At 71.6% G+C, this 56483-nt stretch carries 53 protein-coding genes (2 of these 53 cut by a window edge); 25 read left to right on the top strand and 28 right to left on the bottom strand.

Annotated elements, in window-relative coordinates; all coding sequences use genetic code 11:
* The 3 genes in view from J5V16_RS04725 to J5V16_RS04715 are tightly spaced (at most 32 nt apart) and all read right to left on the bottom strand, a layout consistent with a single transcriptional unit that may run on beyond the window.
* Nucleotides 1-638, bottom strand: the 5' portion of a protein-coding gene (locus tag J5V16_RS04725) for an NADH:flavin oxidoreductase/NADH oxidase (protein WP_208494905.1). Its footprint begins 451 nt before the window's first position; 638 of the gene's 1089 nt are visible here — the first part of the coding sequence; the start codon lies at nt 636-638; its stop codon lies beyond the left edge, outside the window.
* 30 nt (nt 639-668) lie between these two features.
* On the bottom strand, nt 669-1361 hold the full coding sequence (locus tag J5V16_RS04720; RefSeq protein WP_208494904.1) for a type 1 glutamine amidotransferase domain-containing protein: 693 nt from the start codon (nt 1359-1361) through the stop codon (nt 669-671).
* Between the two features lie 32 nt (nt 1362-1393).
* Nucleotides 1394-2269, bottom strand: a complete 876-nt coding sequence (locus J5V16_RS04715) for an NAD(P)-dependent oxidoreductase (protein WP_208494903.1) — start codon at nt 2267-2269, stop codon at nt 1394-1396.
* 163 nt (nt 2270-2432) lie between these two features.
* On the opposite strand from J5V16_RS04715, the gene J5V16_RS04710 reads away from it, so the two are divergent.
* Nucleotides 2433-2882, top strand: coding sequence for a MarR family winged helix-turn-helix transcriptional regulator (locus tag J5V16_RS04710; RefSeq protein WP_208494902.1), 450 nt, complete (start codon nt 2433-2435; stop codon nt 2880-2882).
* Between the two features lie 5 nt (nt 2883-2887).
* Here the strand turns inward: J5V16_RS04710 and J5V16_RS04705 are convergent, their stop codons facing one another.
* Nucleotides 2888-3190 (bottom strand): hypothetical protein, encoded by a 303-nt coding sequence (locus J5V16_RS04705; RefSeq protein ID WP_208494901.1) that lies wholly within the window; start codon nt 3188-3190, stop codon nt 2888-2890.
* A 230-nt stretch (nt 3191-3420) separates the two neighbouring features.
* On the opposite strand from J5V16_RS04705, the gene J5V16_RS04700 reads away from it, so the two are divergent.
* Nucleotides 3421-3669: an SCO4848 family membrane protein gene (locus J5V16_RS04700; RefSeq protein ID WP_208494900.1), complete on the top strand. Its 249-nt coding sequence runs from the start codon at nt 3421-3423 to the stop codon at nt 3667-3669.
* 116 nt (nt 3670-3785) lie between these two features.
* Here J5V16_RS04700 and J5V16_RS04695 read toward each other — a convergent pair whose 3' ends face one another.
* Together J5V16_RS04695 and J5V16_RS04690 are read right to left on the bottom strand one after the other, a co-directional pair.
* Nucleotides 3786-4712, bottom strand: coding sequence for an aminoglycoside phosphotransferase family protein (locus J5V16_RS04695; RefSeq protein WP_208494899.1), 927 nt, complete (start codon nt 4710-4712; stop codon nt 3786-3788).
* 72 nt (nt 4713-4784) lie between these two features.
* On the bottom strand, nt 4785-5465 hold the full coding sequence (locus J5V16_RS04690; RefSeq protein ID WP_208494898.1) for an NAD(P)H-binding protein: 681 nt from the start codon (nt 5463-5465) through the stop codon (nt 4785-4787).
* 155 nt (nt 5466-5620) lie between these two features.
* Between J5V16_RS04690 and J5V16_RS25385 the strand changes: the two genes are divergently transcribed.
* Complete coding sequence (locus J5V16_RS25385) at nt 5621-8074, top strand: autotransporter-associated beta strand repeat-containing protein (RefSeq protein WP_208494897.1); 2454 nt, start codon at nt 5621-5623, stop codon at nt 8072-8074.
* Nucleotides 8075-8365: 291 nt separating this feature from the next.
* Nucleotides 8366-9145 carry a class I SAM-dependent methyltransferase gene (locus J5V16_RS04680; protein WP_208494896.1) on the top strand — a complete coding sequence of 260 codons (780 nt, stop codon included), beginning with the start codon at nt 8366-8368 and terminating at the stop codon, nt 9143-9145.
* A 170-nt stretch (nt 9146-9315) separates the two neighbouring features.
* On the opposite strand, the gene J5V16_RS04675 is transcribed toward J5V16_RS04680, so the two are convergent.
* The 4 genes from J5V16_RS04675 to J5V16_RS04660 form a co-directional block, all read right to left on the bottom strand.
* Nucleotides 9316-10131: an HAD family hydrolase gene (locus tag J5V16_RS04675; protein ID WP_208494895.1), complete on the bottom strand. Its 816-nt coding sequence runs from the start codon at nt 10129-10131 to the stop codon at nt 9316-9318.
* A 124-nt stretch (nt 10132-10255) separates the two neighbouring features.
* Nucleotides 10256-11584 (bottom strand): M14 family zinc carboxypeptidase, encoded by a 1329-nt coding sequence (locus tag J5V16_RS04670; RefSeq protein ID WP_208494894.1) that lies wholly within the window; start codon nt 11582-11584, stop codon nt 10256-10258.
* 157 nt (nt 11585-11741) lie between these two features.
* Entirely contained in the window at nt 11742-13781 is a 2040-nt protein-coding gene (locus J5V16_RS04665; RefSeq protein WP_208494893.1) for an elongation factor G, read from the bottom strand.
* Between the two features lie 192 nt (nt 13782-13973).
* On the bottom strand, nt 13974-14792 hold the full coding sequence (locus J5V16_RS04660; RefSeq protein ID WP_208494892.1) for an HAD family hydrolase: 819 nt from the start codon (nt 14790-14792) through the stop codon (nt 13974-13976).
* Nucleotides 14793-14953: 161 nt separating this feature from the next.
* On the opposite strand from J5V16_RS04660, the gene J5V16_RS04655 reads away from it, so the two are divergent.
* The 3 genes from J5V16_RS04655 to J5V16_RS04645 all read left to right on the top strand — a co-directional run bounded on the left by J5V16_RS04655 (nt 14954) and on the right by J5V16_RS04645 (nt 17198).
* Nucleotides 14954-15529 (top strand): TetR/AcrR family transcriptional regulator, encoded by a 576-nt coding sequence (locus J5V16_RS04655; RefSeq protein ID WP_208494891.1) that lies wholly within the window; start codon nt 14954-14956, stop codon nt 15527-15529.
* Nucleotides 15530-15638: 109 nt separating this feature from the next.
* Nucleotides 15639-16427 (top strand): oxidoreductase, encoded by a 789-nt coding sequence (locus J5V16_RS04650; protein ID WP_208494890.1) that lies wholly within the window; start codon nt 15639-15641, stop codon nt 16425-16427.
* A 210-nt stretch (nt 16428-16637) separates the two neighbouring features.
* Complete coding sequence (locus J5V16_RS04645; RefSeq protein WP_208494889.1) at nt 16638-17198, top strand: hypothetical protein; 561 nt, start codon at nt 16638-16640, stop codon at nt 17196-17198.
* Between the two features lie 54 nt (nt 17199-17252).
* Here the strand turns inward: J5V16_RS04645 and J5V16_RS04640 are convergent, their stop codons facing one another.
* From J5V16_RS04640 to def, 4 genes are all read right to left on the bottom strand, one after another.
* Nucleotides 17253-18413 carry an NUDIX domain-containing protein gene (locus J5V16_RS04640; RefSeq protein WP_208494888.1) on the bottom strand — a complete coding sequence of 387 codons (1161 nt, stop codon included), beginning with the start codon at nt 18411-18413 and terminating at the stop codon, nt 17253-17255.
* Between the two features lie 57 nt (nt 18414-18470).
* Nucleotides 18471-19007: a tetratricopeptide repeat protein gene (locus tag J5V16_RS04635; RefSeq protein WP_208494887.1), complete on the bottom strand. Its 537-nt coding sequence runs from the start codon at nt 19005-19007 to the stop codon at nt 18471-18473.
* 116 nt (nt 19008-19123) lie between these two features.
* On the bottom strand, nt 19124-19741 hold the full coding sequence (locus J5V16_RS04630; RefSeq protein WP_208494886.1) for a class I SAM-dependent methyltransferase: 618 nt from the start codon (nt 19739-19741) through the stop codon (nt 19124-19126).
* Nucleotides 19742-19821: 80 nt separating this feature from the next.
* Nucleotides 19822-20385, bottom strand: a complete 564-nt coding sequence (gene def / locus J5V16_RS04625; protein ID WP_307792858.1) for a peptide deformylase — start codon at nt 20383-20385, stop codon at nt 19822-19824.
* Between the two features lie 312 nt (nt 20386-20697).
* Here def and J5V16_RS04620 point away from each other — a divergent pair, with 312 nt between their 5' ends.
* Nucleotides 20698-21633 (top strand): DUF4349 domain-containing protein, encoded by a 936-nt coding sequence (locus J5V16_RS04620; protein ID WP_208494885.1) that lies wholly within the window; start codon nt 20698-20700, stop codon nt 21631-21633.
* Between the two features lie 46 nt (nt 21634-21679).
* Here the strand turns inward: J5V16_RS04620 and J5V16_RS04615 are convergent, their stop codons facing one another.
* Entirely contained in the window at nt 21680-24196 is a 2517-nt protein-coding gene (locus J5V16_RS04615; protein ID WP_208494884.1) for an Hsp70 family protein, read from the bottom strand.
* A gap of 98 nt (nt 24197-24294) precedes the next feature.
* Between J5V16_RS04615 and macS the strand changes: the two genes are divergently transcribed.
* The 10 genes from macS to gap all read left to right on the top strand — a co-directional run bounded on the left by macS (nt 24295) and on the right by gap (nt 34868).
* Entirely contained in the window at nt 24295-25437 is a 1143-nt protein-coding gene (gene macS / locus J5V16_RS25380) for a MacS family sensor histidine kinase (protein WP_208494883.1), read from the top strand.
* Nucleotides 25412-26050, top strand: a complete 639-nt coding sequence (locus J5V16_RS04605; protein WP_307792857.1) for a response regulator transcription factor — start codon at nt 25412-25414, stop codon at nt 26048-26050. Before macS ends, J5V16_RS04605 begins: the two co-directional genes overlap by 26 nt.
* A 108-nt stretch (nt 26051-26158) precedes the next feature.
* A complete protein-coding gene (locus J5V16_RS04600) occupies nt 26159-28012 on the top strand; it encodes a 3-oxoacyl-[acyl-carrier-protein] synthase III C-terminal domain-containing protein (RefSeq protein ID WP_208494881.1) in 1854 nt (617 codons plus the stop codon).
* Complete coding sequence (locus tag J5V16_RS04595) at nt 28005-28829, top strand: DUF6999 family protein (protein WP_208494880.1); 825 nt, start codon at nt 28005-28007, stop codon at nt 28827-28829. Before J5V16_RS04600 ends, J5V16_RS04595 begins: the two co-directional genes overlap by 8 nt.
* 131 nt (nt 28830-28960) lie before the next feature.
* Nucleotides 28961-29428 carry a hypothetical protein gene (locus tag J5V16_RS04590; RefSeq protein WP_208494879.1) on the top strand — a complete coding sequence of 156 codons (468 nt, stop codon included), beginning with the start codon at nt 28961-28963 and terminating at the stop codon, nt 29426-29428.
* Between the two features lie 155 nt (nt 29429-29583).
* Nucleotides 29584-31116, top strand: coding sequence for a 4-hydroxyphenylacetate 3-hydroxylase family protein (locus J5V16_RS04585; protein ID WP_208494878.1), 1533 nt, complete (start codon nt 29584-29586; stop codon nt 31114-31116).
* A gap of 28 nt (nt 31117-31144) precedes the next feature.
* A complete protein-coding gene (locus J5V16_RS04580; RefSeq protein WP_208494877.1) occupies nt 31145-31783 on the top strand; it encodes an NAD(P)-dependent oxidoreductase in 639 nt (212 codons plus the stop codon).
* A 19-nt stretch (nt 31784-31802) separates the two neighbouring features.
* Complete coding sequence (locus J5V16_RS04575) at nt 31803-33041, top strand: multidrug effflux MFS transporter (RefSeq protein ID WP_208494876.1); 1239 nt, start codon at nt 31803-31805, stop codon at nt 33039-33041.
* Nucleotides 33042-33050: 9 nt separating this feature from the next.
* The gene (locus J5V16_RS04570; protein ID WP_208494875.1) at nt 33051-33821 is read left to right on the top strand and encodes a class I SAM-dependent methyltransferase; all 771 of its coding nucleotides are present in this window, start codon (nt 33051-33053) and stop codon (nt 33819-33821) included.
* A gap of 48 nt (nt 33822-33869) precedes the next feature.
* Nucleotides 33870-34868, top strand: a complete 999-nt coding sequence (gene gap, locus J5V16_RS04565; RefSeq protein WP_208494874.1) for a type I glyceraldehyde-3-phosphate dehydrogenase — start codon at nt 33870-33872, stop codon at nt 34866-34868.
* Between the two features lie 70 nt (nt 34869-34938).
* On the opposite strand, the gene J5V16_RS04560 is transcribed toward gap, so the two are convergent.
* On the bottom strand, nt 34939-35508 hold the full coding sequence (locus J5V16_RS04560; protein ID WP_208494873.1) for a CGNR zinc finger domain-containing protein: 570 nt from the start codon (nt 35506-35508) through the stop codon (nt 34939-34941).
* A 210-nt stretch (nt 35509-35718) separates the two neighbouring features.
* Between J5V16_RS04560 and J5V16_RS04555 the strand changes: the two genes are divergently transcribed.
* Nucleotides 35719-36645, top strand: a complete 927-nt coding sequence (locus J5V16_RS04555) for an AraC family transcriptional regulator (protein WP_208494872.1) — start codon at nt 35719-35721, stop codon at nt 36643-36645.
* Entirely contained in the window at nt 36645-37553 is a 909-nt protein-coding gene (locus J5V16_RS04550) for a PNPOx family protein (RefSeq protein WP_208494871.1), read from the top strand. Before J5V16_RS04555 ends, J5V16_RS04550 begins: the two co-directional genes overlap by 1 nt.
* Nucleotides 37554-37601: 48 nt before the next feature.
* Here the strand turns inward: J5V16_RS04550 and J5V16_RS04545 are convergent, their stop codons facing one another.
* The 9 genes from J5V16_RS04545 to J5V16_RS04505 all read right to left on the bottom strand — a co-directional run bounded on the left by J5V16_RS04545 (nt 37602) and on the right by J5V16_RS04505 (nt 48371).
* The gene (locus J5V16_RS04545; protein ID WP_208494870.1) at nt 37602-38420 is read right to left on the bottom strand and encodes a class II aldolase/adducin family protein; all 819 of its coding nucleotides are present in this window, start codon (nt 38418-38420) and stop codon (nt 37602-37604) included.
* A 9-nt stretch (nt 38421-38429) separates the two neighbouring features.
* Nucleotides 38430-39908: an FAD/NAD(P)-binding protein gene (locus tag J5V16_RS04540; protein WP_208494869.1), complete on the bottom strand. Its 1479-nt coding sequence runs from the start codon at nt 39906-39908 to the stop codon at nt 38430-38432.
* Nucleotides 39905-41557 (bottom strand): AMP-binding protein, encoded by a 1653-nt coding sequence (locus tag J5V16_RS04535; protein ID WP_208494868.1) that lies wholly within the window; start codon nt 41555-41557, stop codon nt 39905-39907. Before J5V16_RS04535 ends, J5V16_RS04540 begins: the two co-directional genes overlap by 4 nt.
* Nucleotides 41554-42048, bottom strand: a complete 495-nt coding sequence (locus J5V16_RS04530) for a flavin reductase family protein (RefSeq protein ID WP_208494867.1) — start codon at nt 42046-42048, stop codon at nt 41554-41556. The genes J5V16_RS04535 and J5V16_RS04530 overlap by 4 nt, the downstream gene beginning before the upstream one ends.
* 352 nt (nt 42049-42400) lie before the next feature.
* Entirely contained in the window at nt 42401-43453 is a 1053-nt protein-coding gene (locus J5V16_RS04525) for a LacI family DNA-binding transcriptional regulator (RefSeq protein WP_208494866.1), read from the bottom strand.
* A 148-nt stretch (nt 43454-43601) separates the two neighbouring features.
* Nucleotides 43602-44723, bottom strand: coding sequence for a glycoside hydrolase family 53 protein (locus J5V16_RS04520; RefSeq protein WP_208494865.1), 1122 nt, complete (start codon nt 44721-44723; stop codon nt 43602-43604).
* Nucleotides 44724-44727: 4 nt separating this feature from the next.
* Nucleotides 44728-45624: a sugar ABC transporter permease gene (locus J5V16_RS04515; RefSeq protein WP_208494864.1), complete on the bottom strand. Its 897-nt coding sequence runs from the start codon at nt 45622-45624 to the stop codon at nt 44728-44730.
* 2 nt (nt 45625-45626) lie between these two features.
* Nucleotides 45627-47000 carry a carbohydrate ABC transporter permease gene (locus tag J5V16_RS04510; RefSeq protein ID WP_208494863.1) on the bottom strand — a complete coding sequence of 458 codons (1374 nt, stop codon included), beginning with the start codon at nt 46998-47000 and terminating at the stop codon, nt 45627-45629.
* Between the two features lie 21 nt (nt 47001-47021).
* Complete coding sequence (locus J5V16_RS04505) at nt 47022-48371, bottom strand: extracellular solute-binding protein (protein ID WP_208494862.1); 1350 nt, start codon at nt 48369-48371, stop codon at nt 47022-47024.
* Between the two features lie 277 nt (nt 48372-48648).
* Between J5V16_RS04505 and J5V16_RS04500 the strand changes: the two genes are divergently transcribed.
* From J5V16_RS04500 to J5V16_RS04490, 3 genes are all read left to right on the top strand, one after another.
* Nucleotides 48649-50628 (top strand): beta-galactosidase, encoded by a 1980-nt coding sequence (locus tag J5V16_RS04500; protein ID WP_208494861.1) that lies wholly within the window; start codon nt 48649-48651, stop codon nt 50626-50628.
* 69 nt (nt 50629-50697) lie between these two features.
* A complete protein-coding gene (locus J5V16_RS04495) occupies nt 50698-51813 on the top strand; it encodes a glycoside hydrolase family 53 protein (protein WP_208494860.1) in 1116 nt (371 codons plus the stop codon).
* 90 nt (nt 51814-51903) lie between these two features.
* Nucleotides 51904-53037 carry a glycoside hydrolase family 53 protein gene (locus J5V16_RS04490; protein WP_208494859.1) on the top strand — a complete coding sequence of 378 codons (1134 nt, stop codon included), beginning with the start codon at nt 51904-51906 and terminating at the stop codon, nt 53035-53037.
* A 107-nt stretch (nt 53038-53144) separates the two neighbouring features.
* On the opposite strand, the gene J5V16_RS04485 is transcribed toward J5V16_RS04490, so the two are convergent.
* Nucleotides 53145-53516, bottom strand: a complete 372-nt coding sequence (locus J5V16_RS04485; RefSeq protein WP_208494858.1) for a DoxX family protein — start codon at nt 53514-53516, stop codon at nt 53145-53147.
* Between the two features lie 120 nt (nt 53517-53636).
* Between J5V16_RS04485 and J5V16_RS04480 the strand changes: the two genes are divergently transcribed.
* Together J5V16_RS04480 and leuE are read left to right on the top strand one after the other, a co-directional pair.
* Nucleotides 53637-54311 (top strand): TetR/AcrR family transcriptional regulator, encoded by a 675-nt coding sequence (locus J5V16_RS04480; RefSeq protein WP_208494857.1) that lies wholly within the window; start codon nt 53637-53639, stop codon nt 54309-54311.
* A 315-nt stretch (nt 54312-54626) separates the two neighbouring features.
* Nucleotides 54627-55277, top strand: coding sequence for a leucine efflux protein LeuE (gene leuE, locus J5V16_RS04475; protein ID WP_208495112.1), 651 nt, complete (start codon nt 54627-54629; stop codon nt 55275-55277).
* Nucleotides 55278-55342: 65 nt separating this feature from the next.
* Here the strand turns inward: leuE and J5V16_RS04470 are convergent, their stop codons facing one another.
* Together J5V16_RS04470 and J5V16_RS04465 are read right to left on the bottom strand one after the other, a co-directional pair.
* Complete coding sequence (locus tag J5V16_RS04470; protein WP_208494856.1) at nt 55343-55774, bottom strand: group II truncated hemoglobin; 432 nt, start codon at nt 55772-55774, stop codon at nt 55343-55345.
* A gap of 266 nt (nt 55775-56040) precedes the next feature.
* Nucleotides 56041-56483: the 3' portion of an AI-2E family transporter gene (locus J5V16_RS04465; protein ID WP_208494855.1), read on the bottom strand. 616 nt of this gene lie beyond the right edge of the window; the window shows 443 of its 1059 coding nt (coding positions 617-1059); its start codon lies off the right edge, out of view; it ends in the stop codon at nt 56041-56043.

The following is a 56483-nucleotide window of genomic DNA, read 5'->3' as shown; positions in this document are numbered from 1 at the left end:
GGGAGGCGGGTGCGGCCTTCGAAGTCCCCGCCGTATTCGTCCTCGCGCCGGTTGGAGACCGGGGAGAGGAATTCGTGGAGCAGGTAGCCGTGCGCCGCATGCACTTCGACGACTTCGTAGCCCGCGTCGAGCGCGCGCTGCGCGGCGTCGGCGAAGGCGGTGACGACGCCGTTGATCTCCTCGACCGTCAGCTCGTGCGGCACGGCGTGGTCGTCGTTGAACTGGATCGCGCTGGGCGCCACCGGCTTCCAGCCGCCGTCTTCCGGTGCGAGGGTGCCGCCGCCCGTGGGGCTGGTGCCGCCCTTGCGTCCCGCGTGGGCGATCTGGATGCCCGGGACCACGCCCTGGCCGCGCATGAACGCGGTGAGCCGCCGGTGCCCTTCGACCTGGGCGTCGTTCCAGATGCCGAGGTCCAGCGGGCTGATGCGGCCTTCCGGTACGACGGCGGTGGCCTCCACGAGGATCAGTCCGGGACCGCCCGTGGCACGTGCGCCGTAGTGCTGCAGATGCCAGTCGTTGGGCGCGCCGGTCGCGGGGCCGGTCGCGTCGGCGCTGTACTGGCACATGGGGGCCATCCATATCCGGTTCGGAATGGTGGCCCCGCGCAGCGTGATCGGGGTGAACAGGTTGCTGGTCACGATGGGTCCTTTCGGGGTTCGGGTGGGGCGCTAGGCGAGGAGGGCGCCGAGGGCTTCGGCGGCCGCGGCGGAGGACTGGGGGTTCTGGGCGGTGACGAGGTTGCGGTCGACCTGGACGTGCGAGGTGAACGGGTCGGCGGCGACGAAGTCCACGCCGGCGGCCTCGAGCCGGTCCTGCAGCAGCCAGGGGGCTTTGTCGGCCAGGTGCGCCAGGCGCTCTTCGGCGTTGGTGAACCCGGTGGCGCGGTAGCCGGCGAAGGCGTTCATGCCGTCGTCTTCGGCGGCGAGGACGGCGGCGAGGCCGTGGCAGACCAGACCGACGGGTTTGCCCGATCGCAGCGCCCCGGCGAGGAGGCGCCCTGCGTCGGCGTCGACAGCGAGGTCCTCCATGGGGCCGTGGCCGCCGGGCGTGTACACCGCGTCATAGTCGTCGAGCGACACGTCCGCGAGATCGACGGGCTTGGCGAACTCCTCGGCCGTCGCGACGACGGTGCGGAAGTGCGCGGCGGTCTCCGCGCCGCCGTTGGCCTCGTCGGCGAGGCTCGACGGGTCGACCGGCGGGACGACGCCGCCGGGGGTGGCGACGGTGACATCGTGTCCGGCGTGTTTGAAGGCCTCGAGCGGGACGACGGCCTCCTCGGCCCAGTACCCGGTGGTGTGCTTGGTGCCGTCGTTGAGCGTCCACTCGTCGGCCCCGGTCATGATGAACAGAATCCTCGCCACAGTCGTGCCTCTCGTAGTCGTTGCAGCGCTTGCTATGCGTCGAAGCTCGCGAAGTAGGACGCAGCCATGTCCTCGCCGCCGTGCCCCTGCGCGGAGGCACGGCGGAAGCGCTCGGCCCCGGCCTCGCCCAGGTCGAGGCGGACGCCGCCCGCGCGAGCGGCCTCGAGGATGAGCCGGGCGTCCTTCTCGGCCGTGTCCAAGCCGAAGCTGGTGTCGGCGGTGTCGCGGTCGAGGATCAGACCGCCCTTGACGCGGGCGTACCCGGCGTCGAGCGGGCCGCCGTCGATGATCTCGTAGAACCGCTGCGGGTCGACGCCGAGGCCGCCGGCGAGCGCGAGCACTTCGCCAATGCCGTGGGTGAGCACGAAGACCCAGCTGTTGGCGACGAGTTTGAGGCGGGTGGCGGAGCCGTCGGCGCCGTCTTCGCCGGTCCAGACGGTCCTGGCGCCGACGGCGTCGAAGACGGCGTTGGCGGCCGCGTCGTCGGCGGGGCCGGAGGCGAGGACGGTGAGCTTGCCGGCTTCGGCGGGTTCGCGGGTGCCGAGGACGGGAGCGTCGAAGAAGACGAGGCCGTGTTCGGCGGCGAACGCGGCGAGGTCGGTGAGGGCGTCGATGCCGGCCGTGGTGGACTGGATCCACCTGGTGCCGGGGCGGAGTGAGGAGGCGGCTTGGCGCATGACGTCGAGGGCGGCGGGGCCGTCGTGGAGCATGGTGACGATCGCGTCCGCTTCGGCGACGGCCGCGGCGGGGGTGTCGGCGATGCCGACGCCGTCGGCGGCGAGCGGTTCTGCCTTGTCGCGGCTGCGGTTCCAGGCGGTGACCTCGAGCCCGGCGCGGGCGAGGTTGCGGGCCATGGCGGCACCCATGATGCCGGTGCCCAGGACGGCCACGGTCGGCTTGTCGCTCATCGGTTCTCCTGTCCGCAGGCCCTCTCGGGGCGTGCTCGGTTCGGAACTGCCGCCACCCACATTACTTGCAGACGCCGACTAATGCAAGCGACGGTTATTGGCGTGTAACGGATATCGCTGTACGCTAATATCTATACCGAATCGACTGAGCCGGAGGAGCATCGTGAGCACAGCAGCGTCCCCCAGTACCGCGCTGGCACAACACTGGTGCGCCCTCTCCGCGCTCCACGACGGCATCGCCGACCACATCGGGCGCCGGCTCGAGGCCGAGCACGGCCTGTCCGTGCGTGAGTTCTCGCTGCTCACCGTCCTCGACCGGCAGCGGCCAGGCAGGCACCTCCAGATGCGGCAGGTCGCTCAGGCGGTCGTACTGAGCCAGAGCGCGACCACGCGCCTGGTGGCCCGCATGGAGGACCGGGGCCTGCTGCAGCGCACCATCTGCGCCGACGACCGCCGCGGCATCTACACCGACGTCACCGAATCGGGGCGGAAGCTCCTCGCTGACGCGACCCCGACGCACGACATGGCGCTGGCGGAGGCGCTCGAGGAGGCGCGGCGGAACCCGGAGTTCACGCCGCTGGTCGAAGTGCTGGAGCGCATCGGCACCGAGTAAGGCGGTCAGCCCTTCCAGAACTTCGCGCCGGTGCGGGCGAGGACGTCGCGCTGGGGGCGGCTGATGTGCGCCTCGTAGCGGTAGTTGATGTAGAGGACCGGCGGCTCGGAGTCGACGCGGAACACGTTCCCGAACCAGCGCACCGGGTGTCCGTCGACGAGCTCCCACAGCTGCACGATCCGCTCCCCGGGAGTGATCGTCATTCTGATGTGGAGGCCCGCGAACTCGAGGTCCTCGATCCGAGCCCAGCCCACGACGTCGGGATCGGGGTATCCGCCTGGCATCGAGGCGTCTTCAGGTCCGCTCATCTCCGGGCCAGCCATTCTATGCATTGATGACATTCCGGTCTCCATCATCGCAGAACACGGTATGCACGCAAGTGCCGCACAGAGTGACACCGGGTCTGCAAAGACCAGGATAGTAGGCGGATCCGGCGGACCGCGCACCGGAGACGGCCCGGTGCGCCGCCGAACGTGACCGGCGCCCGGCGCGGCCCGCCCGCGACGGCCACTCCCCCACCCGGCCGGATACTGGGGGGATGAAGCTCAGCCGCCCGATCTCGTTGTTCCTGCTCGCCTTCGGCGTGTGGTCGGTGTTCGTCTGGATCACGTTCGTGAAGAATCTGTTCGAGGACGTCAGCGGCCTCGCGTTCGACGCCGCAGGCGAACCCACGGGTTTTTTCTGGGTCCACTCGGCACTCGCGGTCGTCTCGTTCGGACTCGGCGTCGCGATCGGTGTGATCGGCCTCCGCGGTTTCCTTGCGGACCGCCGCGACTCGCGCGGGTAGCTCCTCAAGGGAGCTTTCGACGACTGGACGACTCGTCCGGGAGTCGGAAATCCGACCGCGGGTTTTTCACCCGAACGTGCCGCGGCGGCCACCGCGGGCGGTGGCCGCCGGAGCGGTTACGCCGCCTCGAGCGCGGCCACGGTCGCTTCGGCCGCGGCGAGGTCGCGCTCCCCCTCGGTCTCGTCCAGGAGGTCGATGGCGCGCAGGAGCGCCCACGCGCGCAGGCGCTCGGCGTCGACGCCGAGCCCGTCGGCCACGGCGTGCAGCAGCTCGGCGCCGGAGTGCGGGCCGTGGTGCTGCAGCATGTACAGCAGGTAGCCACCGTCGAACGCCCGCTCGGCGAGGTACGGCTTGGGGTCGATGACCAGCCACGGTTCACGTTCGGCCGAGACGATGTTGCTCAAGTGGGTGTCGCGGTTGCCGATACCGAGCTCCGGCGGTTCGGCGAGCCGGTCGCACAGGTCGAGGGCGAGGTCGAGCCGGTGCGCGGCAGGGCCCTTGCGCGCCTCCCCCTTTGCGTCGCCGTATTCGGCCTTCCACTCCTGCAGCATGTCCGTGGCCGCCGGGAGCCCGGGGAACCCGTCCGCATCGGCCAAGGGCCGCCACAGCCGGCGGTAGAGCCCGCACGCGATCCCGATGCGCCGCCACGCCGCCTCGGGGGTGCGGTGGCCGAAGAAGCGGGTCGACTTGAGGCGGTTGCCGGGCACGGCCCGCTCCAGGAGCATCGCTCCCGTCTCGGGGTCGTACTCGTACAGGCGCACCGCGCCGTCGCCGTCGTACTGGCGCAGCGCGGTCGGCTCGGCCGCGTTCTCCTCGTCGCGGTAGATGACCTTGAGGACGGCCTGCTCGCCGCCCGCGCGCCGGACCGGGACCACATAGGAGTGACTGCCGCCGCCGTAGGGCGGTCCGTCCGTCCGCAGCGACCACAGCCGCTGCAGACGCCAGACCGTCTTGGGGAGGCCGTCGAGCCAGGCCTGGCCGGCGCTGCCGTGCCAGGCGAGGACGTCGCGGCGGACGGAGGAGGGAACCACACCGAATCGCATCGGTACAGTATCGAGCAACGCCTTTTGCCGCCGCAATCCGCATACGCATGGGAGGCAAGCGGACCGGTGCGGTCAGTCCTTCGGAACGAGCGCCTCCACCGCTTCGGTGACGGCGGTGTCACCGCCCCGCACCTCCAGTACCAGGCGCGATACCGCCGGACGGCGCAGCAGCTCGGCCACGACAGCGGCCACATCGGAACGGGTGACGGCACCGCGACCGACCGGAGGCTCGGCGAGGTGCACCTGGCCGGTCGGCTCGTCGTTCGTGAGCGCGCCGGGCCGCAGGATGAGCCAGTCGAGATCGCGGGCGCGCAGGTCCGCCTCGGCCGCGGCCTTCGCCTCGATGTACGCCGCCCACACCTCGTCACGGCTCGGATCCGGTTCGGCATCCGCCCCCATGCTGGAGATCTGCAGGAAGCGGCGCACGCCCGCGCGTTCGGCCGCGTCGGCGAGCAGCACCGACGCCGCCCGGTCGACCGTGTCCTTCCGGGCCGCGCCGCTGCCCGGACCGGCGCCCGCGGCGAAGACCACCGCGTCGACCTCCCCGTACATCTCGGAAGCGAGGAGCCCGCCCAGATGCTCGACGTCGGCCTGCTCGAGGTCGAGCACGATCGGGCGCCCGCCGATCGCGGTCAGGTCCTCGGCGTGGTCGGGATTGCGGATGAGGCCGGTGACCGAATGCCCTTCGGCGGCCAGGATCTCGGTGAGGCGCAGCGCGATCTGCCCGTGCCCTCCGGCGATGACGACATGCATACGGCCCACCCTAGCCCCGCTCGCGGCGGCGCGGGCCGCTCTGCGCCGGACAGGCCGCACTCGACGGCCTCGGCCGTGCCGCGCGGCGGGGCCGAAGAACGAACCCCCGCTCCCCACCGAAAACCGCTGAAAAACACCGGGTAGTTTGTTGAAGCGTGAAGGATTCTCACACGCTCGGCCCCCCTGCCGCACGCGGCACCGCGTGGGCGCGCCTGCTGCTTGCAGCCCTGCTGGCGTTCCTGACCGTACCGTTCGCCGCCGCCCCGGCACAGGCGGCCAACGACATCACCGGACAGATCCGCGCAGGACAGGACGTGGTGCTCAACGGCGACGCCGTCGTCAACCTCGGCAGCGGCGAGGAGATCACATACGGCGGCCGCTTCTCCGGCGTCGGCACCCTCACCGTCCGCGGCTCCGGCACGCTCATCCTCACCGCGAACTCGGACTTCAGCATCCCTGAAGACCGCCAGACGCAGACCGTCGAGGCGCGTGGCGAACCGTGGTGGTGGAACACGATCGAGAACCCGGACCCGCCCGCGGTCACCGTCGAATCCGGTGCGACCCTCCAGTACGGCGACGGCACCGGTACGACCGGCCTCATCGGACACTACCCGTACGACCTGCCGAACTTCGAGTGGAACGCGTTGAACCACCACGTCGACGGCACCCTCATCGTGGCGGTGCACGGCGGCCGCTACCACCCGGGCAACCTCAGCGGGTCCGGCTTCATCGTCCAGCCGCGCGGCACCTGGGACGGCCTCTCCCTGGCGGGCAACCACACGTTCTCCGGCGTCCTCTACAACGGCACCGTGATCCACTACAGCCAGCGCGAGTTCCTCTCGACCATGCCCGAGGTCGACACGGTGCTCAACCAGGGTTCGTTCATCATCGACACCCAGGAAGGCAACGACACGGTCCTCGACGTCGACTTCTACTCGCGGGAGTGGGGCAACGACATCAACTTCCACTCCCAGATCTTCGGCAGCAAGGTCGTGGTCTCGGGGGTGTACTCGTGGGCCGACGAGGGACCGGACTACGACCCGTCGCTCTCCGATCCGGGCCTGAACTACGAGATCGTGCCGCACAACCACAACAAGCGGGGCATCAACATCGAGGGCGCCCTGGTGCAGTGGGGCGACGGCACCTCCGACCGGTTCTTCCTGCCGGGCAACCGGGACACCGTCTACATCAACATGCACGCGCGGCGCATGAGAAGCCACCTCATCTTCAACTACAACGGGCCGGTCACCCTCAGCGCGCCGATCTCGGGCGGGATTTACCACGACACGATGAGCGCCCAGGGCCAAGGCGACGTGACGATCGCCGGTACGGCCGGGAACGACGTGACCTTCGCCGACCAGCAGAACTACAACGGCGCCACCACGATCGAGGCGGGCGCGGTCCTGCGGCTGGGCGCGGGCGAGGAAGGCGCCGACGGCTGGCTGCTCACGGGCGGCGACCAGACCGCGATCGTCGACGAGGGCGCGCTGGTGGTCGACAACGTCGAGCACGAGACGTCGCTCGAGGACATCAGCGGCGCGGGCAGCCTCGAACAGGCCGGGTCGGCGCCGCTCACGCTCACCGGCGGCATCGAGTACACCGGCGCGACCACCGTCTCGGGCGGCACCCTCGCGTTGACCGGCGGCGACCTCGCGGCCTCGGAGCATGTTGAGCTCTCCGGCGAGGCGGCCGTGCTCGACCTCTCGGAGGTCGAAGGTCAGACGGTGAACGACCTCAGCGGCGTGGCCGGGGCGACCGTGCTGGTCCCCGCCGACGGCCTCACGGTCGCCAGCGCGAACGAAACCGCTTATGCGGGTGGCGTCGAAGGCGAAGGCGGCCTGGTCAAGTCGGGTGCCGGCACGTGGACGTACACGGGCACGAGCAGCGCCACGGGCGCGTGGACCGTCGCCGAAGGCGTCCTGGCGCTCGGCACCGCGACGGCGGGAGGCACCGCGCAGGACAGCGCTGACAACGTATCCGGCGGCGGCACCGAACAAGGCGGAACCGACGCAGGCAACGCTGACGCGGGCGACGCAGACGGCTCCGGCACAGGCCAAGCCTCGACAGCAAGCGGCGCGGAGCTCACCGGGGACCTGAGCGTGGAGCAGGGCCTGACGGTCCACGCTCCGAGCGGCGTCGGCGGCGACCTGTCGCTCGGCGCGGCCTCGACCCTGACCGTGGGCTCGAACGGGGGGCTCACGGTCGGGGGCGCGGCCACGCTCGACGGGACGCTGGCGGTCGTCTACGAGGCGGGCGCGGCGCTCCCCGAGGAGATCTCAGTGGTCACCGCCGCTGGCGGTGTCTCCGGCACCTTCGGCAATCTCGCTCAGGACGCCGAGGTGGAGATCGGCGGATCGAGCTACCGGATCACCTACGAGGCCGACCGGGTCGTGCTCCGGACCGACGAGCCGCAGGGGGCCGCCGAAGCGGCGGGCGACGGCGGGTCCGGCGCGGCCGGGCTGCCCTGGTGGGCTTACGCGATCGGTGGGTGCATAGTCCTCCTGCTCATCGGTTTCGGTCTGCTGGCGTGGTTCCGGTGGCGCCGCCGCCGGGGTGCGCTGGCGGACGATGCCACGATGGAGCTTCCAATACTGAAGGCGCGAACCTGAACCGGAGCTGAAGCCACCTGAAGCGGGCTTAAGGAAAGGCGTGTCCGGGAGCGTCTGGGAGTGTTCCGGAGCGTCTCCGCAAACCGGACGCAAGAGGGACCCCTGGTCCGAAAATACGCTTCGGGTACGACACTTTTCGCTGTCACGGTTCGAACACCGGACGCCTCGCATCCGAGGGTTGTACGCGTTTTCCTGGCCGCGCTATTGTGGGCGACTCCGTTCGCGGCGCGCTGAGTGCGGCCGCGCTCAGCGGGGCGCGGTCCTGGCGCCCCCAGAGGAGAGGGGCATCGCATGGCCGTCGACATCGAACGCACCAAGGGCAATTACGCGCACGCCGGGAACCTGAAGTCCCGCGCCAGCCTGTACGACTACCGCAAGCCCCAGATCGACCCGGTCGATATCGCCGCCGGTCTCGTGCCGTCCGACCTGCGGTTCGCGCTCGACGTCGGGTGCGGGTACGGCCGGTACCTCAAGCGCCTGCGCGCCGACCACCCCCGGGCGACGATCGTCGGCATCGACGCCGCGCCCGGCATGCTCGCCGAAGTCGAGCCGCCGGTCATGGTGGCCGACGCCCAGGCGATCCCCTACCCCGACGACAGCGCCGACACCGTGCTTGCGATGCACATGCTCTACCACGTTCCGGACATCGCGAAGGCGCTCAACGAGTTCCGGCGCGTCCTGAAGCCCGGCGGCACGCTCCTGGTCTCCACGAACGACCACGACGACATGGCCGAGCCGTACGCCCACTGGGCCCGCGCGATCCGCTCGGTCCTGGGCGCCGAGACGTTCTTCCCCGGCGACGAGGTCGCCAAGTTCGACTCCGCCAACGCCCCGGGCTACCTGGAGGCGGTGTTCGACTCGGTGGAACGGTTCGAGGAGCGCGGACTCGTCTCGGTCCCCGAGCCCGGCCCGCTGATGGACTACCTCAAGTCGATCAGGTCCTTCGTGGACGGTGATGACTCCGCGTTCGAACGCATCGTCGAAACGGCTGCGGCGGAACTGGACGCGCACTTCGCCGAGCACGACGTCTTTGAGTTCGAGAAGGCGATCGTGTTCTACCGGTGTCGTTAGGCGGAGCGAGGCTCGGGCCGGAGGACCACCGAGCGGCGGCGTTGGCCGCCGCTGCGCGGCGCGGCCGCGCTGGGCGCGTAGGGCGTGCCCCTTCCCACCCGCATCCGCCTTCCGACCAACCGAAAAGGACCACGGTCCCATGTGGGTCTGACATTTTGGGCTTTTGCAGGTCAGGTGCGGTGGTAGTCGAGGATGGCCTCGATTGCTCTGGCGACGCCGTCTTCGGGGGCGGGGGCTGCTCGGTCGGTGGCGACTGCGGCTGCGTCGGGGTGGGCGGCCGCCATGGCGAAGGAGCGGCCCGCCCAGGCGAGCATGGAGACGTCGTTGGGCATGTCGCCGAAGGCGATCACGTCGCGGGCGTCGAGGCCGCGGGAGGCGCACCAGGCGGCCAGCGCGGTGCCTTTGGTCGCTTCGGTCGCGGTGCATTCGATCTCGGGGAAGCTGCCCCAGTGCCAGAGTTCGACGCCGGGCACGTCGATGCCGCGGGTGGCCTCGTGCATGGCGGTGCCGGTGGAGCCGGGGACGCGGACGATGAGTTCGGCGACGGTGTCGGCGTGGTCGAAGACGTCGGCGCCGGGTTCGACGATCGTCCAGGGGTCGCCGTAGTGGATGCCCGCCTGCATGTCGGCGGATTCGGCGATCTGGCGCTCGCCGGTCTCGACGGCGAAGACCGCGCCGGGGAGGACGCTGCGGAGGAGGTCGCGGACCTTGCGGGCGGTCGGGAGGGGGACGGGGTGGCGCAGGTCGGCGGTGCGGGTGGCGGTGTCGTACCAGATCGCGCCGGTGCAGCAGATCGCGCCGTCGAGGACGCCGGCGAGTTCGGGGACGCGGTAGACGGCGCGGGGCGGCCGGGCGGTGACGGCGAGGGTGAGGATGCCGTGTTCGCGGGCGGTTTGGAGGGCTTTCTGGTTGCGTTCGGAGAGTCGGCCCTGCGGGTCGAGCAGGGTGCCGTCGAGGTCGGTGGCGATGAGTTTCGGTAGGAGCACCGGATGAGTATCGGGGTTCGCGGAGGGGCGGGGCAACCCCGAAAGCGCTTCTGTCCTATCGAGGGCGGTGCATGGGGTTGTCGCGGGTCCCGGCCGTGTCACCCCACTGCCGGGACCCGCGCCGCTAGCCGGCGTAAGGCGCGGCGGCGGCCTGGGCGGCGGTCATGAGCGCGCCCTCGTTCTCGGGCCAGAGGCTGTCGTCCACACAGGAGTAGGCGGGGAAGAACCCGCCGCAGTTGCCGGTGTCGGGGCCGATCTCGAAGGTGAACGAGGCGACGCCGAGTTCGCCGTAGGCCATGTCGTCGGTGGTCCCGCTGGTGCTGTAGCCGACGGTGTCGTCGTTGGTGCCGACGAAGTAGCCGTTGGACCGGGACATGGCCTCGCCGAGGGCGCGGAGCGCGCCGTCGTTCGGGGCGAGGTCGCTGGTGTAGCCCCACGGGACGATGATGTACTCGCCGTAGGAGTGCAGGGTGATGAACACGTCGCGGGCGTCGTCGGGGGCGGCGTCGGCGGGGTTCTCGCCGCGCTGGTCGGGGTGGAGGGCGCGGAGCCAGTCTTCGACGGCCTGCGTCTCGGGTTCGGACCCGGCCGAGGGCCCTTGGAAGGTCTCGGAGCAGGGGTTGGTGGAGTCGGCGCCCCATTCGAAGGTGGAGTTGCGGTTGAGGTCGACGCCGAGGCTGTCGCCGCAGTTGCCGTTCGCGTCGTTGGCGTTCTTGCGCTGGAGGATCGGGTCGTCGCCGCCGGAGGCGACGATGTCGACGCCGTCGGGGTTGGCGATCGGCACGACCCAGACTTCGGTGGTGTCGAGGAGTTCGGTGACCTCGGTGTCGGTGCCGTAGCCGTCGACGAGCTTCTCGATCCAGCGCCAGGCGACCTCGCCGGTGGCGATCTCGCGGGCGTGCATCTGGGCGATGAGGGAGAACCGGGGCTTGGTGGAGTCGGGGTCGGTCTCGCAGTCGCCGGCGTTGATCTTCGTGAGGCAGATGGCGTAGACGTCGTGTCCGCCGTCTTGGCCTTGGGTCTTGAGCCAGGAGTCGCCGATGTCGTGGAGGCTGGCGAGGTCGGGGTTGGCCTCGGCGAGGGCCTTGAGGTCGGCCTCGTAGGCGTCGACGGTGCGGTAGCCGCCGTAGTAGGTGCCCTCCTGCTCGGCGGCGAGGGGGACGTCTTTGTAGACGGTGTCGAGGAATTCGGGGTCGTAGCCGAGGTCGCGGGCGGCGTCGGCGAGGGCTTGGTCGCCGATGATGTGGGATTCGTCGCCGTGGTCGTGGGCGAGGGTGAAGCCCAGCTGCTCGAGTTCGGCGGCCTGCGCGGGGGTGAGTCGGTCGACCGACCAGGTGGCGAGTTCGTCGCCTGCCGGTTCGATCGGATCGGCTTGGGCGGTCAGGGTGGCGACGCCGGTGGCGGCCACGACGACCCCCAGCGCGACGCTCGCGGTGACGAGCCTTCGCTTCATGCGCTTGTGTCCGTTCTGTTCTCGCCCCGCCGGGGGTGCCGACGGGACGAAGGGGCGGTCAAGGGAACCTAATCATACATTTACGGCCCAAATCCTCAAATAGGCAACATAGTGGGACACAATGGATTCCATTTCGGACGCTTCGGATCCGCGTGCTTCAGCCGCCGGTCACGCGGCGGGTGAGCGCGAGGAGGTACGCCTCGCGATCGAGCGGGTTGGCGTCGGTCCGCGGCCGCGACGGGACCGGGCCGGTCACCGGTTCGTGCCGCTCGAAGACGCTCTCGAGGACGCCTTCGCCGCTGGTGAGGCCCGGCAGGCGCTGGCCGAGTCCGTGGACGGCCCCGGCCGGGATCGTGCCTTCGAGCGCGCAGCGCGAGCCGCGGATCTCCGGCGGCTCGGGGACGGCGCGGAGCTTCGCGAGCGCGGCGAGGACGCCGCCGAGGTCGGCGGCGGGCAGCTCGATCCTGAAGCGGTGCAAGGGTTCGCAGACGACCGTGCCTGCTCGGCGGAGGGCGTCCATGAGCACGAGCGGCACGAGGCTGCGGAAGTCGCCGGCGGTGCTCGACATGCTCTTGTCGAAGCCGCCGTGAGCGCTGGACTGGCGGGCCCAGTACCCTGAGCGGGTCATGGTGACCGTGGCGCCTTCGACCTGCCAGCCGTGCAGGCCTTCGCGGAGGGTGTCGTGGACGGTCTCCTCGACGGCCTTGAAGAACGCGAACGGCATGGAGCCGAGTTCGACGCCGAGCCGGAAGTCGATGCCGGGGCCGGGTTCGATCCGCAGCCCCACGGTGGCCAGGAACGGGTTGGGGGCCTTGGCGATCACCTCGACCGCTTCGCCGCTGCCGGTGACGCGTTCGACGCAGATGACCGTGGATGTGCGGAAGTCGACCTCGAGGCCGTGCTCCTCGGCGAGGGTCGAGCCGATGACCTCCTTCTGGACCTCGCCGTAGAGGGAGACGGAGAGTTCGCGGCGCGACTCGTCGTGGCGCAGGCCGATGAGCGGGTCCTGCTCGGCCAGGTGCGTCAGGGCGGTGTGCAGGGCGGGCCGGTCGCGCTCGCGGACGGGCGCGACGACGGTTTCCAGTGCGGGGCGCAGGAAGTGCTCGGTGCGCAGCTTCGGCGGGCGGCCGATCGCGTCGCCGATGCGGACCTCGCCTAGGCCGCGGAGCTTGGCGATCTGGCCGGCCTCGGCCCGGGAGCGGGCATGGTCGTCGCCGTCCTCGAAGACGCTGATGCCGGTGACCTTGCCTTCGCGGCCGTCGCCGACCGGGACTCGGTCGCGGACGGCGACCGCGCCGGAGAACAGGCGGGCGTAGGCGATCCGCTCCCCCGCCGGGCCGCGCTCGACCTTGAACACGGTGCCGGACAGCGGCCCGGCGGGGTCGCCTTCAGAGCCGGGAAGGTAGCGGCCGAGCCCGGCGACGAGGCCGTCGATGCCGGTGCCGGTGATCGCCGAGCCGAAGTGGACCGGGTGGGCCCGCGCCAGCGCGACGCGTTCGGCGAAGGCCGCGTCCAGTGCCGCGTCACGCGCGACATGTGACATACCACTGTGGTCAGTCGGGGCCGGGTCGTCGAGATAGGCGTCCACGAGGTCGTCGACGCGGCCGGCTTCGGTCGGGGCGGTGTCGGCGGCGCTGTCGAGGAGGGCTTCGAGGAGGTCCTCGGTGTACGCGGCGTCGCGTTCGCGGGGTTCGCTGTCGGCCGTGGCGGTGCCGAGGCCGTCGACGGCGTCCACCGCGACCATCGCCGGGTCGAGTTTCGCGCGGAGGTCCCGCACGAGGTCGTCGGTGCGGGCGCCCGCGCGGTCGATCTTGTTGACGAACACGACCGTGGGGACGCCGAGGCGGCGCAGGGCCCGGTAGAGGACGCGGGTCTGGGCCTGGACGCCTTCGACGGCCGAGACGACGAGCACCGCGCCGTCGAGCAGGTTCAGGACCCGTTCGACCTCGGCGATGAAGTCGGGGTGGCCGGGCGTGTCGATGAGGTTGACACCGGTGCCGCCCAGCGTGAACGACACCACCGCGGACTTGATGGTGATGCCCCGGCGGCGTTCGAGGTCGAGCGAGTCGGTGCGGGTGCTGCCCGCGTCGACGCTGCCGACCTCGTCGATGACTCCGGCGGCTTGGAGCAGCCGCTCGGTCAGGCTGGTCTTACCGGCGTCGACATGGGCGAGGATCCCGAGATTGAGCGTGCGCAACAGTGGTCATGTCCTTGAAATCGTGGTGACGGTTCCTGAGTGACATGAACTGTTGGCGCATTCCGGCTCCTTCTCGAAGTGGGCGCGGCGGGCTGGGGCGGCCCGGAGGCCGCGCGCTGCCGCGATCCGCACATTGCAGCAGACCGGGCGCAGGAGCGCAATCGGTTATTTTCGGGCGCGGCGGCGCGAGGGTCAGGCGGCGGCCGCCGTGTCGCTGTCGAGCAGGCCTTCGATGACCTGCGCGACGCCGTCCTCGGCGTTGGTGGCGGCGCGGTCGGTCGCGGCGGCGATCGCCTCGGGGTGGGCGTCGCCCATCGCGTACGAGCGGCCCGCCCAGGCGAGCATCGGCGCGTCGTTCGGCATGTCGCCGAACGCGATCACCGCGGCGGGCCCGACCCGGCGCTCCTTGCACCAGGTCGCGAGGCCGAAGGCCTTGTCGGCGCCGCGGGCGTTGAGGTCGAGCATCCCGAAGCCGCCCCAGTGGCACATGGCGAGCCCGCCGAGGTCGGCGCCCTCGACGGCGGCGGCCATCTCCTCACCGGTGCGCTCGGCGCAGTACACCTTGAGTTTGACCGCCCGCTTCACGCGCTTGAAGACACCGTCCACATCGGGCGCGAACTCCCAGTTGGAGGCGCCGACGAGCGCGCGGTAGGGCTCCTCGCCGACGATGCCGATGCCGGTCTCCACGGCGAACACCGCGTCGGGCAGGCGCTTGGCGATGGCGGCGGCGACTTTGCGGCCCTGGGAGATCCGGATCGAGCGGAGGATGCGGATGCGGCCGGTGGCGGGGTCGTAGACGATCGCGCCGTTCGCGCAGACCGCGCCGTCGAGGTACGGCAGGAGGTCGGGCAGCATGTCGACGCCGTAAGGGGTGCGGGCGGTGACGGCGACGACGGCGATGCCGTCGGCCCGGGCGGCGGCGAGGGCGTCGCGGGTCCGTTCTGACAGCGCGCCGCCCGGGGAGAGGAGCGTGCCGTCCAGATCGGAGGCGATGACGAGGGGTTTGAGCACGCAACCAGTATCGCCCGGACCGGCAACCCGCGGCAACCGTACGAAACGGCACGATCACCGCGACCTTCGGACCGGTTGCGCGCCAGCGCGTTCGCCGTGGCGGAGCGCCGAACCGACCCCGTTATTGACCCCTGGGTCAAGAATGTTGTAGGGTTCCGGTCATGGGCAGGCCGAAGAACTTCGAACCGGACGCGGCCGTCGCGCAGGCGATGGAGACGTTCTGGACCAAGGGCTACGCGGGGACCTCCCCTGCGGACCTCGCCGAGGCCACCGGCGTCGGCAAGGGCAGCCTGTACCACGCGTTCGGCTCCAAGCGGGAGCTGTTCGGCAAGGCGCTCGAGCTGTACGGGCGGGCCGGGTCGGCGATGACCGAGGCCTTCCTGAACGAGCCGGGCACCGCCAAGGAGCGCATCCGCGCCTACCTGATGCTCCTGATCGAGACCGATCTGAGCCTCCCGGCGCCGCGCGGCTGCCTCGCGGCCAACACCGCTCTCGAACTGGGCGGCAAGGACGCCGAGGCGACCGAGTCGGTGCGGCGCATGACGAACGAGACGATCAGGTTGTTCGCCGAGCGCCTCCGCCGGGGCCAGCGCGACGGCGACGTCGCGAAGGAGATCGACGCGGAGGCGCAGGCGCACTTCCTGATGAACACGGTCGTCGGGCTGCGCGTCATGACGCAGACCCACGACGGAGCGGTGCTGCACCGCATCATCGACACGGCGCTGGCGGGCCTGTGACCCCGGCGCGGTGACGATGTCGCCGTGAGCACGGCGCGCCCTCGCGAGAGGGCCTGCTTTTCGCCCTTATTTTTGACCCCAAGTTCAAGAACTACGGAAAGGCACCACCATGGACCTCGGACTCACCGGCAAGACCGCCCTCGTCACCGGCGCCAGCCGCGGCATCGGCCTCGCGATCGCCGAAACCCTGGCGGCCGAAGGCGTCCGCGTCGTCGGCGCCGCCCGGACCATCACCCCCGAACTGGAGAAGGCCGCCGCGGCGACCGTCAGCGCCGACCTGTCCACCAGGGAGGGCGCCGAGCGCATCGTCGCCGAGGCGGTGAACGCGGTCGGCGGGATCGACCTGCTCGTCAACAACGTGGGCGGCGGCGACGCCGACCGGATGGCCGTCGGCGGCTTCCTCGACGTCCCCGTCGAGCAGTGGGCCACGGTCTTCGACCTCAACCTGTTCAGCGCGGTGTGGACCACGAAGGCGGCGCTGCCGGGCATCGTGGAGCGGCGCGGCGCGATCGTGAACGTCTCCTCGGTCAACAAGCACCTGCCGGCGATCGGCCCGGTCGGCTACAGCGAGGCCAAGGCCGCCCTGACGAGCTTCTCGAAGCGGCTCAGCGAAGAGCTCGCGCCGCAGGGCGTACGGGTCAACACGGTCTCGCCCGGCGTCATCGGCTCCTCGCTGTGGCGCGACGAGGAGCGCTTCGGGGGCAAGATGGCCGAGGCGTTCGGGGTCTCGCACCGCGACCTCCTCGACGCGCTCCCGGGCCAGATCGGCATCGCCTCGGGCCGCATCGGCGAGCCCGAGGAGGTCGCCGACCTGGTGGCGTTCCTGCTCTCGGACCGGGCGGCGAACATCCACGGCGCCGACCACGTGATCGACGGCGGCACCCTCAAGGTCGCATAGCGGTCGGCGGCCGCTGATTCGGATCAGCGCGGGCGCGGGCGGACCCGCGCCCGCTCCCGCCACTCAGGACCCTGCCGTTGCAGGTCCGTGATGTCAAGTTTGGGTAACAGCGGTGACCGGTCCCGGTTCCCTGTCGTCACACTGGTAGTGCCGTCCGATTCGCACGGCCGCTCTACCCTGGACCCCGACCCTCCCTTGAAGGAGCCCATCATGGCCTACGACCCGCCTCCGCATTACCACCTCGGCGGTCCGAGCGATCCCCAGCCGCCCCAGAGCGTGCCGCCCTCGTACTCCCCGCTGCAGCCGCAGCAGCCGTACGCCGAAGGGTACGGCCCGCCCCCGATGACCGCGCAGCCCAGCGCACCCGCCCCGGGCGTGCCGGCCCAGCCGGCGTTCGGGACGCAGCCGCTGCTGCAGCCCCCGCCCGCCGCGCCGCGCAAGTCGCCGGCGGTGATCCTGCTCGCGATCCTCATGTCCGTGGGCCTGGCCGCCGCCGCTGTCTCGATCGCGCTGTGGCTCAAGGCCAGCGGCGACCTGGAGGACGTGGAGGCCCGGGTCGGCGACCGCGACAAGCAGATCTCGCAGCTGGAGGACGACCTGGAGGCGGCCGAGGCGCAGGTGGCCGAGTTGGAGGGCCCCGCCGCCGAGGCGGAGGCCCTGCGGGCGTGCATCGACGACCTCAACGAGTACTACAACACCGCTGAAGGCTCGGAGGAGGAGGCGGCGGCGCTCGAGGCCCTCGACGTCTCCTGCGACGGCCTGATCTTCTAGGACGGTGCGTCGAGGGCGGGTCCGGAGCCGGTCGGCTCCGGACCCGCCCTCGTCTCACGCCTGTGACCGGTGGCCCGCGAAGGCGACCGGGAGGCGCAGCTCGTGGCCTTTGAACAGGTCCGCTTCGGCCGCTTCGGCCTCGGTCATCCAGCGGTGGTCGGACGCTTCGAGCTCGGCGAGGCGGATCGCCTGGCCGGGGCGGGTCCGGCGGGCGGTGAAGCTCATGATCATCGGCATGCGGCTGTCGCCCAGCTCGGTGTCGCGCTTGTCGAACACCACCGCCAGACCGGTGAGCTCGACGTCGAGGCCGGTCTCCTCGAAGGCCTCGCGCACCGCGGCGAGGGCGACGGGTTCGCCGACCTCGGCTCCGCCGCCGGGCACGGCCCACTGGCCGGTGTCGGTGCGCTCGATGACCAGGACGCGGCCCTCGTCGTCGAAGATCACGGCGTCCGCACCGGTCGCGATGCCGAACGCGGCGAGGTCGCCGCAGTCGATACGCGGGTACGCCAGGTCGGCCTCGACGGCGCGGGCGCAGTGCGCGGCGATCCGGTGGTGCCGCTCGATCGAATAGGGATTCGTCTCGACCGCAAGGGATTCCCGGGCCACCACCGCGACCTCGTCGAGGATCGCCTTGGCGGCCCGCGAGACGCGCAGCGGGCCGCGTTCGCGCACGACCGAGCTGGCGGCCGGGGCGAACGTCGGCAGGTCGCCGGCGAGGTCGGGGTCGGCCGGGTCGAGCAGCTTCTCGGCCGCGTCGGCGTCGAGGGCGGTCGCGAACTCGTAGACGAGCAGGTAGGTGTGCGGGCACGGCAGGTCCGCGAGGTCGGTGTCGGCGATCGCGACCGGCCGGTCGGGGACCTCGGCGCCGAGCGCGGCGGCCGCCGCCGCGAGGCGCTGGGCGACGGTGTCCTCGCGGAACCGGCGGCGGTGGACCAGCCGCGTGCCGTCGCCGCATTCGATGCGGAACTCGGTGCCGGGGATCGGGGTCCGCAGCCCCGTGTCGGCCGCGAAGATCGCCCTGATCTCCTCGAGCGGCCGGTGGTCGACCAGGGCGAGCAGCGCTGCGGCGTGCTCGCGCACGGCGCGCAGCCGGGCCTCCTCATCAGGGCCGCAGCCCCAGTAGAGGCCGTTCGCGGCTTCGGCCCGGAGCATGTCGGCGAGGCGGGCGAGGCCGACAGCCTCCGGGCGTGCGTCCGTGGTCGGGGTCGTCGTCATGGCGCTCCTCTGCTTCGGCGGTGCGGAGTGTCAGATCGTACGCTGCCCGGCAGCGCCTCAGATCGTCCGTTGTCCGACGGCCGCGCGGGCGGCGCTCAAGGCGTCCTGGGTCGAGGCGATCAGGGCGGGGTCGCCGAGCTTCTGCCGCATGATCAGCACCTCGGCGAGCACCTCGACGGCCAGGTGCGGGCGGCGGGCGTCGATGAGGTGCTTCCCGTAGTGCTGCAGCGCGAAGTGGAGCGTGTGGGGACTCTCGGCCTGCGCGATCTCGATGGCCCGCTCGTACAGCGGCTCGGCGTCCGCGAGCTCCCCGGGGTAGCGGTAGGCGTCGCCGAGGTTGATGAGGGCGGCGACGCGCTGGTGCGGCGTCGCGGCGCGGTCCACGGCTTCGGCGAGGACCCGCTGCGCCTCGGTGTACTCCCCCAGCGCGATCAGCCCGACGCCGGCCTGCCGCAGCTCGGGCTGGGAGAGCCGCTCCTCGCCGGCGAGCTCGTAGCGCACGAGGCGGCGCAGGCGGTCCGGCTCGGTCGCGTACATGCGCCCGTCGTTGCCGGTCGCGATGAGTTCGGCGATCTGTTGCTGCTCGGCAGACAATGGCGTGTCCTCCGTTCCGCGCCTGGGATGGGCCGTGCGGCGGCCTGTGGCGAGGATAGAGCGGGGCCGGGCGTTTGCCCAGCCCCAAGCCCTGCATCAACCGTAGCTCGGCCCGTTCAGGGCTTGCGGAGGATGAGTCCCTGGTACTGGTCGACGGCCGACTCGAGCGCGGTGTACTCCGCCTCGACGAGTTCGAAGTGCTCGGATGCGAGGTTTTCGATGGCGGCCGCCGTGAAGAACGAGAAGAACCGCTTCGGCTCGTACCGGTCGGTCTCCCACACCCCTTCGTGGTCCTGGCCGCCGTACTGTCCCCAGTAGAACCACCCGCCGGGGGCGAGGATGCGGCGCACCTCGGAGAGCACGCCGGGCAGGTCGGCCTTCGGCACGTGCAGCAGGCAGTTCATGCCGAACACGGCGTCGAAGGCGCCGTCCGCGAACTCGAGGTCGCCGAAGTCCATCACCGCGGCGTCGAGGCCGTTCGCGCGGCAGTGCGCCACGAGTTCGGGCGAGAGGTCGACGCAGGTGACCTTGAAGCCCTCGTCGGCGAAGTACCGGCCGCTGATGCCGTGGCCCGCTCCGATCTCGAGCAGGCTCGACGCGCCCGACTCGCGGAGGCGGCCGGCGAACCGGCGGCGCTCCGAGGCTTTCCAGGGCGTGTCGTCCATGCCCGCGCGGGCGTCCGCCTCCGCGTCGTAGGAGCGGCGCAGATCCCGTTTGACCTCTTGGTAATCCATGCGGCCGATGATGCCAGAGGGGTCCGGCGCACGGCGGCGCCGGCGCCGGTCCCCGCTGACCGCTGGTTCCGCATCGGGAGCTAGCGGAGGCCGGCCTCGGCGAGGGCGCGGTTGCGGGCCTTCTTCGGGAGGCGGTCGACGTAGACGGTGCCTTCGAGGTGGTCGTACTCGTGCTGGAGGCAGCGGGCGAGCGTGCCGGTGCCCTCGATGCGCACCGGCTCGCCCTCGCCGTCGAAGCCCTCGACGACGGCCGTGGCCGAGCGCGGCGTGTCCTCGAACGCGCCGGGCACCGAGAGGCAGCCCTCGTCGTCGACGATGAGCTCGCGGGGCGCGGGCGGCAGGTGGAGCACCGGGTTGACCACGGCGGCCACGTGGCGCTCGCCCTCGGCGTCCTCGCAGTCGAGCACGAACACGCGGGCGTCCACGCCGATCTGGTTGGCCGCCAAGCCGACGCCGTTGGCCGCGTACATGCTCGCGAACATGTCCTCGATCAGCTCCGCCAGCGCGTCGTCGAAGGCCTCGACGGGCGTGCAGGCGCGGTGCAGCACGGGCTCGCCGTACCGCGTGATCGGGTGCGCCCGGCCGCGTTCGCCGGGCACTGCGCCGGTCGCGTCGGCGGGGGCGTCGTGTTCGTGGTCGGTCACCGGTGTCTCCTTGTCCGCCAATCGGTCTCCCTCTTGGGGTCGTTCCTCGCCCGGGGCGGTGGCATATCACATGTCACACATCCGCCCCGTTATTGCAAGTCTATTGCAGCAGACTCGGGGGTTCGCGGCGCTTCCGGGGAGCCGGTTCCGTGCGGAGGGAACGCTAGGAGGCCGCAGGGCGTCTTAGTGGCACTGATGCCCGACCGTCACCGTTCGAGAGGTTGCCGTAGTCGTATCGTGACGCGGCGGGACGAGCATTGGAGACACCGGCGGCGCTGCCGCTTCACCCCTTGACCCCTTGCGAGGCTTGCCATGCGACTCCTCAGACCCGCCGCCGTGCTCGTCGCGGCCGCGTTGTTCCTCTTCGGCTGCTCGAGCGCGGGCGGAGAATCCGGCGCGCAGACGGCCGACCAGGCCGCACCGGAGGCGGCCGACGCCCTCGAGCCGGAAGCGTCCGGCGGCGTCGCGAATCCGCAGGTCGACACCGGTGACCGGGCCGTGATCTACGAGGCCGTGCTCGAAGTCGAGGACGAGGACGCCGAGGGTGTCGCCGAGCAGGCCTGGGACCTCGCCGAGTCCTTCGGCGGGTTCGTGACCGCCGACGAGCGCGACCGCGCCACCGGCGAGGAGGCGTCGTACAGCAGCGCCCACCTGGTCCTGCGCGTGCCGTCGGAGCACTTCGACGCCGCGATGGACGGCCTGTCAGGGCTGGCCGAGGAGGAGCGCTACCGGTCGGTGACCACTGAGGACGTCACTGAGGCGACAGTGGACCTCGCGGCGCACATCGCGACGAAGACCGCGAGCGTCGAGCGGGTGCGCGCGCTGCTGGCCGAGGCGACCTCGGTGAGCGCCATCCTCGATTTGGAGTCTGAGCTCGCCGAGCGCGAGGGCGAGCTGGCGTCCCTGGAGTCGCAACTGGCCGACCTGCAGGACCGGGTCGCCTTGTCCACCATCGATTTCACGGTGGTCACCCCGTCGGTGCAGGACGAGCGCGAGGAGGGCTACGCCGGTCCGGCGAACTTCTGGGACGGCTTGGTCGTGGGTGCCAAGGGCGCGTGGGGCGTCCTCGTGGCGGTCTCGGTCGTGATCGGCGTGCTGCTGCCGTTCCTGCCGGTCGCGGCGCTCGTGGCCGCTGCCGTGATCGTGCCGATCCGGTTGGCGCGCAGGCGCCGACAGGCGCGGCCGCCCCGTCCGGCGCCGCCGCTGCCCGCCGCTCCGCCGCTGCCGGTCACGCCGCCGAAGCAGTGAGACGCGAGGCGAGGGGTCCCCGTGCCGGACCCCTCGTCTCGTCCCGTCAGAGGCTCCAGACCTCGATCTGGCCCATGCCGGTGCCGGTGGCGACGACCTGGTGGCCGTCGATCTCCAGCACCTCGGCGGCGGTCAGCGCCTCCTCGCCGGAGTGCTCGGCGAAGCTCTCGCCGATCTGAGCGCCGGTTTCGATGTCGAACAGGCTCAAGCCCTGGTCGCCGGAGGCGAGCACCGCGGCCTTGCCGTCGATCTCGACCACGCGCAGAGCGCTCACGGTCTGGTAGAGCTCCTGCGCGGCGACGCCGTAAGGCTCCGCGGCGGCGAGGTCCCAGGCCTGCACGGCGCCTTCGCCGGTGACGGTGACCGCGAGGCTCTTCCCGGCGGCCTGGCCTGCGGCGAGCGCCATGATCTCGTAGGCGAGCTGGTCGAAGGTGCCGCCGACGGGCTCGCCGCTGGCGAGGTCGGTGACGACCACGCGGTTCTCGTAGTGGCTGACGGCGCGCAAGTCGCCGTCGACCTCGCAGAACGCGAGCCCGTAGCCGTACGAGGTCGAGATGTCGGTGATCACGTTGCCGGTGAACAGCTGCTTGACCTCGTAGTCGGTCGCGTAGGCGGGGGTGCCGTCCCACAGCCCGTACCAGTAGATGGTGTCGTACTGGGACTCGCGGTCGGCCACGGCGGTCTTGGGGTCGTCGAGGTACCAGGTGTCGTCCGTGGTGCCGTCGCTGGAGAAGACGGCGACGCGGCCGTCGGCGTCGGGGACGACCCCGAGGCTCTGGATCGCGCCGTCGTGGCCGCGGTACTCGTCGATCAGCTCGCCGCTCGCGGGGTCCCAGATGCGCACGATGGCGTCCTCGCCGCCGGTGAGGACGACCGGCTTCCCTTCGAGCTGGGCGACTTCGAGCTGGGTGATGGCCCCGACGTGCTGGGTGGACATCCGGGCGACGAGGTCGCCTTGCGCGGCTTCGGCGAGCGCCACGAGGCCGTCGTCGTCGCCGGTGGAGGCCGAGCCGTCAGTGTCGTCCCCGGTGGCCTCGGCACCGTCCTGAGTGGTCTCGCCAGTGGTGTTCTGGGCGTTCTCGAGCGCGGAGTCCTGGCCATCGCGGCGGTCGCCGAGGACCGCGGGGACCGCGATGGCGGCGAAGGCGAGCACGGCCGCGACCGCGACGGCGGAGAGGACGATGACGCCCTGCTTGGACTTGATCCAAGGGCCGCCCTTCTCGGCCGGCGGGACCGGGCCGGCCGGGTAGCCGGGCTGGACCGGGACGGGACCGGTCATGTGGCTCGGCGGGACCGGCGAGCCCGGGTGGGGCTGGGTGACCGGCGGGGGCGGCGCGGCCACCGCCTGCGGGGTCGGCTGCGGGGGCGGCGCCGAAGGGTGCGGCAGGCGCATCGTCTGCCCGGTCGGGGCGGGTGCGGGGACCGCCATCGGAGTGGCGGTCTGCGGCGGCAGGGCCGGGCTCGGGACCGAGATCGGGGTGCTCACCGTGTGCTGGGCGACGAGGCCGCCTTCGGAGACGGCGAGCTCGGGCTGCTCGATTGCGGAGGGGACGATGCCGAGCTCGCGGTGGAGTAGGGTCGCGACGAGCGGCATCCGGCTCGCGGCGCCGACGAGGAACAACGCCGCGACCTGCTCTTTGGCGAGGCCCGATTCGCGGATGACGCCCTGGGTGACGCGCAGGGTGCGCTCGACCAGCGGTGTGCACACCTCCTCCAGCTCGTCGCGGGTGAGATGGACGTCGATGTCCAGGAGCGGGATCGTCAGCTCGGTCGAGGCCGAACGGGACAGCCGTTCCTTCGCTTGGCGCACTTCGTCCATGAACGCGGTCCGGTGGCGCAGGTCGGCGGGCCCGGTGGGGCTCGTGAGCCGCCGCCAGCGCTCGTCGTCGGGCTGCACGGACTTGGCGAGGTGCTCGGCGAGGGCCTGGTCGAAGTCGAGGCCGCCCAGGTCGTCGGCGCCGTCGACGGCGAGCACGTCGAAGCCGGTGGTGGCGCGGCGCAGGACCGTGGCATCGAAGGTGCCGCCGCCGAGGTCGTAGACGACGACGCCGGAGCCGGGCGGCACGTGGGCGCCGAGGGTCTCGACGAAGTAGCTGGCGGCGGCCACGGGCTCGGCGACGAGGTCCACAGTGCCGAGCCCGGCGGCGGTGGCGGCGTCGGCGACCACATGGCGGCGGGTCGGCCCCCACGCGGCGGGCACCGTCACGGTGACGGGGCCGAGGGCGCCGAGGGTCTGCTCGCATTCGCGCGCGACGCGCGAGAGGACCGCGGCGATGACGCTGGTGACGGGGATTTCGGTGTCGCCGAGGAGGATCTGGGCGTCGTCGATGCGCCGCTTCGGGTTCGGCTCGTACCGGTCGGGCTTGCGGCGGCCGGAGTGGACGGCGTCGGCGCCGACGACCGGCCCGCCCTCGTCGTTCATGAACACCGCGGAGGGCAGCTGCGGGGAGCCGTCGAACAGCTGCTGGTGGACGCGTCCGTCGGCGCGGCGGATCGTGGCGACGGTGTGCGAGGTGCCGAAGTCGACGCTGATCGAGGCGGGTCGGGGGCTGGAGAAGGACATGCCGCAACTGTAGTGACCTGGGTCCAGCGGATGGGATGTAGGGAACCGCGGTTCCGCTTGGACCCGTGTGCTTCCGGGGCGCCTGGGAGAATGCGCGGGTGGGTATTCAGGTGCAGCTGCGGCGGGCGAACACGGTGTTCCGGTACGTCGCGCTCGGCTACCCGATACTGCTGGGCGCGTTCGCGTTCGACTCGCTCCTGCGCCCGGTCTGGGGGGCGCTGCTGGTCGTGGCGCTCCTGGTCTGGACGTGGGCGGCGACCGAGTGGTACCGGCGGCGCGGGTACGAGCCGAAGGCGCTGTACGCGGACTTGGCGGTGACCGTGGCGGCCGTCGGGGCGTCCTCGTGGGCGCTGGCGCAGGCCGGGGGCGGGGTGCCGGTGTCGGTGGGGCCGTGGATGGCCGGGGCGGTGCTGGCGTGGGCCGCGGCCTGGGGCCGGCGGTCGGGGGCGATCGCGGGCGCGGTGGTGGCGGTCGCGGGGATGGCCTTCCGCGGCGGCGTCCACTCCAGCACCGTGAACGAGGCGGTCCTCTTGGTGCTCACCGGGTTCGCGGCCGGGCACCTGGTGCGGCTCGGGGTCGTGGCCGAGCAGCGGATGCGCGAGGCCGCCGAGCGGAACGCGGCCGCGCGCGAGCGTGAGCGGCTGGCCCGGGACATCCACGACTCGGTGCTCCAGGTGCTGGCGCTGGTGCAGCGGCGCGGCAGCGAGATCGGCGGCGAGGCCGCCGAACTGGGGCGGCTCGCCGGGCGCCAGGAGGAGGCGCTGCGGGCGCTCATCCGGTCCGCGTCGTACCGGCGGCCGCTGGACGGGCAGCGGGACCTGCGCGAGCTCCTCGGGCGCCATGAAGGACCGGACGTGACGGTGGCGGCCCCGGCGACGCCGGTGCTGCTGCCGGCCGAGACCGCGCGGCAGTTCGCGGCGGCGGTGGCGAGCGCGGTCGACAATGTGCGGGAGCACTGCCCTGCGGCGACGCGAGTGTGGCTGCTGCTGGAGGACGACGGGGAGGCGGTCACGGTGAGCGTCCGCGACGACGGGCCGGGGTTCGCGCCCGAGCGGCTGGCGGCGGCGGCCGCGGAAGGCCGTCTGGGTGTGACGCAGTCGATCCGGGGCCGGATCAGGGAGCTGGGCGGGAGCGCCGAGTTCTTCTCGGCACCCGGGGAGGGCACGGAGGTGGAGATGCGCGTGCCGCGTGTCGAGATTGAGGCGGGAGGTGCCGGTGGCGACGCTCGTCGTGGTCGATGACCATCCGATATGGAGGGAGGCGATCGGCCGGGACCTGACCGGGGCCGGGCACGAGGTGCTCGCGGTGTTCGGGGAGGGCCGGGCGGCCCTGGAAGGGATCCGGTCGCTGCGACCGGACGTGGCGATCCTGGACCTGCAGCTGCCGGGACTCTCGGGGGTGGGGGTGCTCCAAGGCCTGGGCGAGGACTGCCCCACCGCGGTCCTGGTGCTGTCGGCGAGCGGAGAGTCGTCGGATGTGCTGGAGGCCATCAAGGCCGGTGCGCGCGGGTACCTGGTGAAGTCGGCGTCGCCCGCGGAGCTCGCCGACGCGGTGGAGCGGGTGGCGGCAGGGGACGCGGTGTTCACGCCGGGCCTGGCAGGACTGGTCCTGGGCGAGTACCGGCGACTGGCGAACGCGCCCGAGCCCGAGGAGCGGCCGCAGTTGTCGGACCGGGAGACCGAGGTCCTGCGGCTGGTCGCGAAGGGTCTGGGGTACAAGGAGATCGCCGCGAGGCTCACGCTGTCGCCGCGGACCGTGCAGAACCATGTGCAGCACATCCTCTCGAAGCTCCAGCTGCACAACCGGTCGCAGCTGGTGCGGTACGCGATCGAGCAGGGCATCGACGGCGACTGAGCGAGTTGCGGCGGCCGGGCGGCCCGGCGGCGCTGAGTACTTTCGGCCCCTCATGTTGAGTAGAAGCGCCGATGCGCGATGTCCCTGCGGCGCTGTCAAATGGAGGGCATGAACGCCTACATCACCGCCGCGGGCGCGTACCTCCCCGGTCCCCCGGTCGGCAACGACGAGATCGCGGCGCGCCTCGGCGGCGTCGACGCGCGCGGCGACCGGCTGCGACGCCGCATCCTCGCCGCCAACGGGATCGCCAAGCGCCACTACGCCCTCGACGCGCAGGGGCGCACGACCGAGCTGAACGAGGAGCTGGCCGCGAACGCGCTCCACGCCGCCTTGGACGAGCGCGGCCTGGGCGCCGCCGACCTCGACATGCTCGCGACCGCGACCACCCAGGGCGACCTCCTCGTCCCCGGGTTCGCGTCGATGGTCCACGGCCGCTTGGGAGGCGGCCCGATGCAGGTGCTCTCGGCCGCCGGGGTGTGCTCCTCGAGCCTCGCCGCCCTCGATGCGGCCGTGGCGAAAGTGCGCCTGGGCGACCGCCGGCGCGCGGCCGTCGTCGGCAGCGAGCTCTCCAGCCGGTGGCTGCGCAGCTCACGGTTCAACGGCGGCGGCGACGGCGACGCGCACTTCCTGCGCTGGATGCTCTCCGACGGCGCCGGGGCCGTACTCGTGGAGGGGCGGCCGCGCCCCGACCGGCCCTCACTGCGCGTCGACTGGGTCCGCACCGTCTCGCTCGCCCACGCCCACCCGGTGTGCATGCGCGCGGGCATGGGCGAAGGCGCCGCTCCCGTCGCGGGCCGCACCTGGCAGGACATGGGCAGCGCCGCCGCGGCCGAACAGGCCGGGATGATGCTGCTGCGCCAGGACACCAGCGCCCTCGGCGCCCTCGCCGAGGCCGGGCTGCGCGAGTTCCAGGCGCTCGCCCGCGAGGGCCTCATCGACCTCGGCAAGCTCGACCACGTGCTGTGCCACTACTCGACGAACGCGTTCCGCGACATCGTCTTCGACCAGCTCGCCGCCGCGGGCGCCCAGATCGACACGGGCCGGTGGTTCTCCAACCTCGAGACGCGCGGGAACACCGGCGCGGCCTCGATCTTCATCGCCCTCGAGGAGTGCTGGCGGACCGGCCGGTTCGAGCCGGGCCAGACCGTGCTCCTGGCCGTGCCCGAATCGGGCCGGTTCTCATTCGGCTTCGCACATCTGACCTGTGTGGATGGTTCCGCAGAGGAGGATCCGACGGTCGTGCCGGTCGCCGCACCCGTTGCGGCGCAGGAGGTCGCGCCGGTCGTCGCCCGCGTCGAGCCGCGGTCGGGAAGCATCCGCGACCGGCTCGACGCCGTCTGGCAGGAGTTCGAGCAGCGACTCGACCAGGTGCCCGTCATGCGCCGCCTCAGCGAGGGGACCGCCACGCTCGAGGACTACCGGCGGCTCCTGTTCAACCTGCGCCAGCAGGTCGCCGACGGGGCCCGCTGGATCTCCCGCGCCGCCTCCAACTTCTCCGTCGACCTGTTCGACCTGCGCAGCGCCGCCATCGGCCACGCCGCCGAAGAGCACCGCGACTTCATGATGATCGAACGCGACTACGCCGCCTGCGGCGGCTCCATCGAGGACATCCGCGCCGGCGAGAAGAACATCGGCTCGGAAGCGCTGTCCGCGTACATGTTCCACACCGCGAGCCAACCCGAACCCATCGGGCTCCTCGGCGCGATGTTCATCATCGAAGGCCTCGGCACCGGCAAGGCCTCCGGCTGGGCCGCCCGTTTCAAGGCGACCCTCGGCCTGCGCGACGACCAGGTCAGCTTCCTCGCCTACCACGGCGAAGCCGACGACGACCACTTCGCGAAGCTCCAGGCGATCCTGGGCTCGCCCCGCATCGACGCCGCTGCCGCCGACGCCATCGTCAAGACCGCCAAGACCGTCGCCCGCCTCTACGCCCTGCAACTGGAAGAACTCGACCATGTCTGAGCAGGCGCCCAGCGGGCCGCTCGCCGACCCTCCCATGTGGGACGCGATGGTCCGCGACCCCGCGATGCCCCTCGAACCCGAGGTCGCCCGCATGGTCACCGACGACCAGCGGCAGTGGACCCGCACCTGGATCTACCCGGTCCTGCGGCCCGTCTCGCGGGTGCTCGCGCTCGTCATCGTCGCCCTCAAACGCCTGACGCCGGTGCGCTGGACCGCGCACCGGCTCATGGACCGGCTCTGCCTGTGGTTCCTGCGCCGGTTCGTCTCCCCGCTCGCCGTCGAACTCCTCATCCGCCACTTCGTGATCGAGACGAACCTCCTCAACTTCATCGTCCGCAACACCGCCACCGCGATCGACCCCGTCGCCCTCCGGCCCGTGAACCTCGCCGGGCTCGGCGACCGGGCCGTCATCGAACACGACATCAACGTCTACCAGGTCCTCGCCGCCCTCGACACGACCCGCGTCGGCCCGCTCGACTTCTCGGACCTCGACATGCCGCCGCTCGACCCCGAGGCGCACCGGTTCCGGCTGCTGCGCCTCGACATCCAGACCGCCCTGTGCCTCATGAACCTCCCGTTCGCCGCCTGCCTCACCCCCGACGAGTACCGGCGGGCCGTGCACTCCATGCGGTTCGACGACTCGATCCTCGCCATCCTCGCCGACCTCACCGGCGACCCGGTGTTCCTGCGCTGGCAGAACGGCGACCTCTCGATCCGCGCCGACTCCAACGCCGACGTGCCGCACGCGGTCTACCGCCACGCCGTCGTCTGCGAGTACGCCCACGCCCACCTGGTCAGGCTCGCCGCGAATAGATGAGCCTCGATGCCGATCTGTCCGGTTGCCGACAGATCCGTCCCTTTGGCGTCAATAACCCGTCAAGAACGTTGACGGCGGCGTGCTGCGGTGGTGCGCTTGAGACACCAGCGGATCTCTCCCGGAGGTGGAAGATGGAGCGCACGCCCTCGACCCCGTACTCCCGCATCGGCGGCCTGGCCGCCCTCGGCGGCTCGGCCCTCATGGTCGGCTCGATGTTCATGCCGTGGGTCGACACCGGAGGCGGCTCGCTCGACTACTGGCACCTCTCCGGCGTCGCCGGCGTCCAGCCGGACACCCGGACGCACCTGATGGCCCTCGGCCTCATGCTGCTGCTCGTCGTGTGGTGCGCCCTGTACTTCACGCTGCACACCCACGAGACCCGCACCGTGTGGGCCTTCGGCGGCCTCGCGGGCGCGATGATCCTGTACGGCAGCGACCTGCGCATCAGCGAAGACCTCCCGGCGGGCTCGCTCGCCTCGGGCGAGGTCGTCGCCGCGATCGGGCTGCTCCTGCTCGCGGCCGGATCGGTCATGGCGCTCGCCGCCAACATCCCCGAGCCGGCCCCGGTCCCCCACCGGACCGGGAAGGCCTCGCTCTAAGGAGTTCCCGAACCCCCGCCCGCCTGCGCGGGTATGGCCGATTCGCCGTGCGCGAATCGGCCATTCGCGTGCCCCCGCCGCACATACGCTTCCCGGACGCACCCCTCCCGCGCGATCGCGCCGGGCCCGAGCGAAGGGAAACGACCTTGGTAGACATGGCGCAGGCGGAACGGACGCAGGCGGCGGCGCAGGAAGCGCCGAACGAACTGCTCACCGGCGACGCCTACCTGGAAAGCCTCCGCGACGGCCGCGAGGTGTACCTCTACGGCGAGCGCGTCGCGGACGTCGTGGACCACCCGGCGTTCAAACAGGCCGCAAGGTCCACCGCGCACCTCTACGACGCCCTGCACGACCCGAAGACCGCCGACACGATGACCACCGTCGACCCGCACACGGGCAACCGCGTGCACCGGTTCTTCACGCCCGCGCGATCGGCCGAGGACCTGATGAAGGCCCGCGAGGCCATCGACCTGTGGGCCCGGATGAGCTACGGGTTCATGAACCGCACCCCCGACTACAAGGCCTCGTTCATGGCCGGGCTCGCGGTCACGCACGACTTCTACGAGCCGTTCGGCGACAGCGCCCGCGGCTGGTACGAGCGGTACGCGAAGCAGGGCCTGTCCATCAGCCACGCCATCGTGAACCCGCCGGTGGACCGCAACAAGGCCGCCCACGACGTGCGCGACGTGTACGTCCGCGTGGTCGAGGAGCGCGACGGCGGCATCGTGGTGGACGGCGCGAAGCTCATGGCCACCGCCTCGGCGCTCACGCACGCGGCGTTCGTCGGCCAGATCCACCTCGCGAACCTCGAGAAGGGCAAGGCCGAGGACCTGGCGCTGGCGTTCATCGCACCGATGAACACCCCCGGCATGAAGGTCGTGTGCCGCCCCTCCTACGAGATGAAGGCCAACAGCCCCTACGACAACCCCCTGTCGAGCCGCTTCGACGAGAACGACTCGGTGCTCATCTTCGACAAGGCGTTCATCCCCTGGGAGAACGTCCTCATCTACCGCGACACCGAGAAGGTCCACGAGTACTTCCCGCGCTCGGGGCTGCTCTCGCGCGGGTTCTTCCAGGGCGCCATCCGCATGGCCGTGAAACTCGAGTTCATGGCCGGGATCCTCGACAAGGGCACGCGGCTGAACGGCACCCACTCCTTCCGCGGCGTCCAGGCCGGGCTCGGCGAGCTCCTCGCCTGGCGGCACGTCACCGAGGCCGTCACCACCGCCATGGCCGCCGACCCCGAGCCCGGCCCGGAAGGGACCGTGCTGCCGAAGATGGCGTACGCCGCCGGATACCGGGCCCTCGCGCCGCTGTCGTGGGAACGCACGCACCGGTTCTTCGAGGAGCACCTGGCCGCGGCGCTCATCATGACCCCGGCGAGCGGCGCGGACATGCTCAACGGCGAACTGCGGCCCCTCCTCGACCGCTTCTACCGCGGCTCGGCCGGGTCCAGCGAGGAGCGGGTGCGCCTGTTCAAGCTCGCGTGGGACGCCCTCGGCACCGAGTTCGGCGGCCGCCACGAGCTGTACGAGCTGAACTACGCGGGCGGGCCCGACCAGGTGCGGCTCGACACCCTCGCGTGGTCGCGCGCCGCCGGGCTCCTCGACGACTACGGCGACCTGGTCGACCGCTGCATGGCCGACTACGACCTGAACGGCTGGACCCGCGGCCGCTGGTCCGAGTGAACCCAACCAGAGAAGAAGGAACCGTCCAATGAAGATCCTCCTGTTCGGCGCGAACGGCCACATCGGCTCGGCCATCCGGGACGAGCTGCTCGCCCGCGGCCACGAGATCACCGCCGCGAGCCGCACCGGAACCGGCCCCGACCGCCACGGCCTGTCCTGGGAGGCCTGCGACGTGCTCGACGCCGAGGCCGTTGCGGCCCTTGCCAAAGGCCACGACGCGGTCGCCAGCGCGGTAGGCCCGAAGGTCGGCGTGGAGAACGACGAGAAGACGATCCTCGGGGCGGCCCGCAGCCTCATCGAGGCCCTGCCCGCGGCCGGGGTCCGCCGCCTCGTGGTGCTCGGCGGGGCCGGGAGCCTGGAGGTCGCGCCCGGCGTGACGCTCGTGTCGACGCCGCAGTTCCCGGCGCAGTGGAAGGCGAACGCGCTCGCGCAGTCGGCCGCGCTCGACCTGTACCGCACGGTCGGCGGTCTCGACTGGACGTTCGTGTCGCCCGCGGCGCTGATCGAACCGGGCCCGCGCACCGGCGAGTTCCGGGTCGGCGGCGACCAGCTCCTCAAGGACCAGGAGGGGAAGAGTCGCGTCTCGATCGCCGACTACGCCGTAGCGTTCGCCGACGCGATCGAGGACGCCCGGACCTTCCAGCGCCGCATCTGCGTCGCCTACTGAGGGAATTGGAGACTTGCCCATGCAACGCCTGGACGGCCCGCCTTCGCGGGCCGCGTACGCCTGGCTCGTGGTCGTGCTGGGAGCGCTCACCGCGCTCGGCCCGCTGTCCAACGACGCCTACCTGCCGAGCTGGCCGCAGCTCTCGGCCGACCTCGGCGCCTCGGCGTCGGCGGTCCAGCTCAGTCTCACCGCGTGCCTGGTCGGCCTCGGCTTCGGCCAGGTCATCGCCGGTCCGATCTCCGACGCCTTGGGCCGCAAGGTCCCGCTGCTCGCAGGGCTCGCGCTCTATGTGGTGACCTCGGTGCTGTGCGCCGTCGCACCCGACGTGTGGACGCTCGTGGGCCTGCGGCTCCTGCAGGGGATCGGCGGCGCGACGGGCATCGTGATCGCCGCCGCGATCGGGCGCGACAAGTACAACGGCGCGGACGCGGCCCGGCTGTTCGCGGCGCTGATGCTCGTCACGGGGATCGCGCCGGTCCTCGCCCCCGTCGGCGGCGCCCAGCTGCTGCGGTTCATGGAGTGGCCCGGGATCTTCATCGCGCTGGCCGCGTGCGGGGCGCTGATGCTGCTCGCGGTCGGCTTCGGGTTCCGCGAGTCGCTGCCGGCCGAGCGCCGCCAGACCGGCGGGCTCGCGGCCACGCCGCGGGTGTTCGCTGGTCTGCTCGGCGACCGGCGGTTCCTCGGGTACACGCTCGCGGCCGGGTTCGCCTTCGGCGCGATGTTCGCCTACATCGCCGGTTCGCCGTTCGTGCTCCAGGAGCTGCACGGCATGTCGCCGCAGATGTTCAGTGCCGTGTTCGCCGTCAACGCGCTCGGCCTCGTGATCGCCGCGCAGGTGAGCGGCCGCATCGTGCACAAGACCGGTCCGCTGCGGCTCTTGCGGATCGGCACCGCGAGCTCCGCTGTGGGCGGGGTGGTCGTGCTGGCCGGAGTGCTCGCCGACGCCGGGCTGCCGGTGCTGCTGGCGGGGATCTTCGTCGTCGTCTCGGCCGTCGGCCTGGTGATGCCGAACTCGATGGCGCTGGCGCTGGCCGACAACGGCGACAACGCGGGGGCGGCCGCTTCGCTCATCGGGCTCGCCACGCATCTCTTCGGCGGGCTCGCCGCGCCCTTCGCCGGTGTCGCGGGCGCCGCGAACGCCCTGCCGATGGCCGCGTCGATCGCGGCCCTCGCCGTCGCCGGGTTCGCGTCGCTCGCGGTCCTGTCCCGGACCGGGCCCGCCGTCGCGGCCGACGCGCCCGTCGCGGCGAGCCGGTAGGGGGTCGCGATGATGGCGTTCGAATTCCCCGGGCAGTACTACGAGGTCATCCGCGGGACACTGCGCGACGTGCACGCTGAGACGGCGTACCTCGCGGACTGGCTGGCCAAGAGCGGCAAGGCGACCGGTGGACGGGTGCTCGACCTGGGCTGCGGCACGGGCACCACGCTGCGGGCGCTCGCCGCGCGCGGCCACGGCGGCGTCGGCGTCGACGCCAGCGCCGCGTTCATCGCCTGGGCGACCGAGGCCGGCGGGGACGGCCTCGAGTACGTGCGGGCCGACCTGGCCGACTTGGACGTCGCCGAGTTCGCGACCGAGGAGCCCTTCGACCTGGTCGTCTGTCTCTTCGCGACGCTCAACATGGTGCCGCCCGAAGCGCTGGTGCCGCTGCTGCGGCAGGTCCGCGGGCGGCTCGCGCCCGGCGGGCACCTGGTGCTCGACGCGGCGCACCTGCTCGGCTTCGTCGACACGTACCAGCCGTCGATGATCGCGCACCACCAGCGCGACGGCGTGCTGCTCACGCGGATGGTCCACACGAGCGTGAACGGCCACACCGCGTGCTGGCGCAACGAGGAGACGATCCTGGCTCGGGACCCCGACGGCGCGGTCTCGATGCACGAGAACGGCTTCGACCAGTGGGTGCTGACGGCCCCGCAGATCCGCGGGGCGCTGGCCGCCGCCGGGTTCCGGGTCGTCGCCGAGCACGGCGGCTTCCGCGACGCGCCGCCGCCGCCGTTCGGCAAGGGCCCGCTGGTCCAAGTCGCCGCGCTCGACGGCTGAGCCGCTTCGTCGCGACCCGGTCCGAGAGCTTGACATGAAGGAGACCCCATGCCCGTGAAAGTGGCGATCAACGGCTTCGGCCGGATCGGCCGTAACTACCTCCGCGCCGTGCTCGAACGCGGCGAGGACGTCGACGTGGTCGCGTTCAACGACCTCGGTGACGTGGCGACCTGCGCGCACCTGCTCGCCTACGACTCGGTGCTGGGCAAGCTCGGCGAACCGGTCGAGCGCACCGGGGACGGCATCCGCGTCGGCCGCCACCGGCTGCGCGCGTTCTCCGAGCGCGACCCCTCCCGGCTCCCTTGGGGCGAGCTGGGCGTCGACGTGGTCGTCGAGAGCACCGGTGCGTTCACCGATGCGCGGAAGGCCAAGGCGCACTTGGACGCCGGGGCCCGCAAGGTGATCATCACCGCGCCCGCGAAGCACCAGGACGTCACGCTCGTCATGGGCGTGAACGACGGCGTGTACGACCCTGACAACCACCACCTGGTGTCGAACGGGTCGTGCACGACGAACTGCCTGGCGCCGATGGCGAAGGTGCTGCACGAGGCGGTCGGGATCGAGACCGGCCTGATGACGACGGTCCACGCGTACACGCAGGACCAGAACCTCCAGGACGGGCCGCACTCGGATCTGCGGCGGGCGCGTGCGGCCGGGATGAACATCGTCCCGACCTCGACCGGCGCGGCGAAGGCGATCGGCCTGGTGCTGCCCGAGCTCGACGGCCGGCTAGACGGGTTCGCGATGCGCGTCCCGGTCGTCACCGGCTCGGCCGCGGACCTGACCGCGACGGTCCTGCGCGACACGACCGTCGAAGAGGTCAACGCCGCGCTCAAGGCCGCCGCCGAGGGGCCGCTCAAGGGGTATGCGACGTACACCGAGGACCCGCTCGTGTCCTCGGACATCGTGACCGACCCGTCCTCGTGCATCTTCGACGCCGGACTGACGAAGGTCGTGGGCCGCCAGGTGAAGATCGTGGCCTGGTACGACAACGAGTGGGGCTTCTCGAACCGCCTCGTCGACGTCACCGGCCTCATCGGACGCTAGCCCGCCTCCCGATAAAGGCTCCGGCCCGGTCCCCGCGAAGGGGGCCGGGCCGGAGTCCTTTTCCGTGCCTTCAGGCGTTGCGGTTGCGGTAGTGGCGGTTGACGCGGGCGCGGTTGCCGCAGTCGGGCGAGCACCACTTGCGGCGCGGGTCGGTCTTGGCGAACAGGCGGATGCAGTCCGGTGCGGCGCAGGCCGACAGGAGGTGCCGCTGCTCGGAGCAGAGCATTTCGATGGCGGCGCCGGCGATCTCGGCGAGGGCGGCGGCGACCGGGGCGGCGGCGCTGACGCGGGCGAGGACCGGGTCGTCGTCCCAGTCGAGTCGGGGCCAGCCGGGCGCGGCGGCCGCGTGCCGGTTGAGCCGTTCGCGGTCCGCTTCGGCGGGGACCTCCCCCGCCGCCTGCGACTCGATAATGGACCGGATGCTGTCGCGCAGGTGCCGGGCCTCGCTCGCGTCGGCTTCGCCGACCCCTGTCAGGGCGTGCGCGGGCAGCGCCGTGCGCAGCGCGGGCGCGGTCTCGGCGAGCCAGGCCGCCAGGCCCGCAGGGGTCTCGATGGCGTCCTGGAGGCGGCCGCGGCGGAGCCGGACGGTGTTCGCGAGGGCGATCGGCAGGTCGCCGGTCAGAAGTACCACTGCATTCACTTCTTAATGGTATCGTATTATCGAACCCATTAGAAACTGATGGGACTATCGCTTCGGTAACACCATGGCGACGCCTCCGCGCCGCCACAGCACTGGGTCCGAGTCCGGCCTGCGCGGCGCTGACAGCGGCGTCCGCGTTCCAGGCGGCCGTTGGGGAGACGCCGCCGCTCGCGCCGGTCGGCTCGGCCGGCAACGCGAGGGAGTCTTCTCGTGCACTTCGAATCAGTCGTCGTAGACGCGCCCCCGCTCGAGTGGGAGCGACTGCTGGGAGGTCGGGTCACGGTCGCCCATGCCGACCCCGCCGACCAGCGCTTCCGACCGCTCGGGCCCGGCGGCGTCAACGCCACGGCCCTGAGCACCGGCCCCGCCACCGTCCGCCACACTCCCGTGCCCGGCACCGGCATCGTCGACTTCTGGTACGTCGCCGAGGGATCGGTGCTGGCCGTCCAGGACGGGCGCAGCATCGCGGCCCAGGCCGGGGATCTCGTCTCCACCGACCGGAACCAGGCGCTCAAGCTGCGGTTCACCCGGCCTTCCACCAAGGCGCTCCACGTCCCGCTCACCGTCCGCCGGCTCGGCCTCACCCCGGTCGAGGCGCGCGCGGTCGCCGGGCGCCGGTGGACCCGCGACAAGGGCCCGGCGACCTTACTGCTCTCGGTGCTCGGCGGCCTCGCCGCCTCGATCGACGAATGCGACGACGCCGCGTTCCAGCCGTTCGCCCACCACCTGACCGATCTCATCGCCTGCGCCGCGGCCGAAGCGGCCCGCTCGCACGGCGGCGACCGCGAAGTCCGCACCGCGATGCTCAAGCGCATCCAGGGCTACGCGAAGCTGCACCTCGACGACCCGTCGCTCGACCTCGCCTCGCTCGCGCGCCAGCACGGCGTGTCCGTGCGGTACGTGCAGAAGCTGTTCCAGGAGCACGGGCTCAGTCCCACCAAGTGGATCCGGCGCGAACGCCTGTCCCGCTGCCTGGCCGACCTCCAGGACCCGCACAAGTCAGGCGTCAGCGTCGCGATGATCGGCCGCTGCTGGGGGTTCCTGACCCCCTCGTACTTCACCCGGGCCTTCCGGCAGGAGTACGGCCTCACCCCCCGCCAGATCCGGGCCGCGACCCAACCCGAAGGAGCACGATGATGCGATCGATCGAACACCCCGGCGAGCAGGCCGTGCAGGAACGCGCGGGCGAAGGCGGGCCCGGATGGGGTTCGCCGATGTTCGGCGCCTCGCTCTCGGGCGGCTTCGCCGAGTTCCTGCAGCGCCAGTGCATGCTGTTCCTGTCCTCAGAGGATGAGGACGGACGCATGTGGACGACCACCGTCGCCGGGCGGCCCGGCTTCGCGCACGCCGCCGACCACCGGACCCTGCTCGTGGACGCCCTGCCCGCCGAGGGCGACGCGCTCGGCACCGCGCTCCGCGACGGCGCCGACGTCGGCATCCTCGCGCTGGAACCGCAGACGCGCAGGCGCATCCGCGTCAACGGCACCGTGACTCGGCGCGACGGCGGCCTGGCGGTCCGCACCGAGCAGGTGCTCGGCAACTGCCCCAAGTACCTCCAGGTGCGGGAGGTGACGGCCTATGACGAGACCCCGCCGAGCGCCGCCGTCGCCCGGGAAGGACTCGATGCGCTCCAACGCAAGTGGATCGAATCGGCCGACACGTTCTTCATCGGCTCCCGCTCCCCCGAGCACGGCGCCGACGCCTCGCACCGCGGCGGCGAACCCGGTTTCGTCACCGTCGAGGACGACGTGATCCGCTGGCCCGACTACCTCGGCAACTCGTTCTACATGACCCTCGGCAACATCGAGGTCAACCCCGCCGCGGGACTCCTGTTCGTGGACTGGGAGACCGGCGCGACACTCCAGCTCACCGGCGAATGCCGCGTCGACTGGGACCCCGCCGCCGCGGCGGCGCTCCCCGGCGCGCTCCGCGTCGTCGAGTTCACCGTCCGCAGTGTCGTCCAAGTCGACGGCGCGAGCCCGCTGCGGTGGCGGCTGCTCGACCGCTCCCGGCACAACCCGCCCGCCGCCTGCATGGTGCCGTAGCGCCGCAGGGGGCCCGGCCGTGCGGCCGGGCCCCCTGCGCCACGCGCCTTATTCCTCGAGGAAGTCCGGCTGGTCGGCCACGATCTGGTCCCACAGGAGCTGGAACGAGAACCAGCCCAGGTGGGGATCGCCGAACCCGTCGCGCGCGAGCTTCGCCTGCTCCGGGCTCATCGGCTTCACCTCGCCCGCCGCGCTCGCGACGAGCTGCACCCGCGCGGCCTGCTCGTACGTGAAGAACCAGTGCGCCGCCTCGTCGATGGAGCCGCCCACGGTGATGAGCCCGTGGTGGGCCATGAGGAGCGCCCGCTTGTCCCCCAGGTGCCGCGCGATGCGCCGCCCCATCTCGAAGTCGACCGCCGGTCCGTCGTACTCGCCGTAGAGGACCTGGTCCTCCCAGAACGCCGCCGACTCCTGGTCGATCGGCTCCAGCAGCCGCCCGAGCGCCCCCAGCGCCCGCGCGTACACCGTGTGCCCGTGCGCGGCCGCCTCGGCGTCCGGCCGCTGGTCGTGGATGTGGTAGTGGATGACGAACGCGCTCGGGTTCACCAGGCCCTCCCCGGCCACCACCCGCCCGGCCGCGTCGACGCAGATCAGGTCGGCCACCCGCAGCCGCTCGAAGGCCTTCCCGAACGGGTTGACCCAGAACCGGTCCGGGTACTCGGGGTCGCGCACCGACAGGTGCCCCGACACCCCCTCCGAGTAGCCGAACTCGCCGAACAGGCGCAACGCGGCCGCGAGCCGCTGCTTGCGGTGGCGGCGCTCGTCCTCGACCCGCTCGAACACCGGCCGCTGCGGCAACGGCAGACCGGTGTCGGTGTCGGCCAGGTACGAGGGCTTGACGGTGTCGTTCACAGCAGTGTCGTTCACAGTGGTCTCCTAACGGTTCGCCGGGGTGGCGAGGGGTCGGCGCTGGAGCGACAGGCTCGCAGCGATGTCCCGGGCGCGGTCCACCAGGGACGGGATGCCGAAGGTGAAGAAGAGCGTCCCGGCGGCCAGGTCGCCCAGGACGTAGAGGCGGTCGTCCGGCCCGCCGCGGCCGACCGCCCGGCTCGTCGCCGGGTCGATCCGCAGGCCGCCGTGCGGGTGCGGGCGGGCCGCTCCCGAGCGGACCAGCGAGTCCACCAGGGGCGCGGCGGCCGGCGGGACGCGGTGGCGCGGCGCACTCGCCGCGTTCACCACGGTCGCGACCTGGAGCTTCCGGCCGCCCGCCTTCACTGTGAACCCGCCGCGCCGGGGCCGCACGTCGGCGAGCCCGCCGACCACCTCCAGCCGTCCGGAGTCCATGAGGGACAGCAGGGTGGCGGCGCTCGCGGGCGGCATCGGGCAGCACAGGCTCATCAGCGCCCGGTAGTGCTCCTGCAGCACCAACTCCCGGTCGCGCGCGTCGAGGCGCGGCCACACGTCCGGGCCGGTCTCCGGCACCGCCTGCTGCAGGATCCGCAGGCCGAGGTCCGGGTCGTCGACCATGCCGAGGTGCCGCTCCAGCCTGGCCCGCGGCTCCTCCCGGCCGAGCGAGGACAGCTCGCGGGCCACGCCCGCGACGTCGAACCCGCCCGCCCCGATCTCCGCGGCCATGAGCGCCGTCAGATCCTCCAGGCGCAGCGGGCCCCGCCGCGCCAGCTCCCGGATGCGGTCGACCTTGAAGTGCCGCAAGCGGCTCGGCGTGTACCGCTGGCGCACCCCCGGCAGCACGCCGCTGCGCGAGACCAGCGCGATCCGCCCCTCCGAGCGGGTCGCGGCCAGCGCCAGGACCGTGTCCACCGCCGTCAGGCCGGACCCGATGACGGCCGTGTCGCCCTCCACCGGTTCGAGCGCGGTCAGCGCCGGGTACGGGTCGGGCACGTATCCGGTGGCGCCGTCGAGTCCGTACAGGTCGGCGGGGCGGCCGACGCCGACGCAGAGGACGAACGCGTCGAACGGCTGGAGGCGGCCGTCGTCGGTGCGGACGACCACCTGCTCGCTGGTGCGCAGCACCCCGGTGGCGGCGCAGCGGCGCAGCGCCACCGTGCCGCCCGCCCCTTCGATGGCCGCGATCGCCTCGGCGGCGGCGGCTTCGAGGTAGGCGCCGTACCGCTCGCGCGGGACGAAGCGGTCGCCGGACCACGGGTCGGGTTCGGCCGCACCGCCGTTCGCGTCGAGCCAGCGTTCGAAGTGGCCGTGGTCGCCGTCCCTGACCGACATCTCGGGCGGCGGCGCGTTGACGCGGACCGCGGGCAGGTCGCAGCGGTACGGGCGGCCGCGCCACGGGGCGGGCGCCGGGTCGAAGACGGTGACGTCGACGCGGTCGGCGCTGCGGGCCAGGGCGTCGAGAAGGCAGACGGCCGAGGCGCCCGCTCCGGCGATGGCGAGCCTCATCGCCGCCCGCCCGAGGTCGTGAACTCGCCGGCCTCGAACCGCCGGCTGAGGAGGGTGCGGCGGAGTTTGCCGATGCCGGTCTTGGGGACGTCGGCGCGGGTCACGGGGACGACGTGGCGGGCTTCGAGGCCGTGGACGGCGCGGACGGCTTCGCGGATCTCCTTGTCCAGCAAGGCGGTGTCGGCGCCGGCGCGGGGGTGGTAGAAGACGGCGAGGCCGCTGTCGCCGTCGGCCGGGTCGACGGCGCACGCGACGGTGTAGGAGGGCTCGACCCCGTCGAGTTCCTCCACGGTCGACTCGATCTCGTGGCCGTGGCGGGCCTCGCCCGCTACCACGACGGTGTCGCCGTCGCGGCCGGTGACCGTGAGGCGTCCGTCCTCGATGTACGCGAGGTCGCCGGTGCGGAACCAGCCGTCGGCGGTGAAGGTGCGGCGGTTGACCTCGGGATTGTTGTAGTAGCCGCCGAAGACCGGGGCGCCGGAGGCCTGGAGGAGGCCCTGCTCGCCCTCGGGGAGCACCTCGTCGAACTCGTCGACGACGCGCAGGCCCACGCCCGGGTGCGGGCGGCCGACGGAGATGAAGCGCCCGGCCCCCGCGGCGCCGGGTTCGAAGCGGCAGTCCACGATGCCCGAGGAGGTCTCGGACATGCCCCAGCCGGGGCAGATCGCGTCCGCGGGCAGCGCGAACGGGTGCAGCAGGCGCAGGAAGCGCTGCAGCACCGCCGGTTTGATGGCCTCGCCGCCGTTCATGATGTACGTGAGGGCGCTGAGGTCCCAATCGCGTCCGGACATGCGGGAGGCGTTGTCGTTGACGAGCCCGAACGCGAAGTTCGGCGCCCACGTGGCGGTCGAGCCGCGGCGGCTCATCTGGTCGATCCAGCGCAGCGGGTCGTCGAGGATCCACTGGATGCGGGCGTGGGCCTGCTCGCACTGAAGGTAGGTGTCGCGCAGGTGGAACATGACGAGGCCGCCGACGTGGTCGAGCGGCATCCAGTTGAAGGACCGCATGGTCCGGTCGAGTCCGGCGGCGCGGACCGTGGCCTCGGTGCGGGCGAGGAGGTTGCGGTGGGTGAGCATGACGGCCTTGGGGGTGCCGGTGCTGCCCGAGGTGAGGAGCAGGAGCGCGAGGTCGTCGAGGCCGCCGGGCGTGAAGTCGGTGCGGGAGTCGGCGGTGCGGAGGTCGCCGATCGAGCCGAGGCGTTCGGCGCGGGCGGAGGCGGGTCCGGGCTGCGGGCCGTCGTCGACTGTCCAGACGCGGTCGCCGGGCTGCCACAGCTCGTCGAGCGCGGCCGGGTGCGGCGCGCCGGAGCCGGTGCCGAGCGGCAGGGGGGTCAGGCCGCCGAGCATGCAGGCCCAGAAGAGGGCGAGCAGGTCGGGTTCGTCGGCGACCTTCGCGATGACCTTGTCGCCGCGGCGGGCGCCGCGTTCGCGCAGGCCGCCGAGGATGCGGGCGGCGTCGTGCGCGAGGGCGCCGTAGCTCTGGCGCTCCTCGGTGTCGGCGTCGCGGACGTAGGTGATGCCGCCGGAGCTGCCGCGCGCGGCGCGGAGCAGGACGTCGGCGAGGGTCGCGGCGTCGGGTGCGGTCGGTTCGGGGCCCCAGAGCCGGGAGGGGGTGTGCGTGCGGGGCCGGGTCCGGCTGGCGTTGGTCATGGCTTGGCCACCTCCAGGCTGCGGAACTCGCCTTCGACGAAGATGAGCGGGCCGTCGTTGTCGCCGAGCCCGGTCGCGAGGACCTCTCCGACGATCATGGTGTGGTCGCCGACGCTGATGCGGCGGTCGAGCCGGCATTCGATCCATCCGGGGCCGTCGAGGAGGAGGGCGCCGCTGGCGCGGCCGGGGCGGCCCATACTGGTGACGGCCCGGGCGCGGGCGTCCTGGTCCTGCGCGAAGGTGCGGGCGATCTCCTCGTGCTGTCCGGAGAGGATCGAGACCGCGAAGTGGCGGCTGGCGAGGATCGCGGCGAGGAAGCGCGATTCGTGGCGCAGGCTCAGGGCCACGAGAGGCGGGTCGAGGGAGAGCGAGGTGAAGGAGTTGACGGTGACGGCGTCGTGGCGGCGGCCGGTCGGCTCGTCGGTGTAGGTGGCGGCGACGCAGACGCCGGTGACGAATTGGCGCATGACGCGGCGGTGGTCTGGTGGCATGGCGATGGTCCGTCCTTGACGAGGTGGAGAGCGGGACTGCGGCCAGAGGGCTGCCTCAGAGGGGTCGCGCTCGCAGGGGGAAGGAATCGATTGTTGTCGTTGTGTACGAGGCGTAACCAGACTCTATGCAGGCGGAGCCGAACGGTTACGCACGGACACGCATGCCCTCTGTTCGGATCGCGAACGCCCGCAGTGCATTTCAGTACCAAGGTGGACAAAGGCTGCGACCGCCTTGCGAGCAGGGCGGGAATGCGAAAGGCCGCGCGTTTGCCGCGCGGCCGTCGTTACGTCGTATCGCGTCTCAGGAATGGTCGTTCGTCGAGCACCCTCGATTTTCAGGCGCTGTCGTCGATCAGGCGCTGTCGCGGATGATGAGCTCGGTCGGCAGGATCACCGGTTCGACCGCTTCGTCCTCGAGGAGGGCGAGGAGGAGGCGGACCGTCTCCTCGGCGACCTTCGCGAGCGGCTGGCGGACCGTGGTCAGGGCCGGGCGGGTGGCCGAGGCGATCGCCGAGTCGTCGAAGCCGCCGACGGCGACGTCCTCGGGGACGCGGCGGCCGGCCGCGTGCAGCGCCTGCAGGGCGCCCGCGGCCATGAGGTCGGAGGCGACGAAGACCGCGTCGAGGTCGGGCACGTTCGCCAGGAGGCGGCGCATGGCCTCCTCGCCGCCCGCCTGCGTGTAGTCGCTGTGCGCGACCATCTGCTTCCCGGCCTTGCGGCCGAGGACGCTCGTGAAGCCCTCCAGGCGCAGCGAGCCGCCGGGCGTGTCGAGCGGGCCGGTGATCATGCCGATCTTCCGGCGCCCCTGCTCGACCAGGTACTCGGCCATGGCACGGGCGCCGCCGCGCTCGTCGGCCGCGGCGTAGGGGATGACGGATTCGCGGCCGAGGACCGCGCCGAGCGCCACGGCGGGCACGCCGGACCGCTCGATCTCGTCGAGCAGCGGGTCCCCCGCGTGGGTGGAGATGAGCAGCGCCCCGTCGGCGTGGCCGCCGCGCAGGTAGCGGGCCACCCGGTCGCGGCCGCCGTCGTCGCCCGCGATCATGAGCACCAGCGACATGTCGCGGTCGGCGAGCTGGTTGGTGGCCACGCGCATGAGCACCGAGAAGTTCGGGTCCTCGAACAGGCGCTCCTGCGGCTCGGAGAGCACCATGACGATCGATCCCGTGCGGCTGGTCTTCAGGCTCCGCGCCGCCCGGTTCACGACGTACCCGGTCTCGGCGACCGCGCGCCGCACCGCCGCCTCCGCGGACAGAGAGACGTTCGCCTTGCCGTTGAGGACGCGGGAGACCGTGCCGCGCGAGACGCCCGAGGCCTCGGCCACGTCGTGGATCGTCGGTCGTTTCCGGTTCAAGATGCTCAGCTCTCCCTTGTGTCTCACTCGATTATCACCCGCCCCGGCCATCGGCCCGGGCCGAGGCCCCGCCCGCGGCCGGATCGGACGGGGTGCGGAGCGGCCGCCCAAGGGGACGGCGGCCGCTCGGCCGCTTCCGCGCGTCAGGTCCGAGCGGACGCGCCGCAGCGGTGTCGTCGCAACCGTGTCATCGCACTCGTCACCCGCCGCCGAGCGCCCGCAGGGACGGCAGCGCGTTCCCGTCGAAGTCGAACAGCGCCTGGTTGGCCCACGAGCTGCCGGACTCGTCGACCACGTCGTCGCCGTACTCCATCCCGGCCCGCGAGGCCCAGGTGGTGCCGTCGACCGGGAGCCACGCCGGCTCCCAGTAGACGATCCCGAGGCCGCGCCCGTCGGGTACGCCGTCCACAGTGGCGTACAGGTCGCGCAGGTACGCGGCCTGGCCCTCCGGCGAGGCCGGGTAGCCGCCCGCCGCCGCCAGCTCCGGCTTGAACACCTGGTGGTGCCCGGCCGGGGACGCGCCCGTCCACGCGTACGCGGTCTCGACCACCACGAGGTCCCGGCCGTAGCGCTCGGCGAGGTCGTTCAGGTTGGCGCCCAGGTCTTTCAGGGTGCCGTGCCAGTACGGGTAGTAGGACAGGCCGATCACGTCGAAGTCGAGGGCGCGCGCCACCGCCTGGTCGAACCAGCCGCGGTACAGCTCGTTCGCGCCCCCGAAGTCGAGGTGGATCATCACCCGCGCCCCGCCCGCTTCGCGCACGGCCGCGGCCCCGGCGGCGAGGAGGCCCGCGAGCCGGTCGAACGCGGCCGGGTCCTCGCGCTCGAAGCGGCGCTCGGGATCGATGAACTTCGGCGTCCGCCCCTCGGGCCAGAGCATCCCGTTCGTGATCTCGTTGCCGACCTGCACCATGTCCGGCGACGCGTCCGCCGCCGCGAGCGCGGCGAGCACGTCGGAGGTCCAGTCGTGCACGCGCGCTTCGAGGTCGGCGCCCTTGAGGCCGCGCCACGCCTTGGGCGTGGACTGCTTCTTCGGGTCCGTCCAGAAGTCCGAGTAGTGCAGGTCGAGCAGCACCCTGTGGCCCGCGGCGCTGGCGCGGCGGGCCAGCGCGATCGTGGTCGCCAGGTCGTTCGTGCCGCCCATGTAGGGCTCGCCGGCCTCGTCGCGCGGGTCCACCCACAGGCGCAGGCGGATCCAGTTGACGCCGTGGGCGGCGAGGAGTTCGAAGAGGTCGTGCGCGGTGCCTTCGGAGCGGAAGACCGCGCCCCGCTGCTCGATCTCGGCGGTCATCGAGACGTCGGCGCCGCGGATGGGGGCCGTCATCGCTTTACCCCTTCTCCGCGCCGGCGCTCGCGCCGGTGACCAGGTAGCGCTGCAGCACGATGTAGAGGATGGTGATCGGCAGGGCGAGCACCACCGCGCCGGCGGCGAACGTGGTGTAGGAGTTGGCATACTCGGAGCTGATCATGTTGAACAGGCCGAGGGCCACGGTCTGCTTCTCCGCGCTCTGCAGCACCAGGCGGGGCAGGATGAAGTCCATCCACGGCAGCGTGAACTGCGTGATCGCCACGAAGGTGAGCATGGGGCGCATGAGCGGGAGGATGATCCGCGCGAAGATCGTCAGGCGCCCGGCGCCGTCGATCGCGGCGGCCTCGTCGAGGCTCGCGGGGAGGTTGTCCGTGTAGCCCTTCATGAGCCAGATGTTGTACGGCAGGGCGCCCGCGATGCTCACGAGGGCGAGGCCGGTGAGCGAGTCGAGCAGGCCGAAGTTCAGGAAGAGCATGTACACGGCGATGGCGGCGAGGAAGGCCGGGAACATCTGCAGGATGAGGATGCTCAGCAGGCCGGCTTTGCGGCCCTTGAACTTGACGCGGGAGAACACGTACCCGCAGATCGCGGCGAGCACGACCGAGCCGACCATGTTGAACACGGCGACATAGAGCGAGTTGAGGTACCAGCGGCCGTAGTCGGTCTCGGTGAACAGGTCCGCGTAGTGGTCGATGGTGGCCTCGGAGGGGAACGGCGAGACTTCGCCGAGTCCGTCGCCGGGGCTGAGGGAGGCGCCGACGACCCACAGGAGCGGGAAGACGACGACGGCGGCCACGACGAGGAGCTCGAGGTGGATGAGGACCGTGGTGAGGCCCTCGCCGCGGGGGGCCTTGCGGCGGTGCGGCGTGGTGGCGGTCCCGCTCGGGGCGGGGCGTTCGGCGGTCTTGGCGGTCATGGTCAGAGCTCCCGGATCGCCTTGGAGCGGTTGAGGTTCCACACGGAGATGGTGCCGACGATGAGGAAGATGAAGAGGCTCATCACCGCGCCGATGTTGTACAGCTGGGTCTCGAAGGTGAGCTTGAACAGCCAGGTGACGAGCAGGTCGGTGCTGCCCGCGAAGCGGTAGTCGGCGTTGTCGGGCCCGCCTTCGGTGAGGAAGTAGACCACGCCGAAGTTGTTGAAGCTGGACACGAACGAGAGGATGAGCAGCGGCGCGACGGTCTTGTGGACCACCGGCAGGGTGATGTGCCGCAGCTGCTGGAAGGCGCTGGCGCCGTCCATGCGGGCGGCCTCGTAGTAGCTGGCGTCGATGTTGGTGAGGACGCCGCCGACGAGGGCCATGAAGAACGGGAACGTGAGCCACAGGTTGATGAGGAGCACCACGGCGCGGGCGAGGTTCGGGTTGGAGGCGTCGGTGAACCAGTAGATGCGCTCGTCGGTGAGGCCGACGTCGACGAGCCACTGGCTGATGGGGCCGAACTGGCCGTTGAACATGGAGCGGAAGACCAGGGCCGAGACGATGGCGGGGACGGCCCAGGGCAGCAGGAAGATCGAGCGCCACACGCGCGGGAACCTGACCTTCTTGTTGGCGAGGAGCACGGCCTGGAAGAAGCCGAGCGCGTAGGAGGCGACGGTGGTGAGGAGCGCGAACACGAATGTCCAGGTGAGGACGCCGAGGAAGGTGTCGGTCCAGGCGGAGCCGGAGAGGATCGCGCCGAAGTTGTCGAAGCCCACCCATTCGACGAGGTTCTTGGGGGGCAGGTTGTCGCGGTTGTAGTTGGTGAACGCGACGAGGATGACGAACAGGACCGGGAGCACGGACATGAACACGACGAGCACGAGGCCCGGGGAGAGCATGATGTACGCGAACGCGCTGTCCCACAGGCGCCTGTAGTAGGCCGCGGAGGATTCGCGGGCGCCGCCCAGGTTGAGCGCGGCGCGGTAGGCGGCGGCGTCGCGGACGCCCCAGATCCAGACGACCGCCAGGAGGGCGAGGACGAGCAGCGCGATGAGCCCGCTGGCGAGGAGGGTGACGGAGTTGTCCCCTTCGGTGAGCCCGGTGAGGGTCATCTGCCGCGACTGGGTGCCGAGGGTGAACAGGCCCCACAGTCCCTTGACGAAGAAGCCGCCGTTGCTCCGCGGCGTGAACTCCATTCCGGCGTAGTAGTTGCCGGAGGCGATCTCCCAGCCGACCAGGCCTGCGAAGAACGCGAAGAAGAAGGCGGCCTTGCCCGCCTGGCGGTTGATCAGCTGGCCGGCCCCCCACACCAGTGCCGAGGCGAGGCCCGGCACCAGTGCGGGGAGCTTGCCGCTCTGAGCGTTGTTGCCCATCGTGTGGCTCGTCCTAGGGTCCTAGAGCCCGTGCAGCTCGTTGTAGGTGTCGACGGCCTTGGTCTGGGCGTCGGCGGCGGAGCTCAGCGAGTCCCACACGTCCACGGCGAGGGTGTTGCCGACCTCCCAGAAGTACTCGGGGACCTGCGGGATGAGGTCGGCCTGGGCGGACTGCTCGACGATGCCGGCGACGTGCGGGTCCTCGGAGAGGCCTTCGATGCCCGCGAGCAGGTCGGCGTTGAGGGCCGGGATCTGGCCGGTGATGGCGTACAGGGCGGCGGCGCCGGCGTCGGAGGCCAGGAAGTTGGCGAAGACGCGGGCGGCGGCCGGGTACTTCGTGTAGCCGGAGACGACGGCGATGTGCATGCCGGCGAAGGAGCTGGCGGGGGCGCCGCCTTCGACGCTGGGCAGGACCGTGACGCCGTACTCGAAGCCGTTGGCCTCGGCGCCGGCGTCGGAGTCGGCGAAGGCCCAGGGGCCGTTGATCGCGTAAGGGGTCTTGCCGGCGGCGAACTCCTGGCGGATGTTCTCCTCGGTGGCGTCGGCGGCGGGGACGTCGAAGACCTCGCGCAGGCCCGCGTAGTACTCGAGGGCGGCGACGAGCTTCGGGTCGTCGAAGTTCGGCTTGGCCGGGTCGAGGTCGGGGTAGAGCTGCCAGCCGGTCGCCGAGAGGATCGAGTAGGCGTGGTAGATCTCGCCGGGCGTCCACTGGACGGTCCACCGGTTCTCGGCCGCGTCGTTGTACTCGGCGGCGAGGGCCTTGATCTCCTCCCAGGTGGCGGCCGGGACGTCGGAGCCGGTGAGCTCCTTGAGGAGGGTCTTGTTGTAGAACAGCGCGATCGACTCGGTGGTGATGGGGACGGCGTGCATGGAGCCGTCCTCGCCGCCGGAGACGACGCCGGTGAAGGTCTCGCTCATGCGGCCCTTGAGCACGGTCTCGTACTCGCCGAGGGGGGCGGCCACGCCCTGGTCGATGGCGCGGGCGAGCTGGTCGTAGAAGGACAGGTAGACGTCCGCACCCTTGCCGGCCTCGCCGGCGGTGGTCATCTTCTCGACGGCGTCGTTCTGGGGGACGAGTTCGTACTCGACCTTCACGCCCTTGAACTGCGCGGTGAACGCGGCGATCATCGCCTCGGCGACGGTGTCGGTCTCGAACCAGACCTTGAGGGCGGCCTTGCCGGAGGCGACGTCCTCCTCCATCACGTACTGCTGGGCGTCGGCGTCCCACTCGAGGCCGCCGCTCTGGGTGTTCTCGTCTTCCTCGGGGCCGCCGCAGGCGGCGAGGGCACCGGCCGCGGCCACGCCGCCGCCGAGGGCGAGGAGGTTGCGGCGGTTCATGGAGGGTCCCGCGTGAGCACCGTTGCTGCGCATGTCAAGTCCTTGTCTCGGTGAGTGGTGGGGCCCGCTGCGGCGCTGGGGCGTATGAGTCGCGCCACCGGGCTGTGAACGTTTACACGAATCTAGCGACTCATCACCCACTTAGCAACCAAGTAATGCGCCTAATGTCGGCTTTTAGAGCAAAGATTCTTCATGAAACGATCACAATTTTGAAACGACCATCGACAGAACCTCAGGTTGCGTCATTGCCGCATGTCGAGTACTGTGCACGTTCACAGGCATTGATGCAAGGAACCTCACAGGAGACACGGTGCAGACCATTCGCTACGGAGGCGACTACAACCCCGAACAGTGGCCCGAGGAGGTCTGGCACGAGGACGTCCGCCTCATGCGCGAGGCGGGAGTGAACCTCGTCAGCCTCGGCATCTTCAACTGGGGCCTCATCGAACCCGCCCCCGGCGAATACGATTGGACCGGCCTGGACAAGGTCGTCGACCTGCTGCACGGCAACGGCATCGGCGTCGACCTCGGCACCCCCACCGCCGCCCCGCCCTCGTGGCTGCGCCGCGCCCACCCCGAGATCCGCCTCGTCGACTTCGAGGGCCGCGCCATGGCCGCGGGCTCGCGCCACGGCGTGTGCCCCTCGCACCCGGTCTACAGCGACGCGTGCGCGTCCATCGTGGAGCAGCTGGCGGCCCGCTACGGCACGCACCCCGCCGTCGAGATGTGGCACCTGCACAATGAGTACGGCTGGGCCAACGTCCAGTGCTACTGCGAGGTCTCCGCCGCCCACTTCCGCCGCTGGCTCGCCGACAGGTACGGCGACGTGGACGCCCTCAACGAGGCCTGGGGCACCGCCTTCTGGGGTCTGACCTACCGCGACTTCGACCAGGTCGAGGCCCCCGCGATCGCCCCGCCCGGCGTCAACCCCGCCCTGCGGCTCGACTGGATGCGCTTCTCCAACGACGCGCACATCGCCAACTACAAGCTCCAGCGCGACATCATCGCCCGGTACTCGCAGGCCCCCGCGACCACGAACTTCATGGTGCCCAACTGCAAGGACATGGACTACTTCCGCTGGGCCGAGCACGTGGACGTCGTCTCCAACAACCACTACCTCATCGCCGAGCGCGAGGAGCACGAGATCGAGCTCGCCATGAGCGCCGACCTCACCCGCGCCGTCGCCGGCGGCCCGTGGATGATCATGGAGCACTCCACCTCCGCGGTGAACTGGCAGCCGCGCAACATCGCCAAGACCCCCGGCGAACTGCGCCGCAACTCCCTCTCGCACGTGGCGCGCGGCGCCGACGGCCTCATGTTCTTCCAGTGGCGGGCCTCCCGCGCCGGGTCCGAGAAGTTCCACTCCGCGATGCTCCCCCACGGCGGCACCGACACCCAGGTGTGGCGCGACGTGGTGGCCCTCGGCCGCGATCTCGGGAAGATCGCCGGCGTGGTCGGCGCGGACGTGCACGCCGACGTCGCGGTCCTGTGGGACTGGGAGTCCTGGTGGGCGCTCGAACTCGAATGGCGCCCTTCGGTGGAGCTCGAGTTCCGCGAGCGCGTGGAGGCCTACTACGGGTCGCTGTGGAAGCAGCACGTCACCGTCGACTTCGCCCACCCCGAGGCCGACCTCGGCCGCTACAAGGCCGTGATCGCGCCCTCCTCGTACCTGCTCACCGCCGCGGCGGCGAAGAACCTGCAGGGGTACGTCGAAGGCGGCGGCCACCTGCTCGTCTCCTACTTCTCGGGGATCGTCGACGAGCACGACGCCGTCCACCCCGGCGCGCACGCCTCCGTGCTGCGGGCGACCCTCGGCCTGTGGGTCGAGGAGTTCCACCCCGTCCACGAGGGCGCCCGGCTCGCCCTCACCTCCCTGGCGCCGGGCTCGGCCTCCGGCCCGGTCGGCCGCATCTGGTCCGAGCACGTGCGCCTCGACGGCGCCGAAGTCTTGGCGGCCTTCGCGGACGGGCCCGACGCGGGCCGCCCCGCGATCACCCGCAACCGCGTCGGCGCGGGCACCGCCTGGTACGCCGCGACCGCGCTCGACGACGCGACCGGCCTGCGCGAGCTCCTCGCTGAAGTGCTCGACACGGCCGGAGTCGAACGGCCGCAGGGCCTCCCGGACGGGCTCGAAGCGGTCCGCCGCGGCCCCTTGAGTTTCCTGATCAACCACACCGGTCAGGACCAGCACGTCCCGGACCTCCGGGGCACCGACGCCCTCACCGGCGCCGCCTACGAGAGCGGCGTCCCGGTACCCGCCGGAGAGGTCGTCATCCTCGCGCACTCCTAGCGCCCGAGGCGGCCCCGCACGGGGCCGCCACCCCCCAAGCAAGACCCACCTCTGAAGGACGTGATCGCAATGAAGCGAAGGACAGCCCTCACGACCGCCGTCGCGGCCCTCACCGCGCCGGCCCTGGCGCTCGGGGCCGCCGAGTCCGCCCAGGCCCAGACCGCGTTCGCGCGCGGCGCCGACATCTCCAGCCTCGCCAAGTCCGAAGCCAAGGGCGGCGTGTACATGTGGGCCGACGGCTGGAAGGAGGACGCGATCTGGATCCTCCAGAAGAGCGGCGTCAACTGGATCCGCCTCAAGGTCTGGGTCAACCCCGCCGACGGCTACAACAACAAGACCCACGTCGTGAACGTCGCCAAGCGCGCCCGCGCCGCCGGGATGAACGTCCTCGTCGACTTCCACTACACCGACACCTGGGCCGACCCGGGCGCGCAGACCAAGCCCGCGGCCTGGGCGGACTACAGCGTCGCGCAGCTCAAGACCGCGGTCTACAACCACACCGCGGACGTGTTGGGCGCCATGGTCGCCGCGGGCGCGGCCCCGCAGATGGTGCAGGTCGGCAACGAGCTCAACGGCGGGATGCTGTGGCCCACCGGCCGCTACGACCAGCTCGACAACCTCGCGCAGTTCCTCATCTCCGGCGCGAACGCCGTGCGCGCGACCGTGCCGGCCGCGAAGGTCATGCTGCACCTCGCCGAGGGCGGCAACAACTCGGTGTTCCGCTGGTTCTTCGACGAGATGAAGGCCCGCGGCGTCACCTGGGACGCCATCGGCGCCTCTTACTACCCGTACTGGCACGGCTCCCTGGCCGGACTCCAGTCCAACCTCAACGACATGGCCTCGCGGTACGGCAAGCCCGTCTACGTGGTCGAGACCGCGTACCCGTTCAACCCCGGCGACCGCGACGGGTTCGGCAACATCATCAGCGCCGCGACCCCGGTCGCGGGCTACCCGGCCAGCTACACCGGCCAGTCGAACATGCTCACCGCGATCGCGAACGTCGTGAAGGCGGTGCCGAACGGCCGGGGCGCGGGCGTGTTCTGGTGGGAGGCCACCTGGACCGCCGTCGCGGGCAACGGCTGGGACCCCTACGACCCGAACAGCAAGAACGGCTGGGAGAACCAAGCCCTGTTCGACTTCGCGTGGAAAGCGGCTCCGGCGCTGAAGACCCTCGGCACCCTGTAAGCACTCCCCCTTCGGCGGCCGGACCCCGCACCGCACTCGGCGGTCCGGCCCGCCTCCCCTGAATCCCCCTCTGTCGAAGGAGTACTCCACATGAGACGCAGAACCGCGATCGCCGCCGCCGGTGCGGCCGCCGTCGGGGCCGCCGCCGCGACCGCGACCACCGCGGCGTTCGCCGGAGGCCGCCCCCGGCCGTCAGGCACCGGCTTCGTCCGCGGCGCCGACATCTCCGGCCTGATCAAGAACGAGGACTTCGGCGCGGTCTACCGCCGCGCCGACGGCCGCCGGGGCGACGCGATCAAGATCCTCGCCGAGAGCGGCCTCAACTGCATCCGCGCCAAGGTCTGGGTCGACCCCGCCGACGGCTACAACACCAAGACGCAGGTCGTCGAGCTCGGCCGGCGCGCCAAGAAGGCCGGAATGGACCTCCTGGTCGACTTCCACTACTCGGACACGTGGGCCGACCCGGGCAAGCAGTACAAGCCCGCGGCCTGGGAGGGCCTGAGCTTCGCCGACCTCAAGACCGCGGTGTACGAGCACACCGCGGACGTGCTCGGCGCGTTGAAGAGCGCCGGCGTCAAGCCCGGGCTCGTCCAGGTCGGCAACGAGACCAACGGCGGGTTCATCTGGCCCGACGGGCGCTGGGACCAGCTCGAGCAGATGGCCGGGCTGCTGACGGCCGGCTGCGACGCCGTCGCCGACGTCCTCCCCGGGGCGCAGAAGATCCTGCACCTCGCCGAGGGCGGCAACAGCGGCGCGTTCCAGTGGTTCTTCGACAACGCGGTGGCCAACGGCGTGCCGTTCGACGCCATCGGCGCCTCGTTCTACCCGTACTGGCACGGCGAGCTCTCCGGACTCGCGGCGAACCTCGACGATCTCGCGACCCGGTACGGCAAGCCGCTGTACGTGGTCGAGACCGCGTACCCGTTCACCACCGAGGACTCGGACGGGTTCGGGAACATCATGACCGACCCCGAGCCGGTGCCCGGGTACCCGTCGAGCCCGGAGCACCAGTCGTACTGGATCGAGGCGATCGCGGACGTCGTCAAGGCCGTCCCGAACGGGCTCGGCAAGGGCCTGTTCTGGTGGGAGGCCACCTGGACCGCCGTCGCGGGCGCCGGCTGGGACCCGGCCGACCCGTCCAGCGGCAACGGCTGGGAGAACCAGGCGCTGTTCGACTTCGACGACAGGGCGCTCCCCGGCCTGCGGACGCTCGGCGGCCTGTAGACACCCCTGCGAGGACGGCCGCGCCGTCCGGTCCGAAGCAGCCCACCGGGTCGAGACCGGGAGGCGGAGGACCGGGCGGCACGGCCTTCGCCGTCCGCGGAGCCGGGTTAGAAGGCGTAGGGGCCGAAGCGGCCCCAGGCGACGACGGCGGCGAGGGCGAGGAACACGGCGTTTACGCCGATGGACCGGTACTCGCCCTTGCGGAGGTGGTAGGCCCCGGCAAGGACCATGATCACGCCGAGGCCGACGGCGGCGAGCGGGGTGAGGATCACCGCGATGCCGGTGAGGGCGGGCAGGACGAGGCCGAAGGCGGCGGCGATCTGCGACACGCCGACGAGTTTGACCGTCCCGAGCGGGAAGTCGTCGACCCACGGCATGTTCGGGGCGAGCTTTGCTTTCGGCTGGGTGGCCTTCATGACGCCGGCGGCGAGGAAGGCGGCGGCCAGCAGGCCTTGCAGGATCCAGAGGAACACGTTCACGGGGGCGGATCTCCTTGGGCAATGATGGGGCCGCCCCGTAAGTGGAGCGGCCTATCCGTTAATCGACGCCAGTGTAACAACACAAGTGGATAGGTCATTCCACTTGGTTAGGATGTCGGGATGGAACCGAGCTCAGAGAGCGGCGTGTGCAAGCGGGTGCGGCGGCTGCGCAGCGACGCCGAGCAGAACCGCGACCGGATCATCGAGGCCGCGCGCCAGGTCTACCGGCGCGAGGGGCTGAACGCCTCGATGGCGGGCATCGCGCGGGCCGCCGGGGTCGGTATCGCGACGCTCTTCCGCCGGTTCCCCACCCGCATGGACCTGATCGCGGCGGTGTTCGAAGATGCGATGCGGCAGTGCCGCGACGGCGCGGTGGCCGCGCGCGACGCGGAGAGCGCCTGGGAGGGGTTCCGGGGCTACGTCGAGACCCTGTGCGCCCTGCAGGCGTCGAACCGCGGGTTCGCCGAGGTACTGACCATGAACTACGGGTCGGCGAAGGGCATGGAACGCCAGCGCCAAGAGGCGTACGAGGCGTTCACGGACCTGATCCGGCGGGCGAAGCGGGAGGGGCGGCTGCGCGAGGACTTCTCCCCCGACGACCTGCCGATCCTGTTGATGGCCAACGCGGGCGTGCTCAATGCGACGGGCGACGCGGCGCCGGAGGCGTCGCGGCGGCTGGTGGGCCACCTGCTGCGGGCGTTCTCGGAGAGCGGGTCGGAGCCGCTGCCGCCCGCGCCGACGCCGAAGGCGCTGATCCGCGGCATGGCGCGCCAGCGCCGTGCGGGTGGCGCCTAGGCGGACGGTGCCATGTGACCGGTGATATGTCACATGCCGCCGCGTCCGCTCGGGCGCGCCCCCACGGCGGTTCGGCCGGTCCCCGCCGGCCGGGCGGGACAGTGCTATATGACCCGTGACATGTCACATGCCGTCGTCCGCTCGGGCGACCAGCGTCGAGCGTCGCGGTTCGACCGGTCGCGCCGGATCGCACTCGGCGGTCCGGCCGAGCGCGGCCCGATCGCGCTTGCCGGTGCGGCCCGCGCGGCCATAGACTGGCGTGGTTTCGGAGCGCCGCTCCCCCGCCGCTCCCCCTCGCTTCGAGAGGAACCGCCCGTGTTCGGCACCGTCGACCTGTGGACCTATGTCGTCGCCACCGTGCTCATCATCCTGCTGCCGGGACCGAACTCGCTGTACGTGCTGTCGGTGGCGTCGCGGAGGGGGCGAAGGGCCGGGTTCCAGGCGGCCGCAGGGGTGTTCCTCGGCGACTCGGTGCTGATGGTCGCTTCGGCGGCCGGGCTCGCTTCGATGTTCGCGGCGTCGCCGGTGCTGTACAACCTGGTGCGCTGGGCGGGCGTGGCGTATCTGGGGTTCTTGGCGTTCGGGCTGCTGCGCGGGGGCTGGAAGGCCTGGCGCGCGGCGCGGCGCGGGGACCCGGTGGCGGCGAAGGCGGTCGAGACGGGCGGCGCGAACGAGCGGCCGTTCGTGCGGGCGCTCATCGCGAGCCTGTTGAACCCGAAGGCGATCCTGTTCTTCGTGGCGTTCTTCGTGCAGTTCGTGGACCCGGCCTATGCGTGGCCGGTGCTGAGCTACGGCGTGCTGTTCGTGATCCTGCAATGCTGCTCGATGGTGTACCTCTCGACCCTCATCGTCGCCGGCGACGGCCTGGCCCAGACCTTCCGCCGCCGCCGGCGCCTCGCCGCGGCGGGCAACGGCGTGGTCGGCGCGGTCATGATCGCCTTCGCCGCCAAACTCGCCACCGGCTGAGCACCGCCGCGCACCCCGTTCGCGCTGGTGCCATGTGACATGTCACCGGTGACGCGCCACTGCCGCTACGGCCAGTGCGGCACTTCCTGGCAGGGGTGCAGGTCGTCGTCGCCCTTGGCGTGCGAGTTCACTTGGGCCACTTCGGTGCCGAACACGATGTAGTCGTGGAGCGAGGTGCGGAGCCCGGGGTCGTCGGGGCCGTGCTCGGTGACGGCGCGGTCGAAGAGTTCGATGAACCGGGCGCGCTGCTCGTCGGTGATGGCGAGTCCGCGGTGGGCGGTGAGGATGGTGCCGAAGCCGCCGAGTTCGTCGGTGTACCGGGCCGGGCCGCCGAAGACCTCCGCGAGGAAGGCGGTGAGGTGGTCGACGTGGTGGGCGGCACCGGCGCCGAAGAGCGGCTGGAGCACCGGGTCGCGCAGCACGGAGCCGTAGAAGGCGTCGACGGTCCGGCGGAGGGCGTCCTCGCCGATGCGCTCGTAGATGGTGGGCCCGCTCATCGGGTGTCCTTCCGTCGGGGTGGAGTCCTTGTCCCCCAAGGACTCTGCACGCTCGACTGTAGCCCTCCCCCGCTCGCCGCCGGACCGGGCGCGGCGGTTCGGGCGAAGGATTTCGGCGTCCGTCGAGTGTGTCCCGAATTGCGGCATAGGGTGTTCGGGGAGGTCAGGGCAGCGCGACTTGCGCGGCCCTCTTATCCTGGAGAGCGAAGACGAGGCCGGGGGCGCGTGCGGGTATGCGCCTCCGGCCTCGTCGCGTTCGGTTCGTGTCAGGAGTTGTCGAGGCGCGGGAGCACGAGTTCCTTGCCGATCAAGCGGATCGCGGCGTAGATCGGGACCGAGAGCACGATGCCGACCACGCCGAAGAGGGTGCCGCCGACGAGCACGGCGACGATGGCCGCGAGGTTCGACACCTTCACCGCGCTGCGCATGACCGTCGGGTAGATGACCCAGTTCTCGAGCTGCTGGTAGGCGATGAAGAAGATCGCGGAGGCCACGGCCGTCATGGGGGAGACGGCTAGTGCGACGAGCGTGACCACGACCGCGCCGATGGTGGCGCCGATCTGCGGGATGAGGTCGAGCAGGGCGACGAGGAGGGCCAGCAGGGCGCCGTACGGGATGTCGACGATGGCCATGAAGATCCACGAGGAGATGCCGGCGAGGGCGCCGATCGCCAGCGCGCCGATGAGGTAGGCGCCGATGCCGCGGAGGA

The sequence above is a fragment of the Glycomyces niveus genome, assembly GCF_017592475.1.
Lineage (GTDB): Bacteria > Actinomycetota > Actinomycetes > Mycobacteriales > Micromonosporaceae > Glycomyces > Glycomyces niveus.
This window is presented reverse-complemented; position numbering and strand designations above follow the sequence as displayed.

Excerpts from the sequence above, each read along its gene's own strand:
- J5V16_RS04715 (WP_208494903.1), bottom strand. The coding sequence starts at position 2,269 with ATGAGCGACAAGCCGACCGTGGCCGTCCTGGGCACCGGCATCATGGGT.
- J5V16_RS04705 (WP_208494901.1), bottom strand. The coding sequence starts at position 3,190 with ATGAGCGGACCTGAAGACGCCTCGATGCCAGGCGGATACCCCGATCCC.
- J5V16_RS04700 (WP_208494900.1), top strand. The coding sequence starts at position 3,421 with ATGAAGCTCAGCCGCCCGATCTCGTTGTTCCTGCTCGCCTTCGGCGTG.
- J5V16_RS04695 (WP_208494899.1), bottom strand. The coding sequence starts at position 4,712 with ATGCGATTCGGTGTGGTTCCCTCCTCCGTCCGCCGCGACGTCCTCGCC.
- J5V16_RS04690 (WP_208494898.1), bottom strand. The coding sequence starts at position 5,465 with ATGCATGTCGTCATCGCCGGAGGGCACGGGCAGATCGCGCTGCGCCTC.
- J5V16_RS04680 (WP_208494896.1), top strand. The coding sequence starts at position 8,366 with ATGGCCGTCGACATCGAACGCACCAAGGGCAATTACGCGCACGCCGGG.
- J5V16_RS04670 (WP_208494894.1), bottom strand. The coding sequence starts at position 11,584 with ATGAAGCGAAGGCTCGTCACCGCGAGCGTCGCGCTGGGGGTCGTCGTG.
- J5V16_RS04655 (WP_208494891.1), top strand. The coding sequence starts at position 14,954 with ATGGGCAGGCCGAAGAACTTCGAACCGGACGCGGCCGTCGCGCAGGCG.
- J5V16_RS04650 (WP_208494890.1), top strand. The coding sequence starts at position 15,639 with ATGGACCTCGGACTCACCGGCAAGACCGCCCTCGTCACCGGCGCCAGC.
- J5V16_RS04645 (WP_208494889.1), top strand. The coding sequence starts at position 16,638 with ATGGCCTACGACCCGCCTCCGCATTACCACCTCGGCGGTCCGAGCGAT.
- J5V16_RS04640 (WP_208494888.1), bottom strand. The coding sequence starts at position 18,413 with ATGACGACGACCCCGACCACGGACGCACGCCCGGAGGCTGTCGGCCTC.
- J5V16_RS04630 (WP_208494886.1), bottom strand. The coding sequence starts at position 19,741 with ATGGATTACCAAGAGGTCAAACGGGATCTGCGCCGCTCCTACGACGCG.
- J5V16_RS04620 (WP_208494885.1), top strand. The coding sequence starts at position 20,698 with ATGCGACTCCTCAGACCCGCCGCCGTGCTCGTCGCGGCCGCGTTGTTC.
- J5V16_RS04615 (WP_208494884.1), bottom strand. The coding sequence starts at position 24,196 with ATGTCCTTCTCCAGCCCCCGACCCGCCTCGATCAGCGTCGACTTCGGC.
- J5V16_RS04600 (WP_208494881.1), top strand. The coding sequence starts at position 26,159 with ATGAACGCCTACATCACCGCCGCGGGCGCGTACCTCCCCGGTCCCCCG.
- J5V16_RS04595 (WP_208494880.1), top strand. The coding sequence starts at position 28,005 with ATGTCTGAGCAGGCGCCCAGCGGGCCGCTCGCCGACCCTCCCATGTGG.
- J5V16_RS04590 (WP_208494879.1), top strand. The coding sequence starts at position 28,961 with ATGGAGCGCACGCCCTCGACCCCGTACTCCCGCATCGGCGGCCTGGCC.
- J5V16_RS04585 (WP_208494878.1), top strand. The coding sequence starts at position 29,584 with ATGGCGCAGGCGGAACGGACGCAGGCGGCGGCGCAGGAAGCGCCGAAC.
- J5V16_RS04580 (WP_208494877.1), top strand. The coding sequence starts at position 31,145 with ATGAAGATCCTCCTGTTCGGCGCGAACGGCCACATCGGCTCGGCCATC.
- J5V16_RS04575 (WP_208494876.1), top strand. The coding sequence starts at position 31,803 with ATGCAACGCCTGGACGGCCCGCCTTCGCGGGCCGCGTACGCCTGGCTC.
- J5V16_RS04570 (WP_208494875.1), top strand. The coding sequence starts at position 33,051 with ATGATGGCGTTCGAATTCCCCGGGCAGTACTACGAGGTCATCCGCGGG.
- gap (WP_208494874.1), top strand. The coding sequence starts at position 33,870 with ATGCCCGTGAAAGTGGCGATCAACGGCTTCGGCCGGATCGGCCGTAAC.
- J5V16_RS04550 (WP_208494871.1), top strand. The coding sequence starts at position 36,645 with ATGCGATCGATCGAACACCCCGGCGAGCAGGCCGTGCAGGAACGCGCG.
- J5V16_RS04540 (WP_208494869.1), bottom strand. The coding sequence starts at position 39,908 with ATGAGGCTCGCCATCGCCGGAGCGGGCGCCTCGGCCGTCTGCCTTCTC.
- J5V16_RS04535 (WP_208494868.1), bottom strand. The coding sequence starts at position 41,557 with ATGACCAACGCCAGCCGGACCCGGCCCCGCACGCACACCCCCTCCCGG.
- J5V16_RS04530 (WP_208494867.1), bottom strand. The coding sequence starts at position 42,048 with ATGCCACCAGACCACCGCCGCGTCATGCGCCAATTCGTCACCGGCGTC.
- J5V16_RS04525 (WP_208494866.1), bottom strand. The coding sequence starts at position 43,453 with ATGGCCGGGGCGGGTGATAATCGAGTGAGACACAAGGGAGAGCTGAGC.
- J5V16_RS04520 (WP_208494865.1), bottom strand. The coding sequence starts at position 44,723 with ATGACGGCCCCCATCCGCGGCGCCGACGTCTCGATGACCGCCGAGATC.
- J5V16_RS04515 (WP_208494864.1), bottom strand. The coding sequence starts at position 45,624 with ATGACCGCCAAGACCGCCGAACGCCCCGCCCCGAGCGGGACCGCCACC.
- J5V16_RS04510 (WP_208494863.1), bottom strand. The coding sequence starts at position 47,000 with ATGGGCAACAACGCTCAGAGCGGCAAGCTCCCCGCACTGGTGCCGGGC.
- J5V16_RS04505 (WP_208494862.1), bottom strand. The coding sequence starts at position 48,371 with ATGCGCAGCAACGGTGCTCACGCGGGACCCTCCATGAACCGCCGCAAC.
- J5V16_RS04495 (WP_208494860.1), top strand. The coding sequence starts at position 50,698 with ATGAAGCGAAGGACAGCCCTCACGACCGCCGTCGCGGCCCTCACCGCG.
- J5V16_RS04490 (WP_208494859.1), top strand. The coding sequence starts at position 51,904 with ATGAGACGCAGAACCGCGATCGCCGCCGCCGGTGCGGCCGCCGTCGGG.
- J5V16_RS04480 (WP_208494857.1), top strand. The coding sequence starts at position 53,637 with ATGGAACCGAGCTCAGAGAGCGGCGTGTGCAAGCGGGTGCGGCGGCTG.
- J5V16_RS04470 (WP_208494856.1), bottom strand. The coding sequence starts at position 55,774 with ATGAGCGGGCCCACCATCTACGAGCGCATCGGCGAGGACGCCCTCCGC.